A 57,671-nucleotide genomic window follows, 5' to 3' on the forward strand; every position below is an offset into this window, starting at 1 on the left:
AATTTCGACCGGCCAAGGAACAGATAGGGGATGAGGGTGAGGTAGGGTATCGTCACGAGCGATACTGCCCATGCCACCGCGCCTTGCGACGTCCGTACCGTTAGAACGGCATGGATGGCGGCGATGGCTCCCATCACGTGAAGACAGGCGACGGCAAAGCCGACGTCGAGCAAATTGAACGCCATGACGGACTACCTTCCTCCATGCCGAGAGTCGCGCGGACCCGGGAACCCGAGTGTAACCGGGGTACGTGGACTTAGACGAGGGCTCGCGGCAAAACGCGAGCCCCGAGGGAGTTACTGCATTACGGCAGATCGGCTGCCTGCACCAGGAAGACCATATCGTCGCCGGCACTCGTCGCCAGCCACGTCATCGGCAGATCCGGGAACGCCGCCTCGACGAAGTGACGTTCGTTACCGACTTCCACGACCAAAACGCCGTCATCGGTCAGATGCTCTCGGGCACCGGCAATGATGCGGCGAACCACATCCATGCCGTCGTCGCCGCCGGCCAATGCCAGACGTGGCTCGTGACGGTATTCGGCCGGCAGTGCCTGCATCGAACCTTCGTTGACGTACGGCGGATTGGTGAGAATGACTTCATAGCGCTTGCCCTGTGGCAGCGGCGCATAGAGATCGCCCAGATGGAGCGCGATGCGGTCGTCGAGACCGTAGTCGGCCACATTGATCTTGGCCACGGCCAATGCGTCCGGGGAAATGTCGACCGCATCGATCTGCGCCGCCGGGAAGGCTTCGGCGGCGAGGATCGCAAGGCAGCCGGAGCCAGTGCACAACTCGAGCACGTCCGCGACGTCTTCGGCGTGATCGACCCATGGCTGCAAGGCGTCTTCGAGCAACTCGCCCACGAACGAACGCGGCACGATGACGCGTTCGTCTACATAGAACCGGCGGCCATGCATCCACGCTTCATTCGTGATGTACGACGCCGGCACGCGCTCGCCTGCGCGACGGTTGATGACTGACAGCACGCGCTCGATTTCCTCGGGCAGCAAACGCGCGTCGAGAAACGGGTCGAGCGTATCGATGGGCAGGTGCAGCGTATGCAGCAGGAGATAGGCGGCCTCGTCGTAAGCCGTGGCCGTGCCATGCCCGAAGGCCAGTTCGGCCTCGGTAAAGCGCGAGACGGCGTAGCGCAGCAGATCGCGCAGCGTCCGGAACGGGTGGGGTGCCTGAGTCGTCATGATGATTACCTCGCGCGCCTTAGGCCACCAGGCGCTTCAACACGCCGCGGTAGATGTTCTTAAGCGGCTCGATATCGGCCACGGCAATGTGTTCGTCGATCTTGTGAATGCTGGCATTGCACGGACCGAATTCGATGACCTGCGGGCAAATGCGGGCGATGAAGCGCCCGTCCGACGTGCCGCCTGTGGTCGAAAGCTCGGTCTGAAGCCCCGTTTCCTCGTGGATCGCGCTAGAGAGGGCTTCCGACAGATCGCCGCGCGGCGTGAGGAAAGGCTGGCCACTGATCGACCAGTCGAGCGTGTAGGTCAGGCCATGACGGTCGAGTAGTTCGTGCACGCGCTGCTGGAGACCCTCGGACGTGCTGGCCGTCGAGAAGCGGAAGTTGAACATCACCGTCAACTCGCCGGGGATGATGTTGGTTGCCCCGGTGCCTGCGTGAATGTTCGAGATTTGCCACGTGGTGGGCGGGAAATAGTCGTTGCCGTTGTCCCAGACCGTCTGCGTCAGTTCGGCGAGTGCCGGCGCGAACAAATGCGTCGGGTTCTTGGCGAGATGCGGATAGGCGATATGACCTTGGACACCCTTGATCACGAGCTTGCCCGACATCGACCCGCGGCGGCCGTTTTTGACCATGTCGCCCAACTGCTGGCTCGACGTCGGCTCACCGACCACGCAGTAGTCCAGGCGCTCGCCGCGCGCTGTGAGCGCTTCAACAACCTTCACGGTGCCGTCGGTGGCCGGGCCTTCTTCGTCGCTCGTCAGCAGAAAGCCGATGGCGCCGGTGTGATTCGGATGCTGGGTGACGAATTCCTCCGAAGCGACCACAAATGCCGCGAGCGACGTCTTCATGTCGGCGGCGCCGCGACCGTAGAGCAGGCCGTTACGATGCGTCGGTGCAAACGGATCGGAATGCCATTGTTCGAGCGGGCCGGTCGGCACCACGTCCGTGTGGCCGGCGAAGACGAGCAGTTTGCCCTCGGTGCCACGCGTGCCGCGCTTGACCGCCCACAGGTTGGTCACGCCGTTTGATGCGATGGTCTCGCACGCGAAGCCGATCGCTTCGAGGCGGCGCGCCAGAATGGCTTGGCAGTCACGGTCTTCGGGCGTCACCGAGTGACGGGCGATCAGTTGCTCGGTAAGCGCCAGCGTGGCGCCTTGGGAGGAAGTCATGAAATCAGAATCGTGAGGCGTAACTGTCGGGCGTGAAGCCCACGGAAACCTTGCCGTCGGCCACCAGCACAGGGCGTTTGATGAGCGACGGGTTTTCGATCATCAGGGTGCGGGCGACCGACTCGTCGGCCGCCGCAGCCTGTTGCTCCGGCGAGAGCTTGCGCCACGTTGTGCCCTTGCGGTTGAGCAACGTGGTGAGGGGTACCTGGGCGAGCCAGTTACCCAGCAGTGCGTCGTTCACGCCCGCCTTTTTGAAGTCGTGGAAGTCGTACGCCACGCCGCGCTCGTCGAGCCACACGCGCGCCTTCTTCACGGTATCGCAGTTGGGAATGCCATACAGCACTGCCGTCATCGCCAGAACTCCTGATGTCGCGATTACAAAAGAACGAGGCGCAACATCGCAGTCAGGACTGCGACTGCGCCTCGTCGGTGCCGCGTGGACTTATTCGCCGCGCAGCAGGTCGTTGATTGCCGTTTTGGCGCGCGTTTGCGCGTCGACCTTCTTCACGATCACGGCGCAGTACAGGCTGTACTTGCCGTCCTTCGACGGCAGGTTGCCCGGCACGACGACCGAACCGGCCGGCACACGGCCGTAATGCACTTCACCCGTTTCGCGGTCGTAGATCTTGGTCGACTGACCCAGATACACGCCCATCGAGATCACCGAGTTTTCTTCGACGATCACACCTTCCACGACTTCCGAGCGCGCGCCGATGAAGCAGTTGTCTTCGATGATGACCGGATTGGCTTGCAGCGGTTCGAGCACGCCGCCGATACCGACGCCACCCGAGAGGTGAACGTTCTTGCCGATCTGTGCGCACGAACCGACGGTGGCCCACGTGTCGACCATCGTGCCTTCGTCAACGTAGGCGCCGATGTTCGTGTACGACGGCATCAGCACGACGTTCTTGCCGATGAACGAGCCGCGGCGTGCCACTGCCGGGGGCACCACGCGGAAGCCGCCGCGCGCGAAGTCTTCTGCGGTGTAGCTGGCGAACTTGCTCGGCACCTTGTCGTAGAACTGGCTGAAGCCGCCGGCGGGCATCACGGCGTTGTCTTCGAGGCGGAACGACAGCAGCACGGCCTTCTTGATCCACTGGTTCACGATCCACTGGCCGTCTTGCTTCTGGGCCACGCGCAGGGTGCCCTTGTCCAGCTCGGCGATGACGTGGGCGACAGCCTCACGCACGTCGGCAGGTGCCGACTTGGCCGAAATCTCGGCACGGTTTTCCCAGGCTTGGTCGATGGTGGTTTGCAGTTGTTGCGACATGGCGAGAATCAGTTGCAGTAAGGATTAAAGGGATTGGCAGAACTGCACGATGCGCTGGGCGCCTTCGGTGCATTCGTCCACATCGGCCACGAGGGCGATGCGCACATAGTGCTCGCCCGGGTTGGCGCCGTGCGCCGCGCGGCCGAGGTACGACCCGGGCAGTACGGCCACATTGTATTGCGCCAGCAATTGGCGTGTGAATTCCGTGTCGGACAGGCCGGTTTTCGCGTCAACCTTGGCCCACAGGTAGAAGCCCGCGTCCGGCAGGCGCACGTCGAGCACTTCGGCGAGCATCGGCGTGACGGTCTGGAATTTCTTCAGGTACTTGCTGCGGTTCAGGCGCACGTGGGCTTCGTCGTTCCACGCCGCGACACTCGCCGCCTGCACGGCCGGGCTCATCGCGCAGCCATGGTACGTGCGGTACAGCAGGAATTTCTTCAGAATGGCGGCGTCGCCGGCCACGAAGCCCGAGCGCATGCCGGGCACGTTCGAACGCTTCGACAGGCTGGAGAACACCACCAGACGCTCGAAACCACGACCCAGTTGGTGGGCTGCCGCAAGACCGCCCAGCGGTGCGCGCTCTTCGTCGAAATAGATCTCGGAATAGCACTCGTCGGACGCAATCACAAAACCGTACTGGTCCGAGAGTTCGAACAGACGCTTCCACTCGGCAAGACCCAGCACGGCACCGGTCGGATTGCCGGGCGAGCAGAGATAAACGAGCTGGACATCGCGCCAGACATCCGCCGGCACGCTATCGTAATTCGGGGCGAAGTTGCGCGCCGGATCGCTATCGACATAGTAGGGCGTGGCGCCGGCAAGCAGCGTTGCCCCTTCGTAGATCTGATAGAACGGGTTCGGGCACAGCACCCGTGCACCGGGCTTACCGCCGTCGACCACCGCCTGTGCGAACGAGAAGAGTGCCTCGCGCGAGCCCGTGACCGGCAACACTTCGGTGGCCGGATTCACGTTGGGCAGCGCGTAGCGGCGCGCCAGCCACTGGGCAATCGCCGCGCGCAGCGGTTCGCCGCCCGCCGTGGCGGGGTAGTTCGAGAGGCCGCCCAGCCCTTCGATCAAGGCTTCCTTGATGAACTGCGGCGTCGGGTGCTTGGGCTCACCGATGCCGAAGCTAATGGCCTTGTATGCACTGGCGGGCGTCACATCCGCTACCAGCGACTTCAGGCGTTCAAAGGGATAGGGCTGGAGCTTGTCGAGTAATGGGTTCACGAGAATTCAAACAGACTCAGGGCTAGGGTTCGCGATGCCACTCAGGGCAACGCTCGAGGCAATTCGGACCGCGCAAGGCGGCTGGGCCGGATCTCCCGGGGCGCCGGTGCGCCATGATGCGATTTCCGGCGCCGGGCTTGCGGATGGCATGCCACATATGGGTTCGCACTTATCCAGTACATCACGCAACGGGGTTCCCGGACGCGCTCAAGAATGGCAAGATCGGCAAAGCGAAAATTATACCGTTACGGCGCCCACAAAGCGCGGCCGCCGCGTAATTCAGCACATTCCGGGGCGCCAATGAGGCAAGTCTGCGGAGTATCTCAGGTTTTTCAGGAGTCAATAGTATGACCGTAGCCGGCAACGGCGCGCACGGCCCGGCATCGAACGCCGGCGCTTCGCTGCGCACCCGGGCGGCACCCGCCTTGAGCATTCTCATCGGTTCCTCCGTATGGGGACTGGCCTGGTTTCCCTACCGCATGCTTGGCCAGTGGGGTGTTGCGGCGGTGCCTGCACAGATTTGTACCGCGAGCGTGGCGCTGCTGCTGCTCACGCTGGTTTATCGCCGCTCGCTTGGTACGCTGCGCTGGTCGTGGCTGCTGGCCGGTGTGGCGTTCGCGGGAGGCACGACCAATGTGGCGTTTGTCTGGGGGACGACGCATGGCCATGTCATGCGTGTGCTGCTGCTTTTCTATCTGACCCCAGTTTGGACGGCGCTTTTCGCTCACTGGCTGCTCGGCGAGCGCGTCGGCTTGCGTGGCGCGGGCCTGATCGCGCTGGCGTTGGGCGGGGCGGGGCTGATGCTCTGGTCGCCCGAGTTGGGCTGGCCCGTGCCGAATAACCCCGGTGAATGGGCCGGAGCCATTGCCGGTGCGGCTTTCGCCCTCAATAACGTGCTGCTGCGACGCGTCAGTCAGTCGTTGCCGGGGGTGCGCGCGGAAATGCGCAGTTGGACGCTCTATCTCGGCTGCGCGGTCGGCGGGTTGCTGGTGCTGCCGTTCGACGGCGGCGCCGAAGCTGGCCGTGCCACCGTCGCGGCCCTCACGTCGAGCGCCGCGACCGCTGCGGTTGCGCTGGCGCTGGGTTGCGCCATTGCGGCAACCAACGTCGTCGTGCAGTTCGGCCTGGCGCGTGTGCCGGCCAATCAGGCGGCGCTCATCATGCTGTTTGAAATTGTCGTGGCGGCCATTTCGTCTTGGTGGCTTGCCAGCGAAGGGCTGGGCGTGCGTGAAATCGCCGGCGGGCTGTGCATTGTGGCGGCCGGCGTTCTGTCAGGTATTTTGCCGGATTCGCGTCGTTGTAAATCCGCGACGGCAGGGGATGCGATGGTATGATGCGTACCGATGTTATATCGATGTAAGCGGCCTGCGCGCGCCAGCGTGCGCAAGGCCCGACAGGACCAGCTAGCGCGTCTGCGTCTTTCCCATCATTCAATGACCGATAAAGCGAACCTGCCGTGCGTCTGACCTCCATCAAACTCGCTGGCTTCAAGTCATTCGTCGATCCGACGAACTTCGCGGTACCTGGCCAATTGGTCGGGATCGTCGGCCCGAACGGGTGCGGCAAATCCAACATCATCGATGCCGTGCGCTGGGTGCTCGGCGAGTCGCGCGCCTCCGAGCTGCGCGGCGAATCGATGCAGGACGTGATTTTCAACGGGTCAACCGCCCGCAAACAGGCGAGCCGCGCGAGCGTCGAACTCGTGTTCGACAACAGCGCCGGGCGCGCTGCCGGGCAGTGGAGCCAGTACGCCGAAATCGCCGTCAAGCGCGTGCTCACGCGCGACGGCACCTCCAGCTATTACATCAACAATCTGCCGGCTCGCCGCCGCGACATTCAGGACATCTTCCTTGGTACCGGCCTCGGGCCGCGCGCCTACGCCATCATCGGGCAGGGGATGATCTCGCGCATCATCGAGGCCAAGCCGGAAGAGTTGCGCGTGTTCCTCGAAGAAGCCGCGGGCGTGTCCAAGTACAAGGAACGCCGTCGCGAGACCGAGAATCGCCTGCAGGACACGCGTGAAAATCTCACGCGCGTTGAAGACATTCTGCGTGAGCTCGGTACCAATCTCGAGAAGCTCGAATCGCAGGCCGTTGTCGCCAACCGATTCAAGGACTTGCAGCGCGACGGCGAAGAGAAGCAGCAGTTGTTGTGGCTGCTGCGCAAGAACGAAGCCCAGAACGAACAAGAGCGTCAGCAACGCGCCATCGAATCGGCTCAGGTCGATCTCGAAGCACAGATGGCGCGTCTGCGCGGTTCGGAAGCCGATCTTGAAACGCTGCGCGCCGCCCACTATACGGCCACCGACGCCGTACAGGCCGCGCAAAGCGCCATGTACGAGGCGAATTCGGAAGTCAGCCGTCTGGAAGCCGAGATTCGCTACGTTGTCGAGTCGCGCAATCGCGTGCAGGCCCAATTGGCCGCGCTCACTTCCCAGCGCGAGCAGTGGCAGGCCCGTTCCGCGCAATCGGAAGAAGAACTCGCGCTTGCCGAAGAAGAACTCGTCATTGCCGAAGAGCGCGCGGCCACCGCGCAAGATCAGGCGGCCGATCAGAACGACGCGCTGCCTGCGCTCGAAGCCGGCTGGCGCGATGCGCAGAATCTGCTCAACGAGCAACGCAGCGAGATCGCGCAGGTCGAGCAGAGTCTGAAGCTCGAAGCGGCGCACCAGCGCAACGCCGATCAGGCGTTGCAGCAGTTGCAGCAGCGTCAGGAGCGTTTGCAGGGCGAGGCGCGCGGGCTCGACAAGCCCGATGAAGCCGAACTGGAAGCGCAACGCGCCGACCTTGCCGAACATCAGGCGATGCTCGAGGATGCACAGGCCGAACTCGCCGATGCACAGGAGCGGCTGCCGCGACTGGAAGCCGAGCGTGCCGAGGCGCAGGCTCGCGTGCAGTCGGAAGCCGCGACCATTGCGCAACTCGAGGCGCGTCTGACGGCGCTCAAGCAGTTGCAGGAAAGTGTGCAGACGGAAGGCAAGGTTCAGCCTTGGCTCGACAAACACGAACTGGCGCAACTGCCGCGTCTCTGGAAGAAACTGCATATCGAGCCGGGCTGGGAAAACGCGCTCGAGTCGGTGCTGCGTGAGCGTCTTGCCGCACTGGAAATCAGCAATCTGGACTGGGTGAAGGCCTTCGCGAGCGATGCGCCGCCGGCCAAGCTGGCGTTCTATTCGCCGCCGTCAGCGGCCCGTCCGCTCGAAGCCCCGGCCGCGTTGCGCCCGCTGCTCTCGTTGCTCCGCATCGACGATCCGGGCCTGCGCGCCGTATTGCAGGAATGGCTCGGTCACGTTTTCGTGGCCGACGATCTGACGCAAGCCATGGTCGCCCGGGCGCAACTGCCCGAAGGGGCATCGATTGTCGTCAAGGCGGGCCACCAGGTCACGCGCGTCGGCGTACAGCTTTACGCCGCCGACTCCGAACAGGCCGGTTTGCTGGCCCGTCAGCAGGAAATCGAGAATCTGGGCAAGCAACTGCGTGCCCAGGCCTTGCTCGCCGATGAAGCCAAGTCGAGTGCTGTGCGCGCGGAGGCGGCCTATAGTCAGGCGGCGCAGTCCCTGACCGAGGTGCGCGGACGTGCGGAGCGGGCCACGCAGCGCGTGCACGCACTGCAAATGGATGTGCTCAAGCTCACGCAAGCCTATGAGCGCTACAACGCCCGCAGCACGCAGATCGACGAAGAACTGAGCGAGATTGCCGCACAGATCGAAGAGCAGGTCGCGTTGCGCGCCGAATCGGAAGCGAATTTCGAGCAAAGCGATTCGCGTTTGGCCGAATTGCAGGCGACATTCGAAGACGGTCAACTCGAATTCGAATCGCTCGACAGCCAGCTCTCCGACGCCCGCAACCGTGCACGCGAACTGGAGCGCCTGGCGCAGGAAGCGTCTTACGGTCAGAAAGGGATTTCGAGCAAGATCGACGAACATCGCCGTAATATTCAGACGGCGCTCGAGCAGGCCGAACGTCTGGTGGTGTCGATTGAGCAAGCGCAGGCCGAACTCGCGCAGATCACGGAGCAGACGGTCGAGAATGGCTTGCAGGACGCACTCGAATTACGCGCCGAGAAGGAAGAGATTCTTGGGGCTGCCCGTATCGAACTCGATGCGCTGACGCAAAAGCTGCGCCAGAGCGACGAAGAACGTCTTGCTGCGGAGCGCGGGCTGCAACCGCTGCGCGACCGCATCACGGAATTGCAGTTGAAGGAACAGGCGGCACGCCTGAATCGCGAGCAGTTCGTCGAGCAATTGACGACGGCCGAAGTCGATGAGGAGGCGCTCTCCGCCAAGCTCACGCCGGATCTGAAGCCGTCGTATCTGCAAGGTGAAGTCACCCGCATCAACAATGCGATCAATGCGTTGGGTCCGGTCAACATGGCTGCGCTCGAAGAGCTGGAAACGGCGCGCGACCGCAAGGTTTTCCTCGACGCGCAGTCGGCCGACCTGAACGACGCCATCGAAACGCTCGAAGGCGCCATTCGCAAGATCGACGAAGAGACGCGGGTGCTGCTGCAAGGCACGTTCGACGAAGTGAACAAACATTTCGGAGAACTCTTCCCGATGCTGTTCGGCGGCGGACAGGCCAAGCTCATCATGACCGGCGACGAAATTCTCGACGCGGGCGTTCAGGTGATGGCGCAACCGCCGGGCAAGAAGAACTCTACGATTCATTTGTTGTCTGGTGGTGAGAAGGCGCTCACGGCGATTGCGCTGGTGTTCGGGATGTTCCAGCTCAACCCGGCGCCGTTCTGTTTGCTCGACGAGGTGGACGCACCGCTTGACGATGCCAACACCGAGCGCTACGCCAAGATGGTGGCGCGCATGTCGGACCGTACCCAATTCGTATTTATTTCGCATAACAAAATCGCGATGGAAATGGCCAATCAGCTCATCGGCGTCACCATGCAGGAACAAGGGGTGTCGCGGATCGTGGCGGTGGACATGGAGTCTGCGATCAATCTGGCCGAGATCGCCTGACCCCGCGCCCAAGATGGAGAAGAGAGAGGAACGCCACGCATGAATGAACTGCAGCTGAGTTTGATTGCCGCAGGGGTAGTAGTACTGCTGGGGGTCGTGGCATATAACGCCTGGCAGGGCAGCAAAGCACGCGCACGCATTCCGCGTCGCATGCCGGTCGATGGTGCCGGTATCGACGCGACTGCTGGGACGCCCGACGCCGACGACGATCGCCCATTCATCGAACCGACGCTTTCGCCCCCGCGCGTGCCTGCGCATTCGGGCGAGCGCCGTGAGCCGACCCTGGGCGGCCCGGTTGCAGCGTCCGGTACGTCGGTGCAGGATGCCTTTGCCATTAACGAAGACGCCTGGGATGCGCCGCCTGCCGCACGCAAGCGTGCCGCACAAGAAGCGGCCGCTCTCGCGGCGCAAACCGATGAAGCGGGCGCGGCTACGGGCGAAACGCCATCGGTGACCGACTCCCCCCTGCCGGGTCATCAGGACGCGCAAGCACGCGACGCGGAACAAGCCGCCGTCGTGAGCACGGTGGCGCGGGTTGACGCCGAACTCGCGTCCGACGACACCGTGGATGCCGCTGCAGCCGGCGCGGTTGCTGCGGCTGCCGCTGCGCCCGATGCGGAAACCCTTGCACACGCTGAAGGCGCTGCGGCGCCGGGGGCGGAGCCGGTTGCTTCGGTTGTTCCGGTGGCGCCACCGGCACCCATCGCGGCAGCTCGTCCTGCAGTGCCGAGCGGCCCGCCGCCGGTTATCGACGAGCGCATCGACTGCATCGTCGAACTGCCTTTGGCAAACATGGTGGCTGCGGAGCGTCTGATGCCGTTGACTGTGCGCATGCGACGTGCAGGCAGCAAGCCGGTCAACGTCGAAGGCCGTGCCGACGAGCATTCGCCGTGGGAGTTGATTCGCACCGGTGGGCGCTACCATCAGTTGCGCATGGCCGTGCAGTTGGCCAACCGCGCGGGCGCGTTGAACGAAGTCGAGTTCTCGGAGTTCTCGAACCTCGTTCAGACGCTCGCCGACGCGGTTGACGCCTTACCGGAACTGCCCGACATGATGGAGACGGTGGCCCGTGGCCGTGAACTGGACAATTTCGCCGCGCAATGCGACGCGCAACTGTCGGTCAACGTGCTCTCGGACGGCGCCCCCTGGTCGGCGAACTACGTTCAGGCGGTGGCAACGCAGGATGGTCTGCTGCTCTCGCGCGACGGCATGCGTTTCGTCAAACTCGATGCTCGCCAGAATCCGGTGTTCATGCTGCAATTCGGCGACACCAACTTCCTGCGCGACGATTTGACGTACAAGGGCGGTGATCTGATTACGATGCTGCTCGATGTGCCGGTGGCCGACGAAGACCTGTTGCCGTTCCGCCTGATGTGCGATTACGCCCGTTCGATTGGGCAGCGCATCGGTGGGCGCGTCGTGGACGATCAGCGCCGGCCGCTTTCGGATGCTGCGCTGCAAAACGTCGACAAGCAATTGCTCAAGCTCTACGAGCGTCTCGAGGCGCGGGGTCTGCCGGCAGGCTCGCCGGTGACGCGCCGCCTGTTCAGTCAGTAACGACGAGTGCGGTGCACGGCAGACGACGATCTGTCAGGCACCGCGTTCGATGCACGCCGTTCACCGTCGGGTGAGCGGCGTTTTCATTCCGATTGATTGCTGCTATCGGCGGCGCGCAGGTGCGTACGTCGAAGGCATAATGTTCTGACTTCTCGTATCCCGAGTTTCCAAGCATGTCCCAAACTTCAGTTCCGGGTCAGGGTGCGAACGCGCCAAAGGCGGCCGATGTCACGGCGGCTGCGCAACGTGCTGCCGAGTTGCGCATCGAATTGGCGCGTCACAATCGCGCCTATTACGAAGAGGATGCGCCGCTGATTCCCGATGCCGAGTACGACCGCCTGTTTGGCGAACTGGTCGCGCTCGAGACCGACTATCCCGAATTGCAGCGCCCCGATTCGCCCACGCAACGCGTAGGCGGTAAGCCGTTGGAGGGCTTCGCGCCGGTTGTGCACCGTGTGCCGATGCTTTCGCTGAATAACGGCTTCGCCGACGAGGATGTCGAGGCGTTTGATCGCCGTGTGTCCGATGGGCTCCGCGATGGTAACGCGCCCTCTGGTGACCTGTTCGGTGCACCTGTCGAATACGCCGTCGAGTTGAAATTCGACGGTCTGGCGATTGCGCTGCGCTACGAGCATGGCGTGCTCGTGCAGGCGGCAACGCGCGGCGATGGCACGACCGGCGAGGATGTCACCGCGAACATTCGTACGATCAAAAAAATCCCGCTGCGTCTCGATGCCGACAATCCGCCGGAAGTGTTGGAGGTGCGAGGGGAGGTGCTGATGTTCCGTGCCGACTTCGACAAACTCAATCGGGCTCAGGAAGCGGCGGGCGAGAAGGTCTTCGTCAATCCGCGCAACGCCGCCGCAGGCAGTCTGCGACAGCTCGATTCGAAGATCACGGCCAGGCGGCCGTTGTCGTTCTTTGCTTACGGGGTGGGCGAATTGGTGGGCGCTCCGATGCCGGAGACGCACTCGGCCCTGCTCGACTGGTATGTGACGCTCGGGATTCCGGTGAACGATCGCCGCGAAGTCGTGCAAGGCGCTGCCGGACTACTCGCGTTCTACCGGTCGGTCGGCGAGGCGCGTGAGACGCTGCCGTATGACATCGATGGTGTGGTTTATAAAGTCAATCGCCGTGACGAGCAGGACCGCCTTGGGTTCGTCTCGCGCGCTCCCCGTTTCGCGCTGGCACACAAGTTCCCGGCACAAGAAGCGCTGACGACATTGCTGGACATCGAAGTGCAGGTGGGACGCACCGGCGCGATGACACCAGTGGCACGGCTTGCGCCGGTATTTGTCGGCGGGGCGACTGTGACCAACGCAACGCTGCATAACGAAGACGAGATCCGCCGCAAGGACGTGATGATCGGCGACACGGTGATTGTGCGTCGCGCGGGGGATGTGATTCCTGAAGTCGTCGGGTCGGTGCTCGAGCGCCGGCCGGCCGATGCGCGGGCGTTTGTCATGCCGACGGCGTGCCCGGTGTGCGGGTCGGCCATCGAGAAGCTGCCGGACGAGGTGATCGCACGATGCACCGGCGGATTGATTTGTGCGGCGCAGCGCAAGCAGGCGTTGTTGCACTTTGCCCAGCGCCGGGCGCTCGACATCGAGGGGCTTGGCGACAAGCTCGTTGAGCAACTGGTCGATCAGCAGATTATTCGGACACCGGCGGACCTGTTCAAACTGGGCGTGGCAAAGCTCGCGGTGCTTGACCGGATGGCCGACAAGTCGGCGTCGAATCTGGTCGCAGCATTGGAGACGGCGCGTCACACGACGCTGGCGCGGTTCATCTTCGCGCTGGGTATCCGTCATGTGGGCGAAGCGACCGCGAAGGACCTCGCACGCCATTTCGGCAAGCTCGACAACGTGATGGCGGCCAGCGTCGATGAACTGCTGGCGGTGCCGGACGTCGGCCCCATTGTGGCCCAGTCCATCGCCAATTTTTTCGGTGAGCCGCATAATGTCGAGGTGATCGAACAATTGCGGGCGGGCGGCGTCACCTGGCCGGAGTCTGAACCTGCGGCTGTGGCACCGCTGCCGTTGGCGGGCAAGACGTTCGTACTGACGGGCACATTGCCGACGCTCTCGCGCGACGAGGCGAAAGCCATGCTTGAGGAGCGGGGCGCGAAGGTGGCTGGCTCGGTTTCGGCGAAGACCGACTATGTCGTGGCGGGCGCCGATGCGGGCAGTAAATTGGCGAAGGCAGAGGCACTTGGCGTGCCCGTGCTGGACGAAGAGGCTATGCGGGCAATGTTGGCCGCGCTTTGATGTGAGGACCCAACCGATGATTCGCGACATACTGAAGATGGGTGATCCGCGCCTGCTGCGTATCGCCAAACCGGTGGAGCATTTCAATACGCCGGAGTTGGACCAACTAGTCGAAGACATGTTCGACACCATGAAGCATGCGAACGGCGCCGGTCTCGCGGCCCCGCAAATCGGCGTCGACCTGCAGGTGGTGATTTTCGGCTTCGAGCACAACGAGCGCTATCCGGATGCGCCGGAGGTGCCCAAAACCGTGCTCATCAATCCCGTCATCACGCCGCTGACGCAGGACATGGAAGAGGGGTGGGAAGGCTGTCTGTCGGTGCCGGGGCTGCGCGGTGTGGTCAATCGCTACTCGATGCTGCGCTATGAAGGATTCGATCAGACAGGCACCCCCATCGACCGGGTGGCCGAAGGCTTCCACGCCCGGGTGGTGCAGCACGAATGCGACCATTTGATCGGAAAGCTCTATCCGATGCGGATTACCGACTTCAGCAAGTTCGGCTTCACCGAGATTCTCTTCCCCGGACTCGATCCGAATAGCGACGACTGAGGTTTGATGCGGTTGGCCAACGTTATTCGTCAATGCGTCAGCATCAATGGTCATGAAAAAGCCCGCCTCGATGGCGGGCTTTTTCGTGCGCGGCGCAGTTGATTCAGAAGCCTTCGCCGGTGCGCAGGTAACGCCACTCACCCACGGGCAGGTTGCCCAGCGTGATGCGCCCCATGCGCACGCGCTTGAGGCCAGTCACATGCAGGCCGACGAGTTCGCACATCCGGCGAATCTGACGCTTCTTGCCTTCCTTGAGCACGAAACGCAGTTGCTCCGGGTTCTGCCATTCGACCTGTGCGGGCTTGAGCGGCTGATCGTCGAGTTCGAGGCCGTGACGCAGAAGGGCCAGACGCTCGGCAGGGAAGTGCGCCTCGACGTTTTGCTCATGCTCGTTGTACGACACGCGCACGAGGTATTCCTTCTCGATATCCGAGTCTTCGCCGATCAGTTGCTTGGCGATGCGGCCATCCTGCGTCAGGACGAGCAGGCCCGTCGAGTCGATGTCGAGGCGGCCGGCCGGTGCAAGGCTGCGCAGGTGCGACGGCGAGAAGCGCACGCCGGCATCGTCTTCGGACCAATGGTGTTCACGTGTCACCAGTACGACTGCGGGTTCGTAGCCGTCTTCGGCTTGCCCGGAGACATAGCCCACGGGTTTGTGCAGCAGGATAGTGACGCGATTGGCCTGTTCCTTTCGTGCGGCTTGCACCACGGTGATTTCCTGCGTCGGCAGAATCTTCGTGCCGAGTTCGGTGATGACCTTGCCGTCAACGCGCACCCATCCCTTGGCGATCCACTCGTCGGCTTCGCGGCGCGAGCACAGACCGAGCTCCGACATGCGTTTGGATAGGCGCAGCGACCCGGCCGCATCGTGATGGACCTTGATGTCGTCGTCATCGTCGCGGGTTGCACGCGGCGCGCGTGCGGGACGCGTCGATCGCCCGGCCTGGGTGTCTCGATCGTCACGAGCGAAGCGGCTGCGTGGCGCGTTGTCGGCGGCACGGCGCGGGCGGTCTTCGTCGAAGCGTCGCGGAGCGCGGTCGTCGGTACCGCGTTTGGCGGGACGAGCGTAATCGTTGCGGGCACCACCTTCGGTGGCACGGCGCGGGCGGTCTTCGTCAAAACGACGCGGAGCGCGGTCGTCTGTGCTGCGCTTCACCGGACGGGCGAAATCGCCGCGGGCACCGCCCTCAGCGCTGCGGCGCGGGCGGTCTTCGTCGAAACGACGCGGTGCGCGATCATCCGTGCCGCGTTTGGCAGGGCGCGCGAAATCGCCACGCGCACCGCCTTCGGTGGCACGGCGTGGGCGGTCTTCGTCGAAACGACGCGGGGCACGATCATCCGTGCCGCGTTTGGCAGGGCGCGCGAAATCGCCACGCGCGCCACCTTCGGTGGCACGACGTGGGCGGTCCTCTTCGAAACGACGTGGAGCGCGGTCATCTGGGCTGCGTTTGGCGGGGCGGGCGTAATCGCCACGCGCTCCGCCTTCGGTGCTGCGACGCGGACGGTCTTCGTCCAAACGTGCAGGACGTGCTCCTGCAACGCGCTCACGTTGACCGCGCACCGGCGGGCGTTCACCCATGGGGCGCTTTTCATATGGCTTTGGCGCGCCGGTTGCGGGTTGGCGCGGCGCGGCGCCACTGCCGGCAGGGCGTCGCGCGCCGCGGGGCGTCGCGGCATCGTCTGCCGGACGCGGACGTGACGGTTTTGCCGCAGGCTTCCTTTTCGCGCCGTTGGCGTCGAGCATCGACGCGGGCACGGCCTTGGTCGTACGACGCAGCGCGCCGGACGAACGCACCGGTGCGCGGGTCTTGTCGAGCGTGCGGGGATGTTTGGCGCCGAGTTTGGCGCGCGGGGTATCGCTCATGGTTCCAATGCTTCTAGTAATTCGGTCTCGACGGCAATTTGCAGGCGATTGTCCTGCAAACGGCTGCCATCAAGCAGGAACGTATCTTCAACACGTTCGCCGAGGGTATTGATGCGGGCGGTACGCACGCTCACGCCATGACGCGCAAGTACGCGGGCGACCGCATAGAGCAAGCCGGTGCGGTCGTTAGCCGACACCGACAGCAGGTAGTACTGGCCACGTTCGTCGGGCCGCAAATCGACGCGCGGCGTGACCGGGAAGCTACGCGAACGTCGTGGCAACCGTCCCTTGTTCGGCTCCGCCATCGGCTCGACGCGCGTGAGCAACGACACCAACTCGCTTTCCACCAGATTGATGATGTCACGGTAGCTGGTATCGAGGCCTGGGTCCGTCAACAGGAAACTATCCAGTGCGAAGCCGTGGCTGGTCGTGTGCACCTTGGCATCGAGAATCGACAGCCCCTTGCGCTCGAAATAGCCGCAGATGCGAGCGAACAGATCGACCTGATCGCGCACGTACACCATGACCTGAAGCCCTTCGCCAATCGGCGACGGGCGCGCCTTGACAATCGGAACGGCGCTGTCGACCTGTCGCCACAAATGACGCGTCTGCCATGCGACGTCCGCCGGATCGTTGCGCAGGAAGTACGCTACGTCGAGTGTGTTCCAGAGCGCTTCCTGCGCGCGCTCAGGCACGGTGTACAGTCGCAGCAGCCCGAGCGCTTCCTCCTTGCGCGTTTTCAACTGCGAACGCGGATCGGGGTTCGCACCGCCCAGCACCTGCAAGGTAAGCCGATAAAGGTCTTCAAGCAGCTTGCCCTTCCAGGCGTTCCAGACTTTGGGGCTGGTGCCGCGAATATCGGCGACCGTCAGAAGATACAGCGCTGTCAGACGTCGTTCGTTACCGACCTTCTCCGCAAAACGCCGGATGACCTCGGGATCGGTTGTGTCCTGCTTTTGCGCGACGGTGCTCATCGTCAGATGCTCACCGACAAGCCAGACGATCAACTCGGTATCTTCCTTGTCGATGCCATGACGCGTGCAGAAACGTCGCGCGTCGGCCATGCCGAGTGTGGAATGATCGCCGCCACGGCCTTTCGCGATGTCATGGAAGAGGGCCGCAATCGTCAGTACCCATGGCCTGTCGAAGTTCGCGATCAACTGGCTGCAGAACGGATACTCGTGCGTGTGTTCCGCCACGGCGAACCGGCGGATGTTGCGCACGACCATCAGGATGTGCTGATCGACCGTGTACACGTGATACAGATCGTGCTGCATCTGTCCGACCACGCGACGGAAGTTGATCAGATACCGGCCAAGCACGCTCGTCTGATTCATCAGGCGCAAGGCATGCGTGATGCCCTGCGGTTGCTGAAGAATTGCCAGAAACGTACGGCGGTTCTCCGGATCGGCGCGCCATTGCGCATCCATCAATTCGCGCGCATTGTACAGCGCCCGTAACGTCCGCGCCGACAGGCCTTTTACGCCCACGACCTGTTCGTATAGCAGGAATGTCTCGAGGATCGCGTTTGGATGACGTTGGTACAACTCGTCATCCACGATTTCGATCATTCCCTGCTTCTCGACGAAGCGCTCGTTGATCACACGGGTGACACCGCTGGTCTGCGGGAACAGACGAGCCTCGACATTGAGCAGTAGCACCGTATTGAGCTGGGAGACGGCCTTCGCCGCCCAGTAGTAGCGGCGCATCAGTTGCTCGCTGGCGCGCTTGGTCGTTGTCGCGTTGAAGCCCAGACTCTGCGCGAGCGATGTCTGCATGTCGAACACGAGCACATCCTGACGCCGCCGTGCGAGCAAGTGAAGCCGCGCCCGCAGCCCCTTCAGGAATTGTTCGTTGCGGCGCAATTCCTTCAGTTCGCGGTCGGTCAGCAAGTCTCGTGCGAAGAGTTCCGACCAGCTATTGCCAAGGCCCGCCGCTTTCGTCATCCAGAGAATGACCTGCAGATCGCGCAGACCGCCGGGGCTTTCCTTGCAATTCGGCTCGAGGCTGTAGGGGGTGTCCTGATACTTCGCGTGACGCTGGCGAATTTCCAGTTGCTTGCTGCGGAAAAATGCACGCGGATCGAGGTCTGCCGAAAAGCGCTGCTCGAATTCGTCGAAGAGGGCACGGTTGCCTGTCAAAAGCCGCGCTTCGAGCAGGCTTGTTTGAACCGTAATGTCGGCGTGCGCTTCAATGATGCACTCGTCGACCGTACGCACCGACGAGCCGATTTCCAGTCCGATGTCCCAAAGGAAGCCGATGAACGGCTCTACGTGCGACGTGAGCGCCGCTCCCTCGGCATGCCGATGCAACAGGAGAATGTCGACGTCCGAGTGCGGATACAGTTCGCCGCGGCCATAGCCACCGACTGCTACGAGCGCGAGATCGCCGGGCATCTGACACTCGGCCCATGCTTCGCGCATGGCCTGATCGACGGCCTGACACATGCCGTGCAACAGGGTGTCGATCTTGCCGTGCGCGGAAAAGCGTTCGACAAGCTCGGCCTTGCGTTCTTTGAGGGCCTGACGTAGCGGAGAAGGGGCGTGCGCACGCGCGTGCATGACGGCTTCCTGAGTATGTAAGTAATGAGCCAGGCCGGGTAGCCGCCCGTTCGGCAGGCGGCAGGACGATATGAATGCTCAGGCTGCTGCCGCGAACGATGTTACGTACGACGAGCCGGGCGGCGGCGGGGGCGTCAGGGCCGAATGCGTCAGCACTTCGTGCCCTGTCTCCGTCACCAGCACGGTGTGCTCCCACTGCGCTGACAGGCTGCGATCGCGTGTCTTGACCGTCCATTGGTCGGGCATCGTCCGAATCTCGCGCTTACCGGCGTTGATCATCGGCTCGATAGTGAAAATCATCCCGGTTTGCAGCACGAGCCCGGTACCCTGCCGGCCGTAATGCAGAATCTGCGGATCTTCGTGGAACACCTGGCCGATGCCGTGGCCGCAGTATTCGCGCACCACGCTATAGCCCTGGGCTTCGGCGTGGGTTTGAATCGCCTGACCGATATCGCCAAGATGCGCACCCGGGCGTACCTGATTGATGCCGAGCCACATGCATTCATATGTGACCTGCGTCAGACGCTTGGCGAGGATCGAGCCTTCGCCGACGATGAACATCCGGCTGGTGTCGCCGAAGTAGCCGTCCTTGATGACGGTGATGTCGATGTTGAGTGCATCGCCGTTTTTGAGCACCTTGTCGCCGGGAATGCCATGGCAGATCACATCGTTGACCGAAATGCAGGTGGCCTTGGGGTAGGGCGGATAGCCCGGCGGCTGGTAATTCAGCGGCGCCGGTACGGTGCCCTGTTCCTTGGTCATGTACTCATGGCAGAGGCGGTCGAGTTCCCCGGTGGAGACGCCAGCGCGCACGTGCGGGGTAATGAAATCGAGCACTTCGCTGGCCAGTCGACAGGCGACGCGCATCATTTCAATATCGTGGGCATTCTTGAGGGTGATGGCCATTGCTGAATCGGGCAAGTTGCTTGAACAGTGTCGCATTATCGCACCAATGGACGGTTTTCGCCCCGTCTGGCGCGGATTTCGGAGCGTTCCGACAATGAATTGCCGATGTTCCGGCGCGCGGCGGGCCACGGAGCGAGTCGGGTCGAATGCCGCGCGAACCGGGCGTTTCCGGCTTGTCATCACAAGTTCACGCGCCGCTTGAGTGCCAGCGTGGTGCGATGCTATAATCTCGGGCTAAGTCGAGGACGAGTTGCTGATAAACCCAAGGGTTTTCCCTTGGGTTTTAAGGGTCTTCGCCGGGTTTTGCGGGTATTATTTGCCCCAATGTGGTGCCGGAGGGCGCTGCACCCGGTGAGGTGCCAGGTGGCAAATGTCGTCATCGGCTTGGAAATCTTGAAATCGCGGGCCGGCGCACCCAGGGTGCCCGATCTTCCCCGGCGGGCCATGCAAAGCTGTATGGCAGTCTGGCGAAACGGGTACGGCAGCCGGTCTAAGACCTAACCCTCACGGAGAATCACATGTCTGTCACGATGCGTCAGATGCTGGAAGCGGGCGTCCACTTTGGTCACCAAACCCGTTTCTGGAACCCCAAGATGGCCCCGTATATCTTCGGCCATCGCAACAAGATTCACATCATCAACCTCGAAAAGACGTTGCCGATGTACCAGGACGCACTGAAGTACGTGCGTCAACTGGCAGCAAACCGCGGCACGATCCTGTTCGTGGGCACGAAGCGTCAAGCGCGTGAAATCGTGGCGGAAGCCGCAGGCCGCGCCGGTATGCCTTTCGTCAACAACCGTTGGCTGGGCGGCATGCTGACGAACTTCAAGACGCTGAAGTCGTCGATCAAGAAGCTCAAGGACATGGAGCAGGCTCTGGAAGCCGGTGAGCAAGAGCGCATGAGCAAGAAGGAAGCGCTGCTGTTCGATCGCGAAATGGCCAAGCTGCAGAAGTCGATTGGTGGCGTGAAGGAAATGGGCGGCATGCCCGACGCCATCTTCGTCGTCGACGTTGGTTACCACAAGATTGCCATCACCGAAGCCAACAAGCTGGGCATTCCGGTGATCGCCGTGGTCGATACGAACCACTCGCCGGACGGCGTTGACTACGTCATCCCGGGTAACGATGACTCGAGCAAGGCAGTTGAGCTGTACGTGCAAGGCGTTGCCGATGCGATCCTCGAAGGCCGTGCAAACGCCGTCAAGGAAGTCGTGGAAGCCGTTCGCGGAGATGGCGACGAGTTCGTCGAAGTGAACGAAGAGGCGTAAGCGGCCACCGCTGCGTAACAAAGGGGGCTGCTTGTGGCGCCCCTTTTTTTTAGTCCGATTTTCCCGCGTCGGGTGCGCGGGGCGCCGAGAGCGGGCAGTGCGGCCGTTCGGGCGCCATCCTCTCCCGACTGATTCGATATACAGGAGTAACGATATGCCGGCAATTACTGCAGCAATGGTGGGCGAACTGCGCGCCAAGACCGATGCGCCGATGATGGAATGCAAGAAGGCGCTGACTGAAGCCGACGGCGACATGGTCCGTGCTGAAGAAATCCTGCGTGTCAAGCTGGGTAGCAAGGCCAGCAAGGCCGCCAGCCGTATCACGGCAGAAGGCGTGATCGCTGCCTACATCGACGGCAGCAAGGGCGCCGTTGTCGAAATCAACTGCGAAACCGATTTCGTCTCGAAGAACGATGACTTCCTGAAGTTCGCCAACGACGTGGCCAAGCTGGTCGCCGAGAACGGCCCGGCCGACGTGGCGGCTCTGTCGGCGCTGCCGCTCGAAGGCAAGACCGTCGAGCAGGTGCGTGCCGACCTGATCGGCAAGATCGGCGAAAACATGACGATCCGTCGCTTCCAGCGTTACGAGACGTCGGGCAAGCTGGCTGCGTACCTGCACGGCACGCGTATCGGCGTGGTCGTCGAGTACGAAGGTGCTGACGCTGAAGTGGGCAAGAACGTCGCCATGCACATCGCCGCCATGAAGCCGGTGGCCGTGTCGGGCGATCAGGTCTCGCCGGAGCTGATCGAGAAGGAGCGTAAGGTCGCTGCCGAGAAGGCTGCCGAATCGGGCAAGCCGGCAGAGATCGTCGCCAAGATGGTGGAAGGCAGCGTGCAGAAGTTCCTGAAGGAAGTCTCGCTGTTCAACCAGGCTTACGTGAAGGACGACAAGTCGACCGTCGAGCAGATGCTCAAGGCCAACAACACGTCGGTGAAGAGCTTCACCATGTTCGTGGTTGGCGAAGGCATCGAGAAGAAGCAGGACGACTTCGCTGCCGAAGTGGCCGCACAAGTGGCCGCTGCCAAGCAGTCGTAATTCGCGCAGTATCGCAGTATCCGGGGGCGGCGGTGCCGTCCCCGTTGTTTCATCCAGAATACCCAACAGTGCCCGACCAGACTTCTTAAGGACCGCCATGTCTACTCCTTACAAACGCGTACTTCTCAAGCTCTCTGGTGAAGCCCTCATGGGTGACGATGCATTCGGCATCAATCGTGCGACCATCGAGCGCATGGTTGGCGATATTGCCGAAGTCGTTCGCCTGGGCACGCAATTGGCCGTCGTGATCGGCGGTGGCAATATTTTCCGGGGTGTGGCTGGCGGAGCCGCCGGTATGGACCGTGCGACTGCCGACTATATGGGCATGCTGGCCACCATGATGAACGCCCTGGCGCTGCAAGATGCCATGCGTCACGCCGGTATCGAGGCGCGTGTACAGTCCGCGCTGCGCATGGACCAAGTCGTTGAGCCGTACATCCGCCCGCGTGCGATCCGTCAGCTCGAAGAGGGCAAAGTCGTGATTTTCGCCGCAGGCACGGGCAACCCGTTTTTCACGACCGACACGGCGGCTGCGCTGCGCGGCTCGGAAGTCGGCGCCGAAGTGGTGCTCAAGGCGACCAAGGTCGACGGCGTGTACTCGGCTGATCCCAAGAAGGACCCCAACGCGGTAAAGTATTCGACCATCAGCTTCGATGAAGCCATTTCGAAGAACCTGCAGGTCATGGACGCGACGGCTTTCGCGCTGTGCCGCGATCAGAAGATGCCGGTGCGCGTTTTCTCGATTGTGAAGCCGGGCGCGCTCAAGCACGTTATCCTCGGCGAAGACGAGGGAACGCTCGTCCACGTTTGAGCTCAAATTGCGGCGTTGGCGTGCATTGGCGCGCCAACGCCGTATCATTTACGTTTTGCGTAACAATTCAAGGTTTGGAGGTTGTCATGAGCGTTGCTGACATCAAGAAAAATGTCGAGCAAAAGATGAAAAGCTCGATCGAGTCGTTCAAGAACAACCTGGCGAAGATTCGTACCGGTCGCGCGCACGCCGGCCTGCTCGATCATGTGCAGGTGGATTACTACGGCTCGATGGTGCCTATCTCCCAGGTCGCTAACGTGAACCTCGTAGACAGTCGTACGATCGGCGTGCAGCCGTGGGAAAAGAAGATGGTCCCCGTGGTCGAGAAGGCCATTCGCGAATCGGATCTGGGTCTGAACCCCGCCACGCAAGGCGATCTGATTCGTGTGCCGATGCCCATGCTGACTGAGGAGCGTCGTCGCGAACTGACCAAGCTGGTCAAGTCGGAAGGCGAGTCCGCCAAGGTTGCCGTGCGTAATCTGCGCCGTGATGCCAACGAGCAACTCAAGAAGCTCGTCAAGGATAAGGAAGCCTCGGAAGACGATGAGCGCCGTGGCAGCGACGAAGTTCAGAAGCTCACGGACAAGTTTGTCGCCGAGATCGACGAGTTGGTGAAGCAGAAAGACGCCGAGATCATGACGGTTTGAGTGCCCCTGGCACTCACCGTAAGATCTCCGCCGACTTTCGCGCTCGACTCCCGCGCCGTATCTCAATGGGTTTTCTCAGCTCTTCGCTCTCTGTTCCCGAATCAGCGAGCATTCCGCGCCACGTCGCCATCGTCATGGATGGCAACGGGCGTTGGGCTACCAGTCGTAAATTGCCCCGTGTCGCAGGGCATAAGCGTGGCGTCGATGCCGTGCGTGAAGCGGTGACGGCATGCGCCGAACTCGGCATCGAATACCTGACCCTGTTCGCGTTCAGTTCCGAGAACTGGCGTCGTCCGCAGGATGAGGTCTCGACGCTGATGCAGCTTTTCATCCTCGCGCTCGAGCGCGAGGTGGGGAAGCTGCACAGTAATGGAATTCGTCTGCGTGTGATCGGAGCGCTCGAAGCGTTCGAACCGCGCATTCAGGAACTGGTCAAGCGTGCGGAAGCGCGTACGCGGGACAACAAAGGTCTCACGCTGACTATCGCAGCCAACTACGGCGGGCGGTGGGACATTCTGCAAGCCGCACAGAAGCTCGCTGCCGCGCGTGTCGCGCAGGGTGGGGCCGCTGCGCTCGAGACATCGTTCAGCGAAGACGACCTCGCGCCTTACCTGAGCATGGCGTATGCGCCGGAGCCGGATCTTTTCATTCGAACTGGCGGCGACCAGCGCGTCAGTAATTTTCTGCTCTGGCAACTGGCGTACACTGAACTGTATTTCACCGAAGAATTCTGGCCGGACTTCAACGCCAATACGCTCAAGCGGGCCGTCGCCGAGTTTCAACAGCGCGAGCGCCGCTTCGGCCGTACCAGCGCGCAAGTTCAGAACCCCTCGGGACAATCCGCCTGATGCTCAAGACACGCGTTATTACCGCTGTCGTACTTCTCGCCATTCTCTTGCCCGTGATCTTCGTCGGTACGCCGGCGCAGTTCGCATTGCTTGCGGCCGTGATTGTGGCTGCCGCCGGTTGGGAATGGGGGCGGCTCGTCGGTCTGAACGGAACAGGTGCCGTCTTCTATGGTGCGCTCGCGCTGCTGGGCGTGGGCTTCACATGGGTGGGCGGCTGGACACTGTCGTCGATCTGGCTCAAGCCCGCCGCCATCTTCTGGCTGCTGGCCGGACCCTATACGCTGGCACGTAAGCCCGCAACCAAGGGGGCATGGCGCGGTTTGCTGCTTGTCGCCGGTCCGGTGTTGCTGATTGCGGCGTGGCAGGCGCTGTGTCTTGCGCGTGAGCGGGGCGTGGCATTTCTTCTCTCGGTACTCGTGATCGTTTGGCTCGCCGATACCGGTGCCTATTTTGCCGGTCGCGCGTTCGGCCGTCGCAAGCTTGCCCCCTCGATCAGTCCTGGGAAGTCTTGGGAAGGCGCTGTCGGAGGGTGGCTGTTGGTGCTCGTGGCCGCCGCGGCGGTGCTCGCGAGCGGCTTGCAGGCGCCGACCATCGTTTCTCATCTCGCAGGCGCGCTCGGCCTGGCACTTGGCGCATTGGCGCTGACGGTGCTGGTGGCTTTTTCGGTCGTGGGCGATCTGTTCGAATCTCAACTCAAGCGGCAAGCCGGTGTGAAAGATTCCAGCGCGCTGCTGCCTGGCCATGGGGGCGTGCTCGACAGAATCGACGCATTGCTTCCTGTGCTCCCACTGGCTCTGCTCTTCGTCTGATCATGTCGCAACATCTCTCTATTCTTGGCTCCACCGGCTCCATCGGCGTTAGCACGCTGGATGTAGTGGGGCGTCATCCCGACCGATTCTCCGTCTATGCGCTGTCGGCGCACCGCAATCTGGATCGCCTGTTCGAGCAATGTGTCGCCCATCGCCCGAAGGTGGCAGTGGTGGCTGATGCGCAAGGCGCTCGCTCGCTTGCGGCGCGTCTGGCCGATGCCGGGCTGAAGATCGAAGTGACTTACGGTCCGCAGGCGTTGATCGAGATTGCGCAAGCATCTGAAGTCACCATGGTCGTGGCTGCCATTGTCGGTGCCGCCGGGCTCCAATCGACCCTCGCCGCCGCTCGCGCCGGCAAGCGCATTCTGCTCGCGAACAAGGAGTCGCTCGTGCTCTCCGGCGCGCTGTTCATGGCAACGGCCGAGCGCGCGGGAGCTATGTTGCTGCCGCTCGATAGCGAGCACAACGCCATCTTCCAGTGCTTGCCGCAAGTCGCCGGGGAAAACCGGGTTTCGACGCGCGGTGTAGAAAAGCTGGTCTTGACTGCTTCGGGTGGCCCGTTCCGCGAGCGCGAACTGGCCTCGCTCGAGAACGTCACACCGGATGAGGCGTGTGCGCATCCGAACTGGGTGATGGGCCGCAAGATTTCGGTGGATTCCGCAAGCATGATGAACAAGGGGCTCGAGGTTATCGAAGCCCGCTGGCTGTTCAACATGCCGCCCGAGAAGATCGAGGTGCTGATTCATCCGCAGAGCGTGATCCACTCGATGGTGACGTATGCCGATGGTTCGACGCTCGCGCAGCTCGGGAACCCCGATATGCGCACGCCGATTGCTCACGCACTTGCTTTCCCGGATCGCGTAACGTCGGGCGTGACGGGGCTCAATCTCGCCGATATCGGCAAACTGACTTTCGAAGCGCCGGATCTGCGCCGTTTCCCGTGTCTGCGTCTGGCGTTCGACACGCTGCGCAGCGGCGGCACAGCCGGCGCATTGCTCAATGCTGCCAATGAGATTGCAGTCGCGGCATTCCTGGAAGGACGCATTCGCTTTACCGCCATCGCGCAAGTCGTCGAGCAAGTGCTCGATACCGTCGCGGTTGGCGAAGCCACCTCGCTCGACGTCGTGCTCGAGGCGGATCGTCGTGCCCGTGAGTTGGCGGCGGGTATCGTCGCCAAGCTGCCGGCGCCTGCGTCGTCCTGACGCTCAGGTGTATGTCGTAATGTCCCCTGGGGCTCGAATTCGCTCATGACTCTGTTGACCACGTTGCTCGCGTTTGCCGTCGCCATTGGCGTGCTGGTGGTATTCCATGAGTTGGGCCATTACTCCGTGGCGCGTCTGTGCGGCGTTAAGGTTCTGCGATTCTCGGTTGGGTTCGGCGTGCCGTTGTTCAAGTGGACGATGGGCCGCGATCGCACGGAGTGGACCGTCTGCGCCTTGCCGCTCGGCGGCTACGTCAGAATGCTCGACGAACGGGACGAGACGCAGATCGTCGCGCCGGAAGATCGGGCGCGCGCCTTCAATCAGCAGTCCGTCTACAAGCGCTTTGCCATCGTTGCGGCCGGTCCGATCGCAAACTTCCTCCTTGCCATTGCGCTGTACGCGGGACTGAATCTGGCTGGCGTGACCGAGCCCGTTGCGCGTATTGCACCGCCGGCGGCAGGGACGTTGGCGGCGCGCGCAGGCATGTCCGGCGGTGAACTGATTACCGGCGTCCGTGAGAACGGCAGCAGTCCCGACGAAGCGGTCGGCGACGAAGTACCCGTGCGTTCCTGGGAGGATCTTCGCTGGCGTTTGGTCGATCCGGTGATCGACGGACAGCGTGTCACGCTGGTGGCGCGTACCCGCGACGGTCGCGCCGAGTTCATGCTGGATGCCGCCGGTCAGCATTTCGATGCCGACGGCGAGCAAGACTTCATGCAGCGCCTCGGGCTGGTGCCGTCGGCACGCGTCAAGGTGGGGCAACTGATGGCCGGCGGGGCCGCCGGTCTTGCCGGGTTGCGCGTCGGGGACGAAATCACTGCAATCGACGGTAGCCCCGTCGGATCGGCGAAGGCCCTTGTGGACGCCGTGCGTGCTCATCCGGGTAAGCCGATGACCCTTACGGTGCGGCGCGACGGTGCGCTACGCAACGTGCCGCTGACACCGAGTGCGGAGGCCGATCCGGCCGAGGCGGGCGGAGCGAGCGTTGGCAAGATCGGTGCGGCGCTGGCCAGTCAGGTCGACACGGTGACGGTGCGCTACGGGTTATTCGAGGCGATTGGGCGTGGTGCGCAGCGCACGTGGGACGTCACGGCGTTCAGCGTTCGGATGTTCGGAAAGATGATCACCGGGCAGGCATCGCTGAAGAATTTGAGCGGGCCGGTGACGATTGCAGACTATGCAGGGCGTTCGGCCAGACTCGGGCTGGATTATTTCGTTGCCTTTCTCGCGCTTGTCAGCATTAGCCTTGGCGTATTGAATCTGTTACCAATTCCAGTTTTGGACGGTGGCTATCTGTTATATTATGCGGTCGAAGCGATAACCGGTCGGGCAGTTTCCGAGCGGTGGCAAAGCGCACTGCAACGAGTGGGCATCGTTTGCATCCTTGCGCTCTCCGCCGTAGCACTTTTCAATGACCTGTCGAAGTTGCTGCACTAGACAGCGTCACGAGCCTGCCGTCGCAGGCAAATCCGAGTTTTTACGATTCAATTGTTTCTTGGGGAAGCAAGTTGTCGAATAAATACCACCTTGTTCCGAAGACCCTGGTGATTGCGGTTCTGGCGGCACACAGTTTCCTGGCACGCGCCGTCGAGCCGTTCGTGGTCAAGGATATCCGAGTGGAGGGCTTGCAGCGCATCGAACCCGGTACCGTGTTCTCGTACTTGCCAGTCAAACCCGGTGACAAGTTCAACGACGATAAGGGCACCGAAGCAATTCGTGCCCTTTATGCAACGGGCCTGTTCTCGGACGTGAGCGTTGAAGCGCAAGGCAGCGTGCTGGTGGTGCACGTCAACGAGCGTCCCGCGATTGCATCCATCGACTTCCTTGGTATCAAGGAATTCGATAAAGACGGTCTGAAGAAGGCGCTGCGCTCGGTCGGCCTGACCGAAGGCCGCACCTTCGACCGCAACCTGCTCGACAAGTCGGAACAGGAACTCAAGCGTCAATACCTTACGCGCGGTTACTACGCTGCCGAGGTGAAGACGACGGTCACGCCACTTGAGCGTAACCGCGTGGGTATCCAGTTCGCCGTGACCGAAGGCCCGAAGGCGACGATCCAGCAGATCAACTTCGTCGGCAACAAGGCGTTCTCGTCGTCGGATCTGACGGCGGAGATGGAACTCGGCACGCCGAACTGGCTGTCGTGGTACTCGAAGAACGACCTGTACTCCAAGGACAAGCTCACGGGCGACCTGGAAAAGCTGCGCTCGTTCTATCTGAACCGCGGTTATCTGGAATTCAACATCGACTCCACCGACGTTTCGATCACGCCGGACAAGGACGAGATGTTCCTCACGATCAACCTGCATGAAGGCGAACCGTACAAGGTGTCGGACGTCAAGGTTGGCGGCGAGATGCTGGGCAAGCAGGATGACATTCAGAAGCTCGTGCAGTTGAAGCCAGGCGACACGTTCTCTGCGGCCAAGCTGCAAGCCAGCACGAAGGCGATTTCCGATCTGCTGGGTAACTACGGCTTCGCATTCGCCAATGTGAACGCCCAGCCGACGATCGATCGCAACAACCACACGGTGGCGTTGGCGCTGACGATCGATCCGGGCCGTCGCGTGTACGTTCGCAAGATCAACATCGTGGGCAACTCGCGCACGCGTGACGAAGTGATCCGCCGCGAACTGCGCCAGCTCGAAAGCTCGTGGTACGACGCCGACCGCCTCAAGCTTTCGCAGGATCGTATCAACCGTCTCGGCTACTTCACCGACGTGAACGTGACGACCGAGCCGGTAGCCGGTTCGAACGATCAGGTCGACCTCCAGGTGAAGGTGGAAGAAAAGCCGACCGGTACGATCAACGTGGGTGCGGGTTTCTCGTCGACCGACAAGGTGGTGCTGCAAGCCGGTATCAGCCAGGACAACGTGTTCGGTTCGGGTACGTCGCTGTCGGTGAACGTGAATACCGGTAAGACCTACCGTACGTTGGCTGTCACGCAGGTCGATCCGTACTTCACGGTCGACGGTGTGAGCCGTATTACCGACATCTACTACCGTACGTATCAGCCGCTGCTGCTCACGAGCGATTCGGATTTCCGTATCAACACGCTAGGCGGTAACCTGAAGTTCGGTGTGCCGTTCTCGGAAGTCGACACGGTGTTCTTCGGTATCGGCTTCGAACAGACGCGTCTGCACCTGACGAGTGATGGCACGACGCCGCAGCGCTATATCGATTACGCCAACCAGTTCGGTTACATCAGCAACAACTACCCGCTGACCGTGGGCTGGTCGCGCGATTCGCGTGACAGCGCACTGATCCCGAATCGTGGCCATTATCAGCAGGCCAACATCGAAATCGGTACGCCGATCGGGACGACCAAGTACTTCCGTGCCTACTACCAGCACCAGTACTACTACCCGGTGAGTCGTGGCTTCACGCTGGCGCTCAACGGCGAAGTCGGCTACGGCCACGGGATGGGCGGCCAACCGTTCCCGATCTTCAAGAACTACTTCGCGGGTGGTATCGGCTCGGTGCGGGGTTATGAGCCGAGTTCGCTGGGTCCGAAGGACACCAACGGCGAGCCGCTGGGTGGTGCTTCGAAGCTGATCGGTAATGTTGAACTGACGTTCCCGCTGCCGGGCACGGGTTATGACCGTACACTGCGTATCTTCACGTTCCTGGACGGTGGTAACGTGTTCGATAACGGCCAGGCGATTACCTTCAATAACCTGCGCTATTCTTACGGTTTCGGCCTGTCGTGGATTTCACCGATTGGCCCGCTCAAGCTCTCGATGGGCTTCCCGCTCGTCAAGAAGACCGGCGATCAGTATCAGAAATTCCAGTTCCAGGTCGGTACGTCGTTCTAACGACGGCACATCGACCGGTTCCGAACGTTTCATCGTTGTAAGGGGTAATACATTGAACGGTATCCGTAAGCATTGCCTTCGCGGCGTCGCCGCGGCGTTGCTGGCTGGCGCGGCATTTGCCGCCATGGCTCAGGATGCGCGCATCGCCGCCGTCAACTCGGATCGCATTCTTCGCGATTCGGCGCCGGCCAAGGCCGCACAAGCCAAGCTCGAAGCCGAGTTCTCCAAGCGGGACGCGGATCTGCAGGCGATGGCGCAACGTCTCAAGGCGATGTCGGACAAGCTCGACAAGGACAACCCGACGTTGTCCGACACCGAGCGTGCCAAGCGTCAGCGTGATCTGGCCGCCGCCGACACTGAGTTCCAGCGCAAGCAACGCGAGTTTCGTGAGGACCTGAATCAGCGTCGCAACGAAGAACTCGCAGCCGTGCTCGATCGCGCCAACCGCGTCATCAAGCAGATTGCGGAAGTGGACAAGTACGATCTGATCGTGCAGGAGGCGGTCTACGTGAGTCCGCGTATCGACATTACCGACAAAGTGCTCAAGACGCTGAACGCAAGTTCGGGCAGCGGCACTGGCGGCAAGTGACGGGCGCGTCGTCCATGCCGGCGTTGCCGTCGGTGTCGCTGGCTCAATTGGTCGCTCGCTTCGGCGGCGACCTCGTGGGTGACGGCGATGTCGCGGTCGATGGTCTGGCACCGCTCGATCGCGCGAGCGCCAAGCAACTCGCGTTCCTGTCCAATCCGTTGTATCTCGCCGAAGTGCCCAATTCGGGCGCGGCGGCCGTGATTCTCTCCAAAGCCGACTTCGACAAGCTGCCGTCGCATGAAGGGCGTGCGTGGATCATCGCGCCGAATCCTTACGCGTACTTTGCGCGCGTGGCTCAGATGTTCGCGCAAGCTGCGGCACCTGTGCCGCCTGCCGGTATTCATCCGAGCGCAGTCGTCGATCCGACGGCCGTGGTGCCGGCGTCGTGCGTTATCGGTCCGAATGTCGTGATCGAGGCGGGGGCGCGTCTGGGTGAGCGGGTTCGTCTGGTGGCGAACGTGTTCGTCGGTCGCGGCACGACGTTGGGTGACGACGTGCTCGTCTATCCGAATGCCACGCTGTACCACACGAGCGTGATTGGCGCGCGTTGCGTGATTCACGCGGGTGCGGTGATCGGCTCGGACGGTTTCGGATTTGCGCCCGACTTCTCTGCCAATGGCGGTGAGTGGGTAAAGATTCCTCAGGTGGGACGTGCGGTGATCGAGGACGACGTCGAAATCGGCGCGTCGACCTCCATCGATCGCGGCGCGATGGCCGATACGGTGATCGAGCGCGGTTGCAAGATCGATAATCAGGTGCAGATCGCGCATAACGTGCGCGTGGGGGCCTACACGGTGATTGCCGCATGTACGGGCATCGCCGGCAGCAGTACCATCGGGAAATTCTGCATGCTGGGCGGCGCCGTGGGCGTGGCCGGGCATGTGACGATTGGCGACCGGGTCATCGTGACGGCCAAGTCGGGGGTGTCGAAGTCGATTCCTGGCCCGGGCACCTATACCAGCGCGTTTCCGGCTATCCCGAATGCCGAATGGAACAAAAACGCGGCCATCATGCGTAATCTGGACAAGATGCGCGACCGCGTGCGTCAACTTGAAGCGAAGGTCAAAGACCTGCAGGACAAATGAGCGAGACCACTATTACCATCGACATCCACAAGATCATGAAGCTGCTGCCGCATCGGTACCCGATGCTGATGGTGGACCGCGTGATCGGCCTGGAGCCGCACAAGAACATCAAGGTCATCAAGAACGTTACGATCAATGAGCCGTACTTCACGGGCCATTATCCGCAACGTCCGGTGATGCCGGGCGTGCTGATCGTCGAAGCGCTGGCGCAAGCCGCTGCGCTGCTCACGTTCTCGGAAGAGGCGGTGCACGACGAGAACACGCTTTACTACTTCGTGGGTATCGAGAGCGTTCGCTTCAAGCGTCCGGTCGAGCCGGGTGACCAACTCGTGCTCGACGTCGATTTCCTGAGCGAGCGCCGCGGCTTCTACAAGTTCAAGGGCAAGGCGCTGGTAGACGGCAAGATCGCGGCGGAAGCCGAGTTCATGTGCATGGTCAAGAAGAACGGCGAATAACCGGAATCGAGATGCTCATGACCCATATTCATCCCACCGCAGTCGTCGATCCGAAGGCGCAACTCGCTGAGGACGTTGCCGTCGGTCCCTACGCAATTGTCGGGCCGAATGTGACGATCGGCGCCGGCACGCAGATTCTTGCGCATACGATTGTCGACGGCCATACAACGCTGGGCGAGGGCAACAAGATCGGCCCGTTCGCGTCGATCGGCGGCAGCCCGCAGGATATGAAGTACGCTGGCGAGCCGACGAAGCTTGTCATTGGCGATCGCAACACGATCCGCGAATTCACGACCATCCACACCGGTACGGTGCAGGACGGTGGCTTGACCGGTGTCGGCAACGACAACTGGATCATGGCCTACGTGCACATCGCTCACGACTGCCACGTGGGCAACCACACGGTGTTTTCGAGCAATGCGCAACTGGCCGGCCACGTACAAGTCGGTGACTGGGCAATCATTGGTGGCATGACCGGTGTGCATCAGTTCGTGCGCATTGGTGCGCATTCGATGGTGGGCGGGGCTTCGGTACTCGTGCAAGACGTGCCGCCGTTCGTGATTGCGTCGGGCGACCGCGCGGTGCCTTATGGCATCAATGTCGAGGGGCTGCGTCGCCGTAACTTCACCGCCGATGCCATTACCGCGCTGCGTCACGCGTATAAGCTGCTCTACAAGAGCGGTTTGACGCTCGACGAAGCGAAGGTGCAGATCGAGGCCTTTGGCAACGCAGGTGCGCCGGATGTCTTCGACGCCGTGCGCTCGCTGCTCGATTTTCTCAACACTGGCACGCGCGGTATCGTGCGCTAATCTATGCCGCCGACCCTTCCCGGCGCCGGCCAGCGAACCCTGGCGATGGTGGCCGGGGAGCTGTCTGGCGATCTCATTGCCGGCAACGTCCTTGCCGGTCTCAAGCAGAGTCTTCCGGCCGGCATCGCGTACGCGGGTGTCGGTGGTCCGCATATGGCGGAGGAGGGCTTCGACGCCTATTGGCCGATCGACAAGCTCTCCGTCATGGGCTATGTCGAAGTCATCAAGCATCTGCGAGAGATTCTCTCGATTCGCAAGCAACTTCGCGAGCGTTGGCTGGCGGACAAGCCGCTGGCATTTGTGGGCTTCGACGCGCCAGACTTCAATTTCGATCTCGAAATCAAGCTGCGCGAAGCGGGCATTCCCACGATCCATTTCGTGAGCCCGTCGATCTGGGCTTGGCGAGGTGGGCGCATCAAGAAGATCAAGCGCGCGGTCGATCATATGCTGTGCCTGTTCCCGTTCGAGCCGGAAATTTATCACCGGGCGGGTATCGATGCGACGTTCGTCGGCCATCCGATGGCCGATAAGATTCCAATGGTGCCCGACGTCGCCGGTGCGAGGGCCAAGCTGGCGCTCCAGGGAGATGGCCCGGTCGTCGCCATCCTGCCGGGCAGCCGGACATCCGAGGTGCAACGTCTCGCGCCGGTGTTTTTCGCGGCGATGCGTTTGCTGGCCAGGCGCGACCCGTCGATTCGCTTCGTCCTCCCGGCCGCGACGCCGCGTCTGCGCGTGCTGATGCAACCGATTCTGGACGCCCACAGCGATCTCAATCTGACCGTGACCGATGGTCGAGCGCCCCTTGCCCTGGAAGCCGCAGATAGCGTGCTACTTGCCAGCGGAACGGCTACGCTGGAAGCAGCGCTGTACAAGAAGCCGATGGTCATCTCGTATAAAGTGCCTTGGCTGACGGCGCAGATCATGAAGCGTCAGGGATATCTGCCGTACGTCGGGTTGCCGAATATCCTGTCGGGCGAGTTCGTCGTGCCGGAGTTGCTGCAGCATTTTGCGACCCCTGAAGCCCTCGCCGACGCCGTCTGGAAGCAATTGACTGACCCGGCGTTGCGTGAATCCTTGCAGGCGCGCTTCACGAAGATTCATGAACAACTGCGCCAGAACACGGCGGCGCGTTCGGCCGAAGTCATCGAGCGCGTGTTGCGTGAGAAAGGGCGGATATGAGCGAGGAAGTCAAAGTGCGCCGTGTCGCGCGTAAAGTCTCATCGGGCGAAAGCAGTGCGCCCGGCGCTGGCAGGCCGCGTACCCGTGCCGCCAAAGCGGCGTTGCCGCAGATGGCGTTCGACCTGTTTGCCGATGTCGCCGCCGATCTGACCTGTGGCGTGGACGAAGTCGGGCGCGGGCCGCTGGCCGGGCCCGTCGTGACGGCAGCGGTAATTCTCGATCCGTCGCGTCCGATCAAGGGCTTGGCCGATTCGAAGAAGCTCACGGCCCAGCGTCGTGAGGCGCTCTATGAGGAGATCGTCGAACGCGCGCTCGCGTATTGCATTGCCGAGGCGAGCGTGGCGGAGATCGATTCTCTGAATATCCTCCATGCGACGATGCTCGCGATGCAGCGTGCCGTGAATGGTCTGTCGCGCGTGCCGACGCTGGCGCTGATCGACGGCAATCGCTGTCCCGTGCTGCCGATGCGTGCCGAGGCCGTTATCAAAGGCGACGATACGGTGCCTGCGATTTCGGCGGCGTCGATTCTTGCGAAGGTCACGCGCGACCGTCAGTTGGTCGCCCTGCACGAAGAATTCCCGCAATACGGTTTCGACGAACACGTCGGTTATGGCACGCCGCGCCATCTGGAGGCGCTTCGCCAGCACGGCCCCAGCCCGCATCATCGCCAGTCCTTCGCGCCGGTTCGAGAGGCGTTTGAAGTCTTTGGCGTGCTTACTGTTTCTCGTCTGGCGCGTTCGTCATGAAGCTCATCAGTTCCAAAGACAATCCGTTCTACAAGCGCCTGAAGCAACTGGCACAGTCGAACCAGCAGCGGCGCAAGCTCGGTCAGACATTGCTCGAAGGCGTGCATCTGGCCGACGCTTATCTCGGCGCGCTGGGGCAACCGCTCGTTTGCGTGGCAGCGGAACCGGCGCTTGAGAACGATGAAGTCGCACAGATCTGGACGAGGGTAGAGGCCGAGCGTCGCGTGTGTTTGCCGCAGGCACTCTTCGAGCCGCTGTCGACGCTCGTCAACGGCGTGCCGCTACTGTTCGTCGTGGAGGTGCCCTCGGGGCATCTGCCGACGTCGCAAAAGACGGACTGCATCATCCTGGATGCGGTGCAGGATGCAGGTAATGTGGGTTCGATTCTCCGCAGTGCAGCGGCCGCGGGCGTTCGCGACGTGTATTGTATGTCGGGCACAGCGCTCGCCTGGTCGAGCAAGGTGCTGCGTGCCGGAATGGGCGCGCATTTCTCCCTGAATATCGTGGAGCATTGCACGCCGGATTCGCTCGCGCCGCGTCTGTCGGTGCCGTTGCTGGCGACGAGTTTGCAGGCGAGCACATCGCTGTACGAGCAGGATTTACGCGCACCTGTGGCATGGGTCTTCGGCAATGAAGGTGCCGGCGTATCGCCACATTGGCTCGAGCGCGTGCAGACGCCGATTCGTATTCCGCAGCCGGGCGGTATGGAGTCGCTCAACGTGGCGGCGTGCGCGGCCATCTGCCTGTTCGAAGCGGTGCGTCAACGACTGTCCTGAGCGGGTTCGCGAGTGTGCGTGGTGCAAACAAAAAGGGACGCCGATGGCGTCCCTTATGTCATCAGCGCAGCCGCAAATCGCGCGGCCGAAAGACGTCAGTAGACGTCACGCTCCAGTTTGATTTCCTGCAGAATGGTCGTGGCGATTTCTTCGATCGACTTGTGTGTCGACGACAGCCATTTGATCCCTTCGCGGCGCATCATCGCCTCGGCCTCGTTGACCTCGTAGCGGCAATTTTCCAGCGACGCGTACTTGCTGCCCGGACGGCGCTCGTTGCGAATCTCCGAGAGCCGTTGCGGATCGATGGACAAACCGAAGATCTTGTCCTTGTACTGGTCGAGCGTAGAAGGCAGCTTTTCGCGCTCGAAGTCTTCCGGGATCAACGGATAGTTTGCGGCCTTCACGCCGTATTGCATGGCGAGATAGAGCGTGGTCGGCGTCTTGCCGCTGCGCGATACGCCTACGAGGATCACGTCGGCGCTTTGCAGATTCTTGTTGGACTGACCGTCGTCGTGCGCGAGCGAGAAGTTCACCGCCTCGATCCGGTTCTTGTAAGCCTCGCTGTCGGCGTTCTGGTGAACGCGGCCAATGGCATGCATCGATTTGAGGCCCAACTCCACCTCGAGCGGTTCGATGAACGTCTGGAACATGTCGAGAATCACGCCGTGGCAATTGCGCAGAATCTCGTTGGCCCGCGCGTCGACGAGTGTGCTGAAAATGATCGGCCGGACATTCTCCGTTCGATACATTTCATTGATCCGTTGTGCCGTTTCATAGGCTTTATCGACAGAATCCACGAACGGAACGCGAATCTGACGGAAACGCATTTCGAATTGTGCGAGGATCGAATGCGCGAACGTTTCGGCGGTAATCCCGGTGCCGTCGGACACGATGAAGACCGGGCGTGCGGCAACCGGTGTGGCCGCTGCGGCGGGGGACATAGGGGAATTTCCGGTAGTCGAGGAGTCGCTCATGCGCAGAATCGCAAATTGGTGCATTGCACGGTAGAATAGCGGCAACTTGTTGGATAAGCAATTGTGCAACCATCGCGCGCCGCCCGGCTTCAGGCCCGTCTGGCGGGGCGCAGCGGGCAATTCCGATGGTTCGATGCAGGTCGTCGGGTGCTAGCCCCTGGTTCTCGACGCAGCCAAAGCGCGATTTCTTATCCAACAGGTCGATCGGTCCACGTCAGTCCCAACCGATCCTCCGAGAATTTTTTTTCTTACCTTAGGGGCTTTTATGACTAACGCAGCACACGACGGCGCCTACGTGGTGCCGTTTGAGCATCTGCGCATGACCGACGTCGAGTCGGTCGGCGGCAAGAATGCATCGCTTGGCGAAATGATCAGCCAACTGGCCAGCGCCGGCGTGCGCGTGCCGGGTGGTTTCGCCACGACGTCTTTCGCCTTCCGCGAGTTTCTCCACCACAACAATCTGACTGAGCGCGTTGCCCAACGCCTCGAGGGCCTGGACGTGGATAACGTCAAGGCGCTCGCAGAAGCCGGTGCCGAAATCCGTCAGTGGATCGTCGACGCACCGCTGCAGCCGCAACTCGAGAAGGAGATCCGCGAGCAGTTCGCGCGCATCGCAGACGGCCAGCCGGACGCCTCGTTCGCCGTGCGTTCGTCGGCAACCGCCGAAGATCTGCCGGACGCCTCGTTCGCCGGTCAGCAGGAAAGCTATCTGAACGTGGTCGGTATCGAAGACGTGCTTGATCGTATGAAGCACGTCTTCGCCTCGCTGTACAACGACCGTGCCATCTCGTATCGCGTTCACAAGGGCTTCACGCACGCCGAAGTGGCGTTGTCGGCCGGTGTGCAGCGCATGGTTCGCTCGGACTGCGGCGCGTCGGGTGTGATGTTCACGATCGACACCGAGTCTGGTTTCCAGGACGTTGTCTTCATCACGGCCAGCTACGGCCTGGGTGAGACGGTCGTGCAGGGCGCCGTGAACCCGGACGAGTTCTACGTTTTCAAGCCGACGCTCAAGGCGGGCAAGTACCCCATTATTCGCCGCACGCTTGGCTCGAAGCTCCTCAAAATGGAATTCACGCAACCGGGCGAGCCGGGCCGCGTGAAGACCATCGATGTGCCGATGGAGCTGCGTAACCGCTACTCGATCACCGACGACGATTGTGTCGAACTGGCCAAGTTCGCGCTGATCATCGAGAAGCACTACGGTCGTCCGATGGACATCGAGTGGGGCAAGGACGGCAAGGACGGCAAGATCTACATCCTGCAAGCGCGCCCCGAGACGGTCAAGAGCCAGGCCGTCGGCAAGGTTGAGCAACGCTTCAAGCTCAAGGGCGATGCCCCGGTGCTGACGAGGGGCCGAGCCATCGGTCAGAAGATCGGTGCAGGTCCGGTGCGCGTGATCATGGACCCGAGCGAGATGGAGCGTGTGCAGCCGGGCGACGTGCTGGTGGCCGACATGACCGACCCGAACTGGGAGCCGGTGATGAAGCGTGCATCGGCCATCGTGACCAACCGTGGCGGCCGTACCTGCCACGCGGCGATTATCGCGCGTGAGCTGGGTGTGCCGGCAGTGGTCGGCTGTGGCGACGCGACCGACGTGCTCAAGGATGGCGCGCTCGTGACCGTCTCCTGCGCCGAAGGCGACGAAGGCAAGATTTACGACGGTCTGCTCGAGACCGAAATCACCGAGATCCAGCGCGGCGAAATGCCGAAGATCCCGGTGAAGATCATGATGAACGTGGGCAACCCGCAACTCGCCTTCGACTTCGCGCAACTGCCGAACGAAGGGGTAGGTCTGGCGCGTCTGGAATTCATCATTAACAACAACATCGGTGTGCACCCGCGCGCGATTCTCGAGTACCCGAACATCGACGCCGACCTGAAGAAGGCGGTCGAATCGGTGGCGCGTGGTCATGCATCGCCGCGCGCGTTCTACGTCGACAAGCTGGCCGAAGGCATTGCCACGATCGCCGCAGCCTTCTATCCGAAGAGCGTGATCGTGCGTCTGTCGGACTTCAAGTCCAACGAGTACAAGAAGCTCATCGGCGGTTCGCGTTACGAGCCGGACGAAGAAAACCCGATGCTGGGTTTCCGCGGTGCTTCGCGTTATATCTCGGAAGACTTCGCCGAGGCGTTCGAGATGGAATGCCGTGCACTCAAGCGCGTGCGTGACGAAATGGGTCTGACCAACGTCGAGATCATGGTGCCGTTCGTGCGTACGCTGGGTCAGGCCGAGCGTGTGGTTAACATGCTGGCTGGCTACGGTCTGAAGCGTGGCGAGAACGGTCTGAAGCTGGTGATGATGTGCGAAGTGCCGTCGAACGCCATTCTGGCCGACGAGTTCCTCGAGTTCTTCGACGGCTTCTCGATCGGTTCGAACGACCTGACGCAGCTCACGCTGGGTCTGGATCGCGATTCGGGCATGGAACTGCTGGCCAAGGACTTCGACGAACGTGACCCGGCCGTGAAGTTCATGCTGACCCGCGCGATCAAGGCGTGCCTGTCGAAGGGCAAGTACGTCGGCATCTGCGGTCAGGGCCCGTCGGACCATCCGGATCTGGCCGAATGGCTGGCGAAGGAAGGCATTGCTTCTATGTCGCTCAACCCGGATACGGTCATCGAAACGTGGCAACAACTCGCCAAGCTGGCGAAGTAATCGTCACGATCACGACCTGAGTTGGGACGCGTCCGAGCGGCATCTCGGACGCGACCGAAAGGCAGCGCAGTCCTTGGGATGCGAGCGCCGGCCGGTTGGTTTCGTGCTATAAACCCCGGTAATACACCGGGGTTTTTTTATGTCTGGGAGTTGTGATGGAGCAAGCTTGGCTTTGGTTCGGCGTTGCCGGATTGACCGTGGTGCTGGAGCTGGCAAGCGGAACGTTCTATCTCCTGATGGTGGCGCTCGGAATGACGGCTGGCGGCATCGCGGCGGTATTACGCATCGATTGGCCGCTGCAGCTGGTGATCGCAGCAGTGGTGGCCGGCGTGGCCGTCTGGTTCCTGCGTCGCAGCCGGTTTGGCCGGCGGCGCATCAAGGTTGACGCAACGGCAGATCCCAACACCAATCTGGACATCGGGCAGCAATTGCATGTCGAGGCGTGGCAGGCTGACGGCCGCGCACGGGCGATGTACCGCGGCGCCGAGTGGGACGTCGAGCTAATGCCCGGTGAGACCGCAGATGCAGGTTGGTTTGTCATCCGGGAGGTGCGTGGCAGCCGATTGTTCGTTGCCCACGTGACGGTGTGATTGCGGGACGACTTCAGTCCATGCATCCACGTGAGAGTTAGGCATTACCTCATTACCCGCTAGGGGATAGCTCATTTTCGAGCTTCTACGTCGCATCGGGTCTGTGTTCCGTTACGATGCATGGCCTGCCATCGCGGGTGACGGGGAACCAGCCTGCCGTAATGGCGGGCGCTTCAGGGGGAAACATGTTCGATCTATCCAACGTCGCGTTTATTGTTTTTATCATCGCCGTGGTCATTGCGGCGCGTTCGATCAAGATCGTGCCGCAGCAGCATGCGTGGGTGATCGAGCGTCTCGGTAAATATCATGCGACCCTCACGCCGGGGCTCTCGATTGTCGTGCCGTTCGTGGATCGCGTGGCCTATAAGCATTTGCTCAAGGAAGTGCCGCTCGACGTACCGAGTCAGGTTTGTATCACCAAGGACAACACGCAGTTGCAAGTCGACGGGATTCTGTACTTTCAGGTGACCGATGCGATGAAGGCATCGTACGGCTCAAGCAACTACGTCGTGGCCATCACGCAACTTGCGCAAACGACACTGCGTAGCGTGATCGGCAGGCTTGAACTCGACAAGACGTTTGAAGAGCGCGCGTTCATCAACCACAGCGTGGTCAATGCGCTTGATGAAGCAGCGTCGAACTGGGGGGTGAAGGTGCTGCGTTACGAGATCAAGGATCTCACTCCGCCGAAAGAGATTCTGCACGCCATGCAGGCGCAGATCACAGCCGAGCGTGAGAAGCGTGCACTGATCGCGGCATCGGAAGGGAAGCGGCAGGAGCAGATCAACCTGGCGACCGGCGCACGCGAAGCGGCTATCCAGAAGTCCGAAGGTGAGCGTCAGGCGGCAATCAATCGGGCGCAAGGTGAGGCGTCGGCCATTCTGGCGGTGGCAGAGGCGAACGCCGAGGCCATTCAAAAGGTTGGGACGGCGATTCAGACGCAGGGCGGCATGGAAGCTGTCAACCTCAAGGTGGCCGAGCAATACGTCAATGCGTTCGGTAACCTCGCCAAAACGAACAACACGCTGATCGTGCCGGGCAATCTCACGGATTTGAGCGGCATGATTGCTTCGGCGCTCAAGATCGTGCGCGGCACCGAAGGGGGATCGATCCCGGGAGGTGATGGCGGCGGTGTTGGTGGCTTCGGTAATTCGACTCCCCGGCGCTAAACTGGCGCAACAATGAAAAACGGCCCAGATGGGCCGTTTTCTTTGGGTGGTTGGCAAACGTGTTGGCTGTATCGCGCGCACCATGCCGATGCCGCGCCTCAGGTGGGCGTGCGCATCAAACGTGCTTTTTCGCGATCCCAGTCGCGCTTCTTTTCCGTCTCGCGCTTGTCGTGAAGCTTCTTGCCCTTGGCTAGCCCGATCTCGCATTTCACCAGACCTTTGCTGTAGTGCAGGTTGATGGGAACGAGCGTGTATCCGCGTTGCTCCACCTTGCCGATGAGTTTCTTGATTTCGTCGGCTTTCAGCAGAAGCTTGCGGGTGCGCACGGGGTCGGGCTTGATGTGCGTCGACGCGGTCTGCAGCGGGCTGATGTGCGTGCCGATCAGGAAGATCTCGCCATTCTTGATGACGACATAACCCTCCTTGATCTGCGCCCGCCCGGCGCGAATTGCCTTGACTTCCCACCCCTCGAGCGCGATCCCGGCTTCGTATCGCTCCTCGATGAAGTAATCGAAGAAGGCCTTCTTGTTGTCAATGATGCTCATGGATCCTTGGCGGGTAACTTGGTCGGACCCGGTGAGTCGGGCTCGGGTAAAATAGCGATTTTAACAAAGAGTCTCGGCAAGAGGCGGCTTGCGACGCGCGGGGGTCGATACAGCATCGATCGCAGGCGTGTCGTGCGAACACCTCGCCCGACAGACGATGGCCGAAGTCAGTAAAACCGTTCTCGTGCATTTCTCCGATGAGCAGATGTACGACCTGGTGACCAATGTCGCCGATTACCCCAAATTCCTGCCCTGGTGCGGTGGTGTCGAGATTCGGCATCAGGACGAGCACAGCATGGAGGCGTCGCTGATGATTGACTTCAAGGGTCTGAAGCATTCATTCGCGACGCGCAATATTCAGACGCGTCCGGACTCCATTCAAATGACGTTCGTCGAAGGACCCTTCAAGCGTTTTCACGGCACGTGGAAGTTCACCGCGCTGCGCGAGAACGCCTGCAAGATCGAGTTTGGCCTTCACTACGAATTTGCGAATTTTCTGCTCGAGAAGGTCATCGGGCCGGTGTTCAGTCACATTGCCAATACGTTCGTCGACGCGTTCGTCAAGCGCGCGGAGGCCGTGTATGTCGAGTGAGCTGAATGTCGAAGTCTGCTATGCGCTGCCTGACGAGCAGACGATCATTCCGTTGACGTTGCCGCAAGGCGCCACAATGCGTGATGCGATCGAGCGTAGCGGCGTGCTGCAACGCTTTCCCGAGCTGGATCTCGCGCGCGTGAAAGCGGGCGTCTTCGGCAAGGTGCGAGCGCTCGACGCCGTAGTGGAAGCGGGCGATCGCGTCGAGATCTACCGCGTGCTCAAGGCTGACCCCAAGGTGGCGCGTCAGCGACGTGTCGAGAAGGTGCGTAACGAAGGAAGCCGGGAAGGGCAGAAGTGGCTGGGGAGCCGTCGCGGGAGCTAGGCCGGCGACAGACTCCCGGTTCTGCACCGGTCAGTGTGTCGATCCCCGCGAATGTAGCCGTACCGACGCGCTGACGCCCGCGAGCAGCAGCACGATGGCCGCGAGTTCCAGCAGACGCGGTACGCGCTGTTCGTAAATGAAGCCGTAGATCAGCGCGAACAGCGTTTCAAACACGATCATCTGGCCCGACAGGGTCAGGGGCAGCCGCCGGCTCGCCGCATTCCAGAACGCGTTGCCGATAGTCGATGCGCCTATCGCTACCGCGATATTCACGATCAGGAACATTTGCCAGTCGCGCGGCACGTCGGTCGCTGCCGGGTGTGGCAGCAACACGGCCGGGATAGCCAGCGCCAAGGCCAGAACGCCAGTGGCGACGCCCGTCAGCAACGACCATTCCTGACTCGTGAAGTGCCCGAATTGCGCCAGATAGCGGGCATTGGCCACGGCATACCAGGTCCAGCTCACCAGAGCGCCGACGGCGCAGGCGATGCCTGCGAGCGTCAGCCGCCAGTCCCCGCCACTTGCCGAGGCATGGGCGAACACGTCGACATTGATGCAGACGATACCCGCGGCCACCAGTGCCAACGGGCCCGCCAGACGGGACAAGGGTATCGCGCCGTGATCGCGGCTGCCGACCAGCGTGACCGTCACGGGCAGCACGCCAACGATCAGCGATGCGGGGGCGATGCCGGCCATCTGCACGGCACCTGCGAGGAACAGGTAATAGATGAGGTTGCCGACCAGACTTAGCCGGAATAATGCGCGCCAGTCATGGCCTGAGACGGTATGTCGCAGGCGCGCCCAGAGCGGTGCGAGCAGTACGGCCGACACTAGCCCGTAAAGCACGTAACGGGCAGCCGACAGTTCCAGCGGCGAGAAGCCGGGCAGCAGGCGAGGGGCCAGAAAGACCAGTCCCCACAATGCGCCCGCCGCCAATCCGAAAGAAATGCCTTGCCCCATGAAGTTCGTGCCCGTGGTTCGTGGTATCGAGATGCCGGTGATCCGTGCCGCCCGGTGTGCCGGTTGTGCCGGTCAGGGCGGTGCAGGAAGGGCGCAAGAATAGCATGGGGCCGGTGCGTGCCGATTGTGAAATCCGGCATTCGGCGGGCCAGGGCGCCGACCCAAAAGGGGGGCGAAACATACGCGAGTCGTCTCTCGGGGAAAAAGCCCCTTGACATGTGGGGCACACGTTCCATGCAACTCGCGATTTCTGTATAATTCGATTTTGCGCCTATAGGATTTGCCATGCGTCTGATCCAAAAAGCACTCACTTTCGATGACGTGCTCCTCGTCCCGGCGTACTCCGCCGTTCTCCCGCGCGACACCAAGCTGAAAACCAAGCTCACGCGCAACATCGTCCTGAACATGCCTTTGCTGTCGGCCGCCATGGATACGGTGACCGAAGCGCGTCTGGCCATTGCCATGGCGCAACAGGGCGGTATCGGCATTATTCACAAGAATCTCAAGCCGGCCGAGCAGGCGCGGGAAGTCTCGAAGGTCAAGCGATTTGAGTCGGGCGTTCTGCGTGACCCGATCACGATTCCGCCGCACATGAAGGTTCGCGACGTGATCGCGCTGTCGCGCCAGCATGGCATTTCCGGTTTCCCGGTCGTCGAGGGCGCACAGCTCATCGGGATCGTGACCAACCGCGACCTGCGTTTCGAGAGCCGTCTGGATGAGCCGGTGCGCGCGATCATGACGCCGAAGGAGAAGCTCATCACCGTGCGCGAAGGCGCGTCGCCGGCCGACGCCGAGCAACTGATGCACAGCCACCGTCTGGAGCGCGTGCTGGTCGTCAACGACGCTTTCGAGCTGCGTGGCCTGATGACGGTCAAGGACATCATGAAGGCGACCGAGCACCCGCTCGCGAGCAAAGACGAGCACGGCAAGCTGCGCGTTGGCGCGGCAGTGGGTGTGGGGCCGGACAATGAAGAGCGCGTCGAGTTGCTGGTGGCTGCCGGCGTCGACGTGATCGTGGTCGATACGGCTCATGGCCATAGCCAGGGCGTGCTCGACCGCGTGCAGTGGGTCAAAAAGCATTTCCCGCAGATTGAAGTGGTGGGAGGCAACATCGCCACGGCGGGGGCTGCGCGGGCCCTGATGGAACACGGTGCAGATGCGGTCAAGGTCGGTATCGGCCCGGGCTCGATCTGCACGACGCGTATCGTGGCCGGTGTCGGTGTGCCGCAGATCACGGCAATCGCCAATGTGGCCGAAGCCCTCGAAGGTACGGGTGTTCCGCTGATTGCCGACGGCGGCATTCGCTACTCGGGCGACATCGCCAAGGCGCTGGCCGCAGGGGCGCACACGGTGATGATGGGCAGCATGTTCTCCGGCACGGAAGAGGCGCCGGGCGAAGTGTTCCTGTATCAGGGCCGTTCGTACAAGAGCTACCGCGGCATGGGTTCGGTGGGCGCGATGAAGGACGGGGCTGCTGACCGTTACTTCCAGGATCCTGCGAACAACGCCGACAAGCTGGTGCCGGAAGGTATTGAAGGCCGTGTGGCCTACAAGGGCAGCGTGAACGCCATTCTCCATCAGCTGACCGGCGGTATCCGCTCGTCGATGGGGTATCTGGGTTGCCAGACGATCGAAGAACTGCACAAGAACGCCGAGTTTGTTCAAATTACGGCTGCTGGCATGCGCGAATCGCATGTGCACGATGTTCAGATCATGAAGGAAGCCCCCAACTACCACGTGGAGTAATCGCCCATGAAGGCCATGTTGCGTACGGTACTGTTCCTCGATGCGGCGCTGAATCTGGCACTCGGTGTGCTGCTGATCGCGTCGTTCTGGTCATCGCTGTACGTGGCCATTGAAGTGCCCGCACCATCGCCCGTGCTCTATGCGCAGGCGCTTGGTGTAGCCTTCATCGGCGTGGCCTGGCTGCAATGGCACGCCACCGTGAACGGCCAGTTGACGGCGACTGTTGCGAAAGTGACGGGGCATATCAATTGGGTGATCGGTGCGTTCGTGCTGGGCTGGCTGATCTCCGGCCAACTGGCGGTGACGGGGGGCGGCAAGTTGTTGATGCCGGCGCTTGGTGCTGTCCTGTTGGTGGTGGGTGCCATTCTCGTCAAGCTGGCGTCGAGCGTGCGCACGAAAGAGCGCGTGCAGGCGGTGCAGCATGCCGGCGGACGAGTGCGTGGGGGTGCCGTGAGCGACACCCGGCGCAACGCACCGTACGATGACGCGGATGCCCGGGCTCTCGACGATGCCCGAGGCACGCGCGCTGAGCCGCGCATGGAGACGCCTGGGGGCGGCTCCACCTCCGTCAACACTACGCCGGTCGCGCCTGCGGGCAGCACCGGTACTGTCACGCCCGTGCCTTCCGCCACGGCGCCGACGTCCAACGAATCCACTTCTTCCGTACCTCACGATGCACGACAAAATCCTCATTCTTGACTTCGGCTCGCAAGTCACCCAGCTCATCGGCCGCCGCGTTCGCGAAGCGCACGTCTACTGCGAGATCCACCCGAACGACGTTTCGGACGAGTTCATTCGCGAATTCAATCCGAAGGCCGTCATTCTGTCGGGTAGCCACGCGAGCACATATGAGGATCAGGATCTGCGTGCCCCGCAGGCGGTGTGGGATCTGGGTGTGCCGGTGCTGGGCATTTGCTACGGCATGTTCGCGATGACGGTCCAACTGGGCGGTCAGGTCGAGGCGAGCAACCATCGCGAGTTCGGTTACGCCGAGGTGCGTGCGCATGCGCATACGCCGCTGCTCGAGGGCCTTGAGGATTTCCGTACGACCGAAGGTCACGGCATGCTCAAGGTGTGGATGAGTCACGGTGACAAGGTCACGCAATTGCCGCCGGGCTTTGCGCTGATGGCGTCGACGCCGAGCTGCCCGATTGCCGGTATGGCCGACGTGGTGCGCAACTACTACGCAGTGCAGTTCCACCCGGAAGTCACGCATACGGTGAAGGGCCGCGAGTTGCTCGAGCGTTTCGTGCTGCAGATTGCCGGCGCGAAGCCGGACTGGATCATGCGCGACCACATCGAGGAAGCCGTCAAGGCGATTCGCGAGCAAGTGGGCGACGAAGAAGTGATTCTGGGGCTGTCGGGCGGTGTGGATTCGAGCGTTGCGGCGGCGCTGATTCATCGCGCTATTGGTGATCAACTGACGTGTGTGTTTGTCGATCACGGTCTGCTGCGCCTGAATGAAGGCAAGATGGTGATGGAGATGTTCCAGGGGCGTCTGCACGCGAAGGTCGTGCATGTCGACGCCGCTGAGCAGTTCATGGGCCATCTGACGGGGGTGACCGATCCGGAGCAGAAGCGCAAGATCATCGGCCGCGAATTTGTCGAAGTGTTCCAGGCCGAAGCGAAGAAGCTGAAGAACGCGAAGTGGCTGGCGCAGGGCACGATTTATCCGGACGTGATCGAGTCGGGTGGCGCGAAGACGAAGAAGGCGACGACGATCAAGAGCCACCATAACGTTGGTGGCCTGCCGGAGACGCTGGGGCTGAAGCTGCTTGAGCCGCTGCGCGACCTGTTCAAGGACGAAGTGCGCGAGCTGGGCGTGGCGCTGGGCCTGCCGCATGACATGGTCTATCGTCACCCGTTCCCGGGGCCGGGGCTGGGCGTACGGATTCTGGGTGAAGTGAAGCGCGACTACGCTGACCTGCTGCGTCGCGCCGATGCCATCTTCATTGAAGAGTTGCGCAACACGGTCGAGCCGAACAGCGGTAAGACGTGGTACGAACTGACGAGCCAGGCGTTCGCGGTATTCCTGCCGGTCAAGAGCGTGGGTGTGATGGGCGATGGCCGCACGTATGAATGGGTCGTGGCACTGCGCGCCGTGCAGACGCAAGACTTCATGACGGCGCACTGGGCACACTTGCCGCATGACCTGCTTGGCAAGGTCTCGAACCGCATCATCAACGAGGTTCGTGGTTTGAACCGCGTTGTTTATGACATCTCGGGCAAGCCACCGGCAACGATTGAGTGGGAGTGATCTAGCATCGTCTCACACCGTTTCAGGCAGTATCAAAAACTTCACGAAACCCAAGCGGGATAAGGAGTTAGTGGCTCAGGCAGTCTCAGCCGCTATCACCCGATCTCGCTCATTTTGACGGGCGTCGTGACGGTATCGTTGGAAGCGGTCGAAAACGCCGCTTCCGGTACCGACAGGGGGTCTGACGGTATCAAGCGGCAAATCAGAGTGAGGCTGATTTGCTAACTGATCGTGAGTTGGGTGCCCTGACGCCCAAGGAAAAAATGTTCAAGGTGAGCGACCGCGACGGCTTGTACGTGGCGGTGCTCCCAACTGGTACCCGGGCCTTTCGGTACGACTACCGTCTCAACGGCCGGCGCGAGACCTTGGCGATCGGGCGCTACGACCCGGCATGCAAGGTGACCCGCGATCTCGATGCGCTTGAGTACGGGATGGGTATTTCACTGCGTGAGGCGCGCACGCTTCTGGACCGTGCTCGACGCGACGTGGAGCGCGGCGTGTCGCCATCGCGCGCCAAGGCTGAGAAGCGTGCCGCAGCGGCCGAGGCGCTGACGTTCGGCGGCTGGGCGCAGACCTACTTTAAGCACAAGGCGGACCCCAAGAGCGGGGCGGAGCAGTTAGCGGACAGCACGCTCGAGCTGCGGCAATCGACGTATCGGCGAGTAATCGAGCCCGAACTGGGCCGCCTGAAGCTTGAGGAGGTGACGCCGCAGCGCCTGATGCGTCTGTGCCTTGACGCGAAGGAGAAGCGCGGCCCGGCTGTTGGCGTCCACGTTCGGGAAGTGGTGCACGCGGTGTTCCGCCACGCACAGGGCAGTGGCATTTCGATCCCGAACCCGGCGGACAGCGTCCGCGCCAGCGCAATCGCCACCTTCGAGCCGCGTGACCGCGCATTGTCTCCGGCCGAGATCCGAAAGTTCTTCACTGCTCTGGAGCAGGTTGCGGCCGCACCAACGCTGCGCCTGGCGCTGAAGTTCGTTCTGCTGACCGGTGTGCGCAAGAGCGAGTTCATCGACGCGACGTGGAGCGAGGTCGATTTCGACACGGAGCGCTGGACGATCCCCGGTTCGCGCATGAAGGCCGGCAAAGCCCATGTGGTCCCGTTGAGCGAACAGGCGCTGGACATTCTGACGGCGTTTCGTTCGTGCTTTGGAGCAAGCCAATACTTGCATCCAGGGCGCTATGACCACGATTTGCCCATCAGCAACGCTACGCTGAATCGCATCATCGACGCTGCGGTCGAGCGCATCCAGAAAGACGATCCCGAGTTCCAGACTTTCGGCGTCCACGACTTGCGGCGAACGTTTTCTACCGGCCTGAACCGGGCGAAGTTCGATGAGCGGTGGGTTGAAATGTCGCTCGCTCACGCGCCGCGAAACAGGATCGCAGCCGTGTACAACGTGAACCGCTACCTGTCGGAGCGGAAAATCATGCTGCAGTGCTGGGCGGACACGATCGACTGCTGGATGCGCGGCGAGTCGGCACGCGAGCTGATCGCCGATGCCAAGCGGCGGGCCGCAGAGGTGCACGAGGATGATCTCGACGACGATCTGTAGGGTCGACTGCTAGGAGCACGCCCCGCCTAGAGCGGGGCGTGTGGCAGACTTCCTCAACTTGGTTGAATAAAATCTCTTTAAAAATCATTGGGTTACTCTAATCATTGCCTCGTGTCGTATCACGTAGTCTCGTCGTGACATTACCGTGTAGGCATTGGCTGGCGCACTGGCGCGGCCGCCACACGAGGACTAACGCAATGAACCCGCCCATTCGAATTCTGCGGCTGAAGGATGTTCAGCAACGAATCGGAATCTCCCGCCCAACTGTTTATCGGTGGCTGGACAAGGATCCGTCTTTCCCGAAGCCGGTCTCACTTGGTTCGCACTCGATTGGTTTTGTTGAGAGCGAGATCGACGCCTGGCTTGAGGCCCGCGTCCGGGCGTCCCGTGGAGAGGTGGCCGCATGAGCCGCCTTCCTCCTGAACTCGATCTGCGACTGACCAATGAGGCGTCGTCAACTGCTGAGGTGCGGCGTTGCATGGCTGTGCACGGCGCGGTGCTCGAATCCTTTGGTTGGCACGCAGTCCCGGTCCAGAACGGGTTCCATCGCTGGGTCGCATTCAACCGCCAGAACGAAGGGGCTATCGCGGACGCGCATCGGGACACCGGGCTGATCGCGATTCGGCGTGAGGGCGAGTCGCCTGTTTTCAGCCTCAACATCCCATCGCTGCTAGTTGTTGCATGCCAATTCGCTCAGGAAGGGTTTGGCTGCATTCCTGATGGGGAGGTCTTGGCTGTTCTGCTGGCCTGGCTCCTTGTCGATGCCTGCGGACTGCCAATGAGCGACGAGCTCATCACGGCTCTCGCGATTCAAAACGCAAGAATCGCAGCGGAGTACTTCCCGCAATGACCGCACTCAACCAGCCGCGCCGCACATTGACGACTGTGGCGCCTGGCTACCGCAGCGATCAGCGCCAAACCCGTCGCAATGCCTGCCCAGGCCCGCAGTACTAAACCAAGGGCCAAAAAAATGCCGACACGCGCTTGTACCGGCATCAATGGCCCAAACAATTCGAAGCTCATGAGTCTTCATTCTGGTATCACGACCGCCGAGACTGGCGGTATGTCGCAAATTGGTGACGTCGAGCGTTACATCAGCGCCATGTTTGCACTCGATCCGGGCATGGAACGCGAGTCGTGGGTGCGCGTGGCAATGGCGGCCAAGGCCAGCGGCATAGACCTTGAGCACTTCGACCGTTGGAGTTCAGCCGCAGACAACTACGACGCCAAGGATTGCGCGGCCACGTGGAGGTCAATCAGCGCAGATGGTCGCGTTGGCCCAGGAACGTTGATCCAGATGGCGCAGGAAGCTGGCTGGCGTTACGAAGGCCAGCGCGTTCAGCTAAGCGCAACCGAGATCGCCCGGCGCGATGCCGAGCGTGCCCAGCGTCGAGAACGCGAGGAGGGGCAGCGTGTCGCACAGCATGAAGCTGCGGCCGCGCATGCCACGAGCATCTGGAACGGCGCGAAGTCCGCCGCGAAGCCGACCGATGTCACACACGCATACCAGCGTGCCAAGGGCATTTGCTCGAACGGCGCGCGCACCGGCGACTGGCCGGTGATCGACCCGGACACAGGCGAGATCCGCTACACCGTCAAGAACGCGCTTCTCCTGCAGATCCGCGACTTCGATAAGCGCATCCACTCGGTACAAGCGATCATCGAGCGCACCGGCGAGAACGGGCGGACAGAGTTCACCAAACTCTTTCTCCCCGGCGGCGCCAAAAAGGGCCATTTCTTCCCAATTGGACAGCCGCGTCAGGGTGCTGATGGCCGCCGCACGTTCATTGTCGCCGAAGGGTTTGCGACCGCTGGGAGCGTTCATGAGGCGACCGGGCATGGCTGCGTCGTGGCGTTCGACGCGGGCAATCTCGCGCCGGTGTGTCGCGAGATCCGAGCACGGTTTCCGGGTGCGCACATCCTGATTGTCGGCGATCGCGATGCCGAGGATCACGCGCAGTCTACGGGCTCGCGCAAGGCTGCTGATGCGGCCCTCGAGGTCGGCGCATGCCTGTTCGTTCCCGAGTGGACAGGCGCTGGGCGCGATGCGAACGACATCTTTGTGCGCGGTTTTCAGCACGAGTGGGTCGATGCGGACGGCAATCACCAGACGGTCAATATCGCCGGGCCAGACCATCTTCAAGCCTGCGTTGAGCTGGCGCTTGCGGCCGGGCCTCTGCAATCCGAACAGTTCAAGCAGACGATGGACGGTCTCGCGCGCGTATCCGCCTCACAGGCCGACGACGCGGGCAGCGCTGAGGATGCGGTGGGTGCTATCCAGCAGGCGAGTCGGGCTGACGACGTCGATCCCGAGGACGATACCGCACCCGGCGAGAACCCGTTCGCGAACAATCGGCATTTCCGCGTGCTTGGCGTCGACGGGGACGCGTACTTCTTTTTCCGGAAAGGCCGGAGAAACCAGATCCTGACCATCCGCACGAGCGGTCTCAGCAAGAACGCACTGATGTCTCTCGCGCCGCTCAACTGGTGGGAGGGGATCATGCAGGGAAACTTCGACAAGGACGCCGCCGTTGGCTTCCTGATGGAGGCGGCCGAGGCGGCGGGCATCTATGACCCTACGTTCACGCGCGGGCGCGGAGCGTGGTGGGACGGCGACCGAATGGTGGTGCACCTGGGCGATCGACTGTTGGTCGACGGTACATCCACAGAACTGGGCGCGATTCGCTCGGAGTTCCTCTATCAAGGCGGCCGCAAGATCGTGGCGCCTTCGGATACGCTGCTCAGCGCGGCCGATGGCACTTGGCTGCTCGAAATGGCGAACTCGTTTCGCTGGGCGAAGTCGGCATCGGCGCCGCTCCTATGCGGTTGGTTGCTGCTGAGCCCCTTGTGCGGTGCACTGCGTTGGCGTCCGCACGCGTGGATCACGGGCGGCGCCGGGTCTGGCAAGACGACGATCCTGAATGAGTCTGTGCGCCCGCTGATCCCGGCGGGCATGGACGTGTTTGCCAACGGCGACAGCACGGAGGCGGGCCTCCGCCAGACCCTGCGCAGCGACGCGAGGCCGATCCTGATCGACGAGAGCGAGTCCGACACGGAAGCGGCGGCGACCAAGATGCAGCGCATTCTCGTCATGATCCGCCAGTCGTCGAGCGACACCGGCGCGCAAACCTATCGAGGCACCGTCGGCGGTGAGGCGCAGGCATTCCAAGTGCGTTCGATGGCGCTGCTTTCCAGCATCGGCGTCGCGCTCGACCGACAGCAGGACCTTGAGCGCGTCACCGTGCTCGCGCTGCGGCCGAAGCGGGAAGGCGAGGCGACCGACGTGAAGAACTGGCCGGCCATCCGCGCCGGGCTCAACAAAATTGCGAGGGACAAGACGCTGAGCGCGCGGCTGTTCCGCCGTTCGATCGACATGGCGCCCGTGATTATGGAGTCGATCGACGTGTTCACGGAGGCGGCAGCCACGTTCTTCGGAACTGCGCGCGAGGGCGACCAGATCGGCGCGCTCCTGGCCGGCGCGTGGTGCCTCGTCAACGATCGATTGCCGACACCGGACGAGGCGTTGGCGGAGATTAAGCGGCACGACTGGCACGATTACCAGGAAGGCAAGGCCGAGGAGCAGGACGATCTGATTGCGACGCTCATGGGGCGCCCGATCACTCGGCAAGGTGGGGTTCGGACCTCGGTTGGTAAGTTGGTCGCATGCGCGGCAGGATATGCGGTCGAGGAACTGGGCATCCTGCCGACCGTAGCCGACAGCGAGCTGCACAACTTCGGCATGAAAGTGAAGGATGGTTTTGTTTGGTTCCATCCGAAGAACGCGGAGCTCCTCAAGCTGATGCGGGAAACGAAGTTCTCGTCAGACCTTCGAGGGCGGCTGAAGCGAATTCAGGGCGCCAGCACCAAAGACGGCATCCGCATCGGTGAGGCTGCTACCAGCGGGATCCTGATCCCATTGAGCGCCGCGCTGAGCCATCGGGATAGCGACGACCAGACGTTCTAGCCGGTTAGCCGTCGGCTGTGGCGTCCGGGTCTGGTTGCATTATCGGCCAAGGCTTGCCTGACGGCAGGTCGGGGTGACGCGGCTCGCCTTCCGGCATTCCGTGTTCATCCCGAATCTCGTCGATCTGACGCAGCCGGCGCGCAGCGGCGTCAGTGGGACCACCGTCCGTGGTCAGTGCAAGCAGCTTTTGGCGCAAGCTATCGGCAGGGACCGGAACAACGTTGTATGCGCCTGCCCAATCGCTGACGGGCTCATGCTCAGTAACAAGCCGTTCAATGGTTTGCCAGCTAGCAAAGGGCCGATTTAGCTCTTGTTCGAATTTTACGAGTAACAGCAAACCGTCGTTGTCGGGAGCTTCTGCGACCGCGCGGGTCAGCAGTGCCAGCCCGGGAGTGGTCGGGCCGGCATTCAAGAGGCCGTACAAATGGGAGCGTAGGTCCGGGTGCGCTTCGATCTGGCTGCCGAGTTCCCGCGCTAGGTGCCAGTCGTTCCCCACTCGCTCGAAAGCCCCGGCGGCGGTCAGGTCAATGATACGACGCGCTGAAGATGGTGTGCCGAGCCTCAAAACTGCCGCGCGCCACCGCTCGTTCAAGTAAAAACGCGGGTCTTCCTCGGCGAGCTTGAACAAGACCTGTTCGGCTTCGTCCGATGGAGCATTGGCAAGAACCCCGACCATTTCCTCCAAGAAGCGAGGCTCGCGCTGCGTGGGCGGCATGCCGCGCACGACAGCTAGCGCCCCGGTTGGATGGCTTACGAACGGCAGAAGGCGCAGCCACAACTTCAATTCGTAGCCATCGCTCTGCGTCAATATCCATGGTTCGGTCTTCGCCGCCTCGAGCGTCTCGGAGATTCCGTCGGAAACAACCTTGATGTCGATCTCCTCGCCCGAAAGAACGAGGTTCAGAAGCAGAGTGGGACGCGCGCGCCTCGGTGCGAGGGCAATGAGCTTCTGGATCGTGCTGTCGCGCTGGCCGTGCGGAAGCCGTACAGCGGCAATGCCAAGCGCGACCGCGAGTGCTTTCTGTTCGTTTGTCGCGCCATCCGCAGTTAGGGGTTCGACCGCGGCGAAGATTGCTTCGGCTTCCGCAGAAGTTGCTTGAGGATCGACGGCACGCGCCCCGCGCTTCTCCTCTACGCCCGAGAAGTCCACTCCGAACATAACGCGCTTATCTTTCGGCGGCTCGTTTGCGGCGCGCCATTGGTCGGCGAGCACCTGCGCGGCGAGTTCGCCGAAGTGCTGGTCCGCCAGATATTCCTGCATCATGGCGGCGGTCTCTGGCGTTTTGATTGCCGAGAAGGCCCGCTGGTACTCGTGCGTCATGGGCTGGCGAGCTTCGTTCAAGGCGTCGCCTTGCCGCCAACCGGCAGCCTCCGCCTGCTCGCGGTAAGCGCGGAAGCGCCGCAGATTGTCGTCCAGTAGCCGTTTCAAGATAGGCAGCAGGTCCACGGACGGAGCGTGGCTCGCAAGCGTGCCGATGCTGGCCTTTTGCCAGCGCTCCGCGTCGTCCGAGGCAAGCATCCGGTTGCCCCAGTCTTCGACGAGGCCCCGTATGGACGCCAGCGCGGCAGCGTCGAACGGTCTGCCGCGTTCGGTTTCGCCATCGGGATGTCGCGAGAGAAGTTCGGCCAAGCGCGTCATCTGCTCGTTGTCCGCCTGCGCCGACCGCGCTAGTACGGCGGCAACGAGACTCGTGCCGGGCACGTGCGCGATGCGGTTTTGTAGCCCAACGTAAAGCTCACTGGCGGCTTGGTCGAACTTGCCATCAGCGCGCACGCGCGCTCCTGTGTCGAGCAATGCGTCAACCATGCGGCCCACGGCGATCGGCCCGAGTACCGACGCGGCGGCCTCTGCACGGGCATCGTGGCGGCCAGGGTCGGAAAGCGCCAGATCGACTAGTGCGTCGTCTTCCAGAGCGAATCCAGCAGACGCTAGAAGGTCATCGGCGCCGTAGAACAACGGATGGCCCGCACGTACGCGCACCAGCAGGCCGTCCGCGATCGCGCCCAAATAGCGGTTGCGCGCCTCATAGATCAATTGCACCCCCGCATCCTGGGGCTGGTCGATCTCCATCGTGCTGACAATATCTCTCAACTCGGCGCTTCGGTCCTCGCGGCCTTGCGCGTCCACGATCCCGCGCAGGCGATCATGAGCTGATGTGCCATTCGCCGCCTGCCGCTCGCGCGTCGCCGCGACGCCTTTTCTTACTGGCTCATCGTCAACTTCATCGATGAGGTCTCTGCGGACAACCAGGTCGAAGGTCTTGTCGCTCGCGTTGTGCAGTACTTCTGCTACGTGGCGGTCCGCCCGCCGAAACGAGAGCGCGTCGACGACGGATGCCTGTACTTCAGGATCGGGATCGTTCTTCGCAATGGCGCTCGCGAGATCGAGGCCATCCATCCCGCTGCGCGAGGCCATTTCGCTGAGCAGCACGGTCCGGAGGTGCGGCGACAAAGCCTTGATCTTGTTCTCGGCGTCGTTTCCCAGGATCGAGGGTCTAAAACGCCTGCAATTGCGCAACGCCTTGAGGCTGATCTGATCATCTTGATTGGTGATCAGCGGCCAAACTGCATCGAGGAATTCTGAGCGACCAGACGTGAGCATGAAGCGAACGGCGCGATCGACTGTTCCGGGTGCGTGCCAGCGCGCCACGAGTCCTTTAATGGTCTTGGCGATCTGCGACCACACTTCTTCCGTGGAGCGGAAGATCATCTCGGCGGCCAGGATCGGATCGACCTCAAATGCGGCGACGATCGCCTTGCCGCACGCGGCCCGCTGGTCCGCATCGCCGCGCGCCAGACGCTCGACTGCAAAGAGGATGGGTTCCTCCCATGCCGGGAGATTGAAGACTTCTGCCTTCAATGTCTCGCGCCCGCTGGGATCGTCGACTTCGGCGATGATCCGGCGCTCGACCGAATGAGACGCGTACCATTCCTGAAACTGCTGGTGCTGAAATGAATATCCCGGTGTATCGCCGGCGCGCATTAGCATGTGGTTGCCGACAAGCACATTGAGTACAGCGTCGGGCTGCGGCTTGATCGTGATCTGTCCGTCCTCGGCCAGCATGTTCTCCGTCTCAGAGATCGATCGCCGTGCGTGTCTGTCGGCGATGGTGCTCGCCGTTCGGGTGGCGAAGACGGCGAGACCGTCGAGGTACTCCTGCTGAAATCCTCGCGCGACGGCGTAAAGGGCTTCCGCGTGGCTAGCCTCCTCCTCATGCGCGGCCACGAAGTGCCGTAGCACTTCCTCCTTGGTCGTCGGGAATGGCGCGTTATCCGGAAGCGAGAGCAGGGCGGTCAGATAGAGCGGGATTGTCACGAGCTCACGCACGCCGGCCGTGCGCCATGCCTGGTCGACGAACTTCGCGCCCCCGTCGCCGCGCATCGAAACGGCGATCTGCATTTGCTGCGCTTCGCTGAGGGGCAGAAGATCGACGCGCGTCCCGCCGAAAGGAACGTCGAGCGCTTGCCGGCGGGTCGAGACGATCAGGCCGAGTTCGGGCAATTGCGCCTTGAGGGCCGTGATCTGCACCCGCGCGCGATTCCGCGCTTGCGCGTCCAGTTCGTTCCATCCATCGAGAAGCAGCACAACGCCGGGCTGCGCGGCGGCCTTTCGATAGTCGTCTTCCGAGATCCCACGGAACGCTGGGCGCTTGAGAATCGAGTCCAGAATCGTCGCGTCTTCTGTGGCCCAATCGCCGAGCGGAACGACGAGCGGCGTCCCTTTGCCGTTCGCCAGAACGCCTTCGGCGATCTGGAAGAGCGTAGTGGTCTTTCCCATGCCGGGCGGTGCGACAAGAATCAGATCGTCCAGCGACGTGGCCGCACCTGCAAGCGCGCTTGTCGTCACAGGCTCGTCGAAGTCGGCAACCTTCAACGTGAGCGGGACCGACGTGGACGGCCATTTCGCGGTTTGCCTGAAAACTCGCAGATCGGCTTCTGCGGCGGCGCGTACGCGCTCAGCCAATTGCGGGTCGGCGACATCTGCGTGCCCGGGCAATGCTTCGTGCCGCAGCACACGCCGCCACGACTCGTTTTCCGCTTGCCTCTTCCATTGGTGCAGCAGCGCCACGGTGAATTGCGGATCGGGGGAGTCGATCGCCTTGCCGTGATCGCGGCACATCCAGATGCCGTTCTTTGCGGAGGAGCGCTCCTCTCGCGACATCGTCGCGTCGTAACGCGGGCCGCCAGGAGCGGCCGCGCAGATGTGGGCCGCCGTCCCGATGTTGATCTCGCCTTCGCCGTCAGACGTTGCTCCAACCGTGTCCGCGCGACATGTCGGAAACGAGCAACGCCAGCCCGCGCGTTTCGCGATCTGCAGCACCGTATCCTTATTGAAGTCGTCTCGATTTCTCTTTGCCACCTGACGGACACTCGATTTCGGCTTACGGTTCGGAGCGAACGAGCCGAGTACATAGTCTGGCCGCCTCCCGCTGCGCAAACTTCGCGCACGCCGGTGCCCGCGACCCCGGGATGTTGTTGGGAATTCTCGAATCCCAACACAAACCCAACGCTCTAAATACCTGATTTATAAGAAATGTTGGGGATGTTGGGATGTTGGGATTTTTAACAACAACAAAATTATAAAGTGAAGGAAGCCACCCCGAACTCACACAAGGGTCCGGAGCGGGGATCTCCTTTCATATATCTATCTCAATCCCAACAATCCCAACAACCCAACAACCTAAGCCAGACAAGGGTATGCGGGTGTTGGGAATGTTG

Annotated in this window: 45 protein-coding genes and 1 pseudogene (1 of these 46 only partly in view); 33 read left to right on the forward strand and 13 right to left on the reverse strand. The window is 62.0% G+C overall.

What is annotated here, in order from left to right; genetic code table 11:
* The 6 genes from cls to dapC all read right to left on the reverse strand — a co-directional run.
* Nucleotides 1–185: the start of a cardiolipin synthase gene (gene cls, locus PCO31110_RS14235; protein ID WP_150690694.1), read on the reverse strand. The gene continues 1,243 nt to the left of window position 1, outside the view; the window shows 185 of its 1,428 coding nt (coding positions 1–185); it begins with the start codon at nucleotides 183–185; its stop codon lies beyond the left edge, outside the window.
* 119 nt (nucleotides 186–304) lie between these two features.
* Nucleotides 305–1,201, reverse strand: a complete 897-nt coding sequence (prmB, locus tag PCO31110_RS14240; protein ID WP_010803848.1) for a 50S ribosomal protein L3 N(5)-glutamine methyltransferase — start codon at nucleotides 1,199–1,201, stop codon at nucleotides 305–307.
* Between the two features lie 19 nt (nucleotides 1,202–1,220).
* Nucleotides 1,221–2,372: a succinyl-diaminopimelate desuccinylase gene (gene dapE, locus PCO31110_RS14245; protein ID WP_150690695.1), complete on the reverse strand. Its 1,152-nt coding sequence runs from the start codon at nucleotides 2,370–2,372 to the stop codon at nucleotides 1,221–1,223.
* Nucleotides 2,373–2,376: 4 nt separating this feature from the next.
* Nucleotides 2,377–2,724: an ArsC family reductase gene (locus tag PCO31110_RS14250; protein ID WP_010803850.1), complete on the reverse strand. Its 348-nt coding sequence runs from the start codon at nucleotides 2,722–2,724 to the stop codon at nucleotides 2,377–2,379.
* A gap of 90 nt (nucleotides 2,725–2,814) precedes the next feature.
* On the reverse strand, nucleotides 2,815–3,642 hold the full coding sequence (gene dapD, locus PCO31110_RS14255; protein WP_010803851.1) for a 2,3,4,5-tetrahydropyridine-2,6-dicarboxylate N-succinyltransferase: 828 nt from the start codon (nucleotides 3,640–3,642) through the stop codon (nucleotides 2,815–2,817).
* Nucleotides 3,643–3,666: 24 nt separating this feature from the next.
* Entirely contained in the window at nucleotides 3,667–4,869 is a 1,203-nt protein-coding gene (gene dapC / locus PCO31110_RS14260) for a succinyldiaminopimelate transaminase (RefSeq protein ID WP_010803852.1), read from the reverse strand.
* 347 nt (nucleotides 4,870–5,216) lie between these two features.
* Between dapC and PCO31110_RS14265 the strand changes: the two genes are divergently transcribed.
* The 5 genes from PCO31110_RS14265 (at nucleotide 5,217) to def (ending at nucleotide 14,215) form a co-directional block, all read left to right on the forward strand.
* On the forward strand, nucleotides 5,217–6,203 hold the full coding sequence (locus PCO31110_RS14265) for a DMT family transporter (RefSeq protein ID WP_150690696.1): 987 nt from the start codon (nucleotides 5,217–5,219) through the stop codon (nucleotides 6,201–6,203).
* A 122-nt stretch (nucleotides 6,204–6,325) separates the two neighbouring features.
* Nucleotides 6,326–9,841, forward strand: coding sequence for a chromosome segregation protein SMC (gene smc, locus PCO31110_RS14270; RefSeq protein WP_010803854.1), 3,516 nt, complete (start codon nucleotides 6,326–6,328; stop codon nucleotides 9,839–9,841).
* A gap of 39 nt (nucleotides 9,842–9,880) precedes the next feature.
* Complete coding sequence (locus PCO31110_RS14275) at nucleotides 9,881–11,398, forward strand: cell division protein ZipA C-terminal FtsZ-binding domain-containing protein (RefSeq protein ID WP_150690697.1); 1,518 nt, start codon at nucleotides 9,881–9,883, stop codon at nucleotides 11,396–11,398.
* A 173-nt stretch (nucleotides 11,399–11,571) separates the two neighbouring features.
* On the forward strand, nucleotides 11,572–13,665 hold the full coding sequence (ligA, locus tag PCO31110_RS14280) for an NAD-dependent DNA ligase LigA (protein ID WP_150690698.1): 2,094 nt from the start codon (nucleotides 11,572–11,574) through the stop codon (nucleotides 13,663–13,665).
* Nucleotides 13,666–13,681: 16 nt separating this feature from the next.
* Nucleotides 13,682–14,215: a peptide deformylase gene (gene def, locus PCO31110_RS14285; protein WP_150690699.1), complete on the forward strand. Its 534-nt coding sequence runs from the start codon at nucleotides 13,682–13,684 to the stop codon at nucleotides 14,213–14,215.
* Between the two features lie 103 nt (nucleotides 14,216–14,318).
* Here the strand turns inward: def and PCO31110_RS14290 are convergent, their stop codons facing one another.
* The 3 genes from PCO31110_RS14290 to map form a co-directional block, all read right to left on the reverse strand.
* Entirely contained in the window at nucleotides 14,319–16,079 is a 1,761-nt protein-coding gene (locus PCO31110_RS14290) for a pseudouridine synthase (protein ID WP_150690700.1), read from the reverse strand.
* Nucleotides 16,076–18,640 carry a [protein-PII] uridylyltransferase gene (locus tag PCO31110_RS14295; protein WP_010803859.1) on the reverse strand — a complete coding sequence of 855 codons (2,565 nt, stop codon included), beginning with the start codon at nucleotides 18,638–18,640 and terminating at the stop codon, nucleotides 16,076–16,078. Before PCO31110_RS14295 ends, PCO31110_RS14290 begins: the two co-directional genes overlap by 4 nt.
* Nucleotides 18,641–18,718: 78 nt before the next feature.
* Nucleotides 18,719–19,546, reverse strand: a complete 828-nt coding sequence (map, locus tag PCO31110_RS14300) for a type I methionyl aminopeptidase (protein ID WP_010803860.1) — start codon at nucleotides 19,544–19,546, stop codon at nucleotides 18,719–18,721.
* 518 nt (nucleotides 19,547–20,064) lie between these two features.
* Between map and rpsB the strand changes: the two genes are divergently transcribed.
* The 16 genes from rpsB (at nucleotide 20,065) to PCO31110_RS14380 (ending at nucleotide 35,618) form a co-directional block, all read left to right on the forward strand.
* Nucleotides 20,065–20,814 (forward strand): 30S ribosomal protein S2, encoded by a 750-nt coding sequence (gene rpsB / locus PCO31110_RS14305; protein ID WP_010803861.1) that lies wholly within the window; start codon nucleotides 20,065–20,067, stop codon nucleotides 20,812–20,814.
* Nucleotides 20,815–20,968: 154 nt separating this feature from the next.
* The gene (gene tsf / locus PCO31110_RS14310) at nucleotides 20,969–21,850 is read left to right on the forward strand and encodes a translation elongation factor Ts (protein WP_010803862.1); all 882 of its coding nucleotides are present in this window, start codon (nucleotides 20,969–20,971) and stop codon (nucleotides 21,848–21,850) included.
* A 97-nt stretch (nucleotides 21,851–21,947) separates the two neighbouring features.
* Nucleotides 21,948–22,661: a UMP kinase gene (gene pyrH / locus PCO31110_RS14315; RefSeq protein WP_010803863.1), complete on the forward strand. Its 714-nt coding sequence runs from the start codon at nucleotides 21,948–21,950 to the stop codon at nucleotides 22,659–22,661.
* An 86-nt stretch (nucleotides 22,662–22,747) separates the two neighbouring features.
* On the forward strand, nucleotides 22,748–23,308 hold the full coding sequence (gene frr, locus PCO31110_RS14320; protein ID WP_010803864.1) for a ribosome recycling factor: 561 nt from the start codon (nucleotides 22,748–22,750) through the stop codon (nucleotides 23,306–23,308).
* A 65-nt stretch (nucleotides 23,309–23,373) separates the two neighbouring features.
* On the forward strand, nucleotides 23,374–24,156 hold the full coding sequence (gene uppS, locus PCO31110_RS14325; RefSeq protein WP_150586025.1) for a polyprenyl diphosphate synthase: 783 nt from the start codon (nucleotides 23,374–23,376) through the stop codon (nucleotides 24,154–24,156).
* Nucleotides 24,156–24,965 (forward strand): phosphatidate cytidylyltransferase, encoded by an 810-nt coding sequence (locus PCO31110_RS14330; RefSeq protein ID WP_010803866.1) that lies wholly within the window; start codon nucleotides 24,156–24,158, stop codon nucleotides 24,963–24,965. The genes uppS and PCO31110_RS14330 overlap by 1 nt, the downstream gene beginning before the upstream one ends.
* A 2-nt stretch (nucleotides 24,966–24,967) precedes the next feature.
* On the forward strand, nucleotides 24,968–26,167 hold the full coding sequence (gene ispC, locus PCO31110_RS14335; protein WP_010803867.1) for a 1-deoxy-D-xylulose-5-phosphate reductoisomerase: 1,200 nt from the start codon (nucleotides 24,968–24,970) through the stop codon (nucleotides 26,165–26,167).
* Nucleotides 26,168–26,212: 45 nt separating this feature from the next.
* Nucleotides 26,213–27,604 (forward strand): RIP metalloprotease RseP, encoded by a 1,392-nt coding sequence (gene rseP, locus PCO31110_RS14340; RefSeq protein WP_150690701.1) that lies wholly within the window; start codon nucleotides 26,213–26,215, stop codon nucleotides 27,602–27,604.
* Between the two features lie 71 nt (nucleotides 27,605–27,675).
* The gene (bamA, locus tag PCO31110_RS14345) at nucleotides 27,676–29,979 is read left to right on the forward strand and encodes an outer membrane protein assembly factor BamA (protein ID WP_010803869.1); all 2,304 of its coding nucleotides are present in this window, start codon (nucleotides 27,676–27,678) and stop codon (nucleotides 29,977–29,979) included.
* 124 nt (nucleotides 29,980–30,103) lie between these two features.
* Nucleotides 30,104–30,568, forward strand: a complete 465-nt coding sequence (locus tag PCO31110_RS14350) for an OmpH/Skp family outer membrane protein (protein WP_051126094.1) — start codon at nucleotides 30,104–30,106, stop codon at nucleotides 30,566–30,568.
* Between the two features lie 14 nt (nucleotides 30,569–30,582).
* A complete protein-coding gene (gene lpxD / locus PCO31110_RS14355) occupies nucleotides 30,583–31,653 on the forward strand; it encodes a UDP-3-O-(3-hydroxymyristoyl)glucosamine N-acyltransferase (RefSeq protein WP_010803871.1) in 1,071 nt (356 codons plus the stop codon).
* Nucleotides 31,650–32,108 (forward strand): 3-hydroxyacyl-ACP dehydratase FabZ, encoded by a 459-nt coding sequence (gene fabZ / locus PCO31110_RS14360; protein WP_010803872.1) that lies wholly within the window; start codon nucleotides 31,650–31,652, stop codon nucleotides 32,106–32,108. The genes lpxD and fabZ overlap by 4 nt, the downstream gene beginning before the upstream one ends.
* 17 nt (nucleotides 32,109–32,125) lie before the next feature.
* Nucleotides 32,126–32,917: an acyl-ACP--UDP-N-acetylglucosamine O-acyltransferase gene (gene lpxA, locus PCO31110_RS14365; RefSeq protein ID WP_010803873.1), complete on the forward strand. Its 792-nt coding sequence runs from the start codon at nucleotides 32,126–32,128 to the stop codon at nucleotides 32,915–32,917.
* Nucleotides 32,918–32,920: 3 nt separating this feature from the next.
* On the forward strand, nucleotides 32,921–34,096 hold the full coding sequence (lpxB, locus tag PCO31110_RS14370; RefSeq protein WP_036660868.1) for a lipid-A-disaccharide synthase: 1,176 nt from the start codon (nucleotides 32,921–32,923) through the stop codon (nucleotides 34,094–34,096).
* Between the two features lie 110 nt (nucleotides 34,097–34,206).
* On the forward strand, nucleotides 34,207–34,842 hold the full coding sequence (gene rnhB, locus PCO31110_RS14375) for a ribonuclease HII (RefSeq protein ID WP_051126093.1): 636 nt from the start codon (nucleotides 34,207–34,209) through the stop codon (nucleotides 34,840–34,842).
* Nucleotides 34,839–35,618, forward strand: a complete 780-nt coding sequence (locus tag PCO31110_RS14380; RefSeq protein WP_010803876.1) for a TrmH family RNA methyltransferase — start codon at nucleotides 34,839–34,841, stop codon at nucleotides 35,616–35,618. Before rnhB ends, PCO31110_RS14380 begins: the two co-directional genes overlap by 4 nt.
* 95 nt (nucleotides 35,619–35,713) lie before the next feature.
* Here the strand turns inward: PCO31110_RS14380 and ppsR are convergent, their stop codons facing one another.
* Nucleotides 35,714–36,559, reverse strand: a complete 846-nt coding sequence (ppsR, locus tag PCO31110_RS14385; RefSeq protein ID WP_010803877.1) for a posphoenolpyruvate synthetase regulatory kinase/phosphorylase PpsR — start codon at nucleotides 36,557–36,559, stop codon at nucleotides 35,714–35,716.
* Nucleotides 36,560–36,857: 298 nt separating this feature from the next.
* Here ppsR and ppsA point away from each other — a divergent pair, with 298 nt between their 5' ends.
* The 3 genes from ppsA to PCO31110_RS14400 all read left to right on the forward strand — a co-directional run bounded on the left by ppsA (nucleotide 36,858) and on the right by PCO31110_RS14400 (nucleotide 41,007).
* The gene (ppsA, locus tag PCO31110_RS14390) at nucleotides 36,858–39,248 is read left to right on the forward strand and encodes a phosphoenolpyruvate synthase (RefSeq protein ID WP_010803878.1); all 2,391 of its coding nucleotides are present in this window, start codon (nucleotides 36,858–36,860) and stop codon (nucleotides 39,246–39,248) included.
* A gap of 155 nt (nucleotides 39,249–39,403) precedes the next feature.
* A complete protein-coding gene (locus PCO31110_RS14395) occupies nucleotides 39,404–39,838 on the forward strand; it encodes an NfeD family protein (protein ID WP_010803879.1) in 435 nt (144 codons plus the stop codon).
* Nucleotides 39,839–40,023: 185 nt separating this feature from the next.
* Nucleotides 40,024–41,007 (forward strand): SPFH domain-containing protein, encoded by a 984-nt coding sequence (locus PCO31110_RS14400; RefSeq protein ID WP_010803880.1) that lies wholly within the window; start codon nucleotides 40,024–40,026, stop codon nucleotides 41,005–41,007.
* A 98-nt stretch (nucleotides 41,008–41,105) separates the two neighbouring features.
* Here the strand turns inward: PCO31110_RS14400 and smpB are convergent.
* A pseudogene (smpB, locus tag PCO31110_RS14405) lies at nucleotides 41,106–41,555 on the reverse strand (SsrA-binding protein SmpB); the annotation flags it as partial.
* A 154-nt stretch (nucleotides 41,556–41,709) separates the two neighbouring features.
* Between smpB and PCO31110_RS14410 the strand changes: the two are divergent.
* Nucleotides 41,710–42,144, forward strand: a complete 435-nt coding sequence (locus tag PCO31110_RS14410; RefSeq protein ID WP_010803883.1) for a type II toxin-antitoxin system RatA family toxin — start codon at nucleotides 41,710–41,712, stop codon at nucleotides 42,142–42,144.
* On the forward strand, nucleotides 42,134–42,469 hold the full coding sequence (locus PCO31110_RS14415) for an RnfH family protein (protein WP_150690702.1): 336 nt from the start codon (nucleotides 42,134–42,136) through the stop codon (nucleotides 42,467–42,469). Before PCO31110_RS14410 ends, PCO31110_RS14415 begins: the two co-directional genes overlap by 11 nt.
* A gap of 30 nt (nucleotides 42,470–42,499) precedes the next feature.
* Here PCO31110_RS14415 and PCO31110_RS14420 read toward each other — a convergent pair whose 3' ends face one another.
* Entirely contained in the window at nucleotides 42,500–43,429 is a 930-nt protein-coding gene (locus PCO31110_RS14420; RefSeq protein ID WP_150690703.1) for a DMT family transporter, read from the reverse strand.
* A gap of 285 nt (nucleotides 43,430–43,714) precedes the next feature.
* Between PCO31110_RS14420 and guaB the strand changes: the two genes are divergently transcribed.
* The 7 genes from guaB (at nucleotide 43,715) to PCO31110_RS14455 (ending at nucleotide 52,952) form a co-directional block, all read left to right on the forward strand.
* Entirely contained in the window at nucleotides 43,715–45,175 is a 1,461-nt protein-coding gene (gene guaB, locus PCO31110_RS14425) for an IMP dehydrogenase (protein ID WP_010803886.1), read from the forward strand.
* A 6-nt stretch (nucleotides 45,176–45,181) separates the two neighbouring features.
* Nucleotides 45,182–45,874, forward strand: a complete 693-nt coding sequence (locus PCO31110_RS14430; protein ID WP_150690704.1) for a hypothetical protein — start codon at nucleotides 45,182–45,184, stop codon at nucleotides 45,872–45,874.
* A complete protein-coding gene (gene guaA, locus PCO31110_RS14435; RefSeq protein WP_010803888.1) occupies nucleotides 45,849–47,432 on the forward strand; it encodes a glutamine-hydrolyzing GMP synthase in 1,584 nt (527 codons plus the stop codon). The genes PCO31110_RS14430 and guaA overlap by 26 nt, the downstream gene beginning before the upstream one ends.
* A gap of 218 nt (nucleotides 47,433–47,650) precedes the next feature.
* Nucleotides 47,651–48,988 (forward strand): tyrosine-type recombinase/integrase, encoded by a 1,338-nt coding sequence (locus PCO31110_RS14440; RefSeq protein WP_150690705.1) that lies wholly within the window; start codon nucleotides 47,651–47,653, stop codon nucleotides 48,986–48,988.
* Nucleotides 48,989–49,185: 197 nt separating this feature from the next.
* Nucleotides 49,186–49,395 (forward strand): helix-turn-helix transcriptional regulator, encoded by a 210-nt coding sequence (locus PCO31110_RS14445; protein WP_174979567.1) that lies wholly within the window; start codon nucleotides 49,186–49,188, stop codon nucleotides 49,393–49,395.
* Nucleotides 49,392–49,838 carry a hypothetical protein gene (locus tag PCO31110_RS14450; RefSeq protein WP_150690706.1) on the forward strand — a complete coding sequence of 149 codons (447 nt, stop codon included), beginning with the start codon at nucleotides 49,392–49,394 and terminating at the stop codon, nucleotides 49,836–49,838. Before PCO31110_RS14445 ends, PCO31110_RS14450 begins: the two co-directional genes overlap by 4 nt.
* A 213-nt stretch (nucleotides 49,839–50,051) precedes the next feature.
* The gene (locus PCO31110_RS14455; RefSeq protein ID WP_174979570.1) at nucleotides 50,052–52,952 is read left to right on the forward strand and encodes a PriCT-2 domain-containing protein; all 2,901 of its coding nucleotides are present in this window, start codon (nucleotides 50,052–50,054) and stop codon (nucleotides 52,950–52,952) included.
* A gap of 4 nt (nucleotides 52,953–52,956) precedes the next feature.
* Here PCO31110_RS14455 and PCO31110_RS14460 read toward each other — a convergent pair whose 3' ends face one another.
* Entirely contained in the window at nucleotides 52,957–57,312 is a 4,356-nt protein-coding gene (locus tag PCO31110_RS14460; RefSeq protein WP_150690708.1) for an NACHT domain-containing protein, read from the reverse strand.
* Between the last annotated feature and the right edge of the window lie 359 nt (nucleotides 57,313–57,671).

Source organism: Pandoraea communis (genome assembly GCF_902459745.1).
GTDB lineage: Bacteria > Pseudomonadota > Gammaproteobacteria > Burkholderiales > Burkholderiaceae > Pandoraea > Pandoraea communis.

Bases quoted from the DNA above. Each gene is read 5' to 3' on its own strand.
- prmB (WP_010803848.1), bottom strand. From the start codon at position 1,201: ATGACGACTCAGGCACCCCACCCGTTCCGGACGCTGCGCGATCTGCTG.
- dapE (WP_150690695.1), bottom strand. From the start codon at position 2,372: ATGACTTCCTCCCAAGGCGCCACGCTGGCGCTTACCGAGCAACTGATC.
- PCO31110_RS14250 (WP_010803850.1), bottom strand. From the start codon at position 2,724: ATGACGGCAGTGCTGTATGGCATTCCCAACTGCGATACCGTGAAGAAG.
- dapD (WP_010803851.1), bottom strand. From the start codon at position 3,642: ATGTCGCAACAACTGCAAACCACCATCGACCAAGCCTGGGAAAACCGT.
- PCO31110_RS14265 (WP_150690696.1), top strand. From the start codon at position 5,217: ATGACCGTAGCCGGCAACGGCGCGCACGGCCCGGCATCGAACGCCGGC.
- PCO31110_RS14275 (WP_150690697.1), top strand. From the start codon at position 9,881: ATGAATGAACTGCAGCTGAGTTTGATTGCCGCAGGGGTAGTAGTACTG.
- ligA (WP_150690698.1), top strand. From the start codon at position 11,572: ATGTCCCAAACTTCAGTTCCGGGTCAGGGTGCGAACGCGCCAAAGGCG.
- def (WP_150690699.1), top strand. From the start codon at position 13,682: ATGATTCGCGACATACTGAAGATGGGTGATCCGCGCCTGCTGCGTATC.
- PCO31110_RS14290 (WP_150690700.1), bottom strand. From the start codon at position 16,079: ATGAGCGATACCCCGCGCGCCAAACTCGGCGCCAAACATCCCCGCACG.
- PCO31110_RS14295 (WP_010803859.1), bottom strand. From the start codon at position 18,640: ATGCACGCGCGTGCGCACGCCCCTTCTCCGCTACGTCAGGCCCTCAAA.
- map (WP_010803860.1), bottom strand. From the start codon at position 19,546: ATGGCCATCACCCTCAAGAATGCCCACGATATTGAAATGATGCGCGTC.
- rpsB (WP_010803861.1), top strand. From the start codon at position 20,065: ATGTCTGTCACGATGCGTCAGATGCTGGAAGCGGGCGTCCACTTTGGT.
- tsf (WP_010803862.1), top strand. From the start codon at position 20,969: ATGCCGGCAATTACTGCAGCAATGGTGGGCGAACTGCGCGCCAAGACC.
- pyrH (WP_010803863.1), top strand. From the start codon at position 21,948: ATGTCTACTCCTTACAAACGCGTACTTCTCAAGCTCTCTGGTGAAGCC.
- frr (WP_010803864.1), top strand. From the start codon at position 22,748: ATGAGCGTTGCTGACATCAAGAAAAATGTCGAGCAAAAGATGAAAAGC.
- uppS (WP_150586025.1), top strand. From the start codon at position 23,374: ATGGGTTTTCTCAGCTCTTCGCTCTCTGTTCCCGAATCAGCGAGCATT.
- PCO31110_RS14330 (WP_010803866.1), top strand. From the start codon at position 24,156: ATGCTCAAGACACGCGTTATTACCGCTGTCGTACTTCTCGCCATTCTC.
- ispC (WP_010803867.1), top strand. From the start codon at position 24,968: ATGTCGCAACATCTCTCTATTCTTGGCTCCACCGGCTCCATCGGCGTT.
- rseP (WP_150690701.1), top strand. From the start codon at position 26,213: ATGACTCTGTTGACCACGTTGCTCGCGTTTGCCGTCGCCATTGGCGTG.
- PCO31110_RS14350 (WP_051126094.1), top strand. From the start codon at position 30,104: ATGGCTCAGGATGCGCGCATCGCCGCCGTCAACTCGGATCGCATTCTT.
- lpxD (WP_010803871.1), top strand. From the start codon at position 30,583: ATGCCGGCGTTGCCGTCGGTGTCGCTGGCTCAATTGGTCGCTCGCTTC.
- fabZ (WP_010803872.1), top strand. From the start codon at position 31,650: ATGAGCGAGACCACTATTACCATCGACATCCACAAGATCATGAAGCTG.
- lpxA (WP_010803873.1), top strand. From the start codon at position 32,126: ATGACCCATATTCATCCCACCGCAGTCGTCGATCCGAAGGCGCAACTC.
- lpxB (WP_036660868.1), top strand. From the start codon at position 32,921: ATGCCGCCGACCCTTCCCGGCGCCGGCCAGCGAACCCTGGCGATGGTG.
- rnhB (WP_051126093.1), top strand. From the start codon at position 34,207: ATGGCGTTCGACCTGTTTGCCGATGTCGCCGCCGATCTGACCTGTGGC.
- PCO31110_RS14380 (WP_010803876.1), top strand. From the start codon at position 34,839: ATGAAGCTCATCAGTTCCAAAGACAATCCGTTCTACAAGCGCCTGAAG.
- ppsR (WP_010803877.1), bottom strand. From the start codon at position 36,559: ATGTCCCCCGCCGCAGCGGCCACACCGGTTGCCGCACGCCCGGTCTTC.
- ppsA (WP_010803878.1), top strand. From the start codon at position 36,858: ATGACTAACGCAGCACACGACGGCGCCTACGTGGTGCCGTTTGAGCAT.
- PCO31110_RS14395 (WP_010803879.1), top strand. From the start codon at position 39,404: ATGGAGCAAGCTTGGCTTTGGTTCGGCGTTGCCGGATTGACCGTGGTG.
- PCO31110_RS14400 (WP_010803880.1), top strand. From the start codon at position 40,024: ATGTTCGATCTATCCAACGTCGCGTTTATTGTTTTTATCATCGCCGTG.
- PCO31110_RS14410 (WP_010803883.1), top strand. From the start codon at position 41,710: ATGGCCGAAGTCAGTAAAACCGTTCTCGTGCATTTCTCCGATGAGCAG.
- PCO31110_RS14415 (WP_150690702.1), top strand. From the start codon at position 42,134: ATGTCGAGTGAGCTGAATGTCGAAGTCTGCTATGCGCTGCCTGACGAG.
- PCO31110_RS14420 (WP_150690703.1), bottom strand. From the start codon at position 43,429: ATGGGGCAAGGCATTTCTTTCGGATTGGCGGCGGGCGCATTGTGGGGA.
- guaB (WP_010803886.1), top strand. From the start codon at position 43,715: ATGCGTCTGATCCAAAAAGCACTCACTTTCGATGACGTGCTCCTCGTC.
- PCO31110_RS14430 (WP_150690704.1), top strand. From the start codon at position 45,182: ATGAAGGCCATGTTGCGTACGGTACTGTTCCTCGATGCGGCGCTGAAT.
- guaA (WP_010803888.1), top strand. From the start codon at position 45,849: ATGCACGACAAAATCCTCATTCTTGACTTCGGCTCGCAAGTCACCCAG.
- PCO31110_RS14445 (WP_174979567.1), top strand. From the start codon at position 49,186: ATGAACCCGCCCATTCGAATTCTGCGGCTGAAGGATGTTCAGCAACGA.
- PCO31110_RS14450 (WP_150690706.1), top strand. From the start codon at position 49,392: ATGAGCCGCCTTCCTCCTGAACTCGATCTGCGACTGACCAATGAGGCG.
- PCO31110_RS14455 (WP_174979570.1), top strand. From the start codon at position 50,052: ATGTCGCAAATTGGTGACGTCGAGCGTTACATCAGCGCCATGTTTGCA.